The sequence below is a fragment of the Nocardia ignorata NBRC 108230 genome (assembly GCF_001612905.1).
Lineage (GTDB): Bacteria > Actinomycetota > Actinomycetes > Mycobacteriales > Mycobacteriaceae > Nocardia > Nocardia ignorata.
Window position 1 is genome coordinate 230,687 of sequence record NZ_BDBI01000009.1, and the last position, 57,671, is coordinate 288,357.

Consider the following 57,671-nt stretch of genomic DNA (forward strand, 5'->3'; position numbering starts at 1 on the left):
CGATCTCGCGGCGCACGACGACCTCGGGGAATCGCTCGGACCAGCCGGCCAGTCGTTCGGCCAGCAGTGCTTCCTCGGCGACGGCGAAGCCCTCGATCGGCATGTCCAGGTAGCTGGTGCCGCCGAACTGTCCTTGCGACAGATCGCTCCAGGCGTGCACCGCGACGAGCTCACTACCGCGCTGTGACGCTTCGGCGAACGCCGCACCGATGGCGGGTTCGCCGACGCTGCTGCCGTCGACACCGACCACGACCGGCCCGCTGCGTCGATCCGGATCCGGCCCGCGCACGACGACAACGGCGCCGCGCGCGTGCGCGGTCACCGCCAGCAATGTCGAACCGAGGTGGGCGATCGTGCCTGCGGTGTCGCGCATGCCCAGGACTAGCAGATGCGCGTGGGCCGAGGCGTCGATCAGCGTGCGGGAGGGGTTGCCGGTGGCCAGTTCGGTGGTGACCGTGATCGCCGGTGCCACGGCGAGGGCGTCCGCGCGGGCGGCGGTCAGCATCTTCTGCCCGGCCAGCCGGATGTCTTGCATCGTGGCGTAGATGAAGGCGTCGTAGGCGCTGCGTGGGGTGCGATCGGCGATCGGGTTGGTGCAGTGCACGATGTGCAGCCCACGGTCACGGTCGGCGGCGGTGCGCGCCGCCCAGGCCAGGGCGGTGTCGGATCCCTGGGATCCGTCGATCCCGACGACGACCGCCGCCGTGGCCGACAGGTGGGGGTGGTCGCTGTGCTCGGTCATGGTCGTCTCCTGGAATCGGGGTGTCTGTTCGGGCCGGCGGTTGGCGGTGATCACGCTGTCGAAGCCGTGGCCGGGCAGGTCGGTGGGCCGCACCAGGTGGCGTAGGCGACGGCGACGGAATCGGTGAGTTCACCGCTGGTGTCCACGACGACAGCGTCGGGCCAGTCGGTGGCGGCGGCTGCCATCGCATCGGCGGTGTCGACGGAGGCGTCGGATTCGCCACCGCGGCGCGCGCGGATCCGTTCATGGGCCAGATCGCGCGGGCAGACACATCGCAGCTCAACCAGATCGGCGTGCACTTCCTCGGCGAGCGTGCGGGCGCGGGCACGGTCGGCCTCGCCGGTCCAGCTCGCATCGAGAATCACCGGAATGCCGCGCGCCAGCAGTTTGCGCGCGCGATCGACAAGGGTGTCATAGACCAGGGCCTTGTTGGCTGCGGAATATCGTCCGGCCCCGAACCGGCCGATATCGCCGTCGACTTCACCAGTAGCTGCGAGTTGTCTGCGCAGGTGGTCGCTGCCGAGCACCACTGCTCCGGTCCGCTCGCCCAGTCGCGCGGCGACGGCCGATTTCCCGGTACCGGGCAGCCCGCCGATCACGGTCAGGCGTACTGCCCCGGCGGCCAGGTGGCGGGCGGCGATGCCGAGGTGGTTGCGCAGTCGCGCTGCGGCGGCGGGGTCGCCTTGCCCGGCGCGGATCAGATCGACTTTCGCGCGCACAGTCGCCCGATAGGCGATGTAGTGATTGCGCAGTGAAGCCGGTGCCGGATCGTCGGTCGCGGCAAGGTAGTTGGTGAGGAACTGGGCGGCCAGCTCGGGGCGGCCCAGGAATTCGAAGTCCATGGCGAGGAAGGCGATGTCGTCGAGGCGGTCCACATAGCGCAGTCGATCGTCGAAGTCGAGGCAGTCCAGCACCCGGAAACCGTCGGACAGGTCGAAGATGTGCTCGGCGAGCAGGTCGCCATGTCCGTCGACGATGCGGCCTTGGGCGATCCTGTCGGCAAACAACGCGGCCCGCCCGTCGAGGTAGCGCATCGCCTGGTGATCCAACTGGTCCACCAGCTGCGGATCGACGAGGTCGGCGGGCGCGGCGCGTAGGGGATCGAGCAGGGTGCGCCATCGCCCGCGCACGCCGTCGGCTGTGCCCGCGCGATCGACGTCGGGGCCATGTGGCGCCTGGTCATGGAACCCGACCAGCAGCTCGACAAGTGCGGCAAGGTCGGTCGCAGAAACCGTGTTCGCGACCAGCAGGGCCGAGAGGCGACGGTGTTGGGGCATGCGGCGCATGATCAGCACGGGCTCGCCCGGTCCACCTTCGGGGTCGTCGAGGTTGGAGACCCCCAGATAGACATCCGGGGCCAGCCGGGCGTTGAGCGCCAGTTCCCGCGCACAGGCCTGTTCCCGCAGGGCTGGGGTGCTGAAATCGAGGAAGTCGGTGCGCAGCGGCTTTTTCGCCTTGTAGGCACGCGTCCCGCACAGCAACACCACACCGGTGTGGGTCTCACACACCTGCGCCGGGGCCGGCGGTGCGGGCGCCGCATCGGCGGGGTTCATGAGGGCAGGACCAGCGAGGCACCCGCGGTCGCGCCGCCGTCGAGGACGAATTCCGAGCCGGTGGAGAAGGTCGCTTCGGTGACGATGAACCCGACCATCGCCGCGACTTCCTCGGGTTCGCCGAAACGCGCCAAGGGTTGTCCTGCGGCGATACTCGGGTCCATGTCCGCGGTCATCGGGGTGCGGATGGGTCCTGGGTGTACCGAGCACACCCGGATGCCGGCCGCGCCGAGCTCGAGCGCGGCCGCTTTGGTCAGCCCCCGCAGGCCCCATTTGCTGGCGACGTAGCCCGCGATGCCGGAGTAGCCGATGAGACCGGCCGTGGAGGACACGTTGACGATGACACCGCCACCGGCGGCGCGCAGACGCGGCGCGGCCAGGTGCATGCCCAGCCAGGACCTGACGAGGTTCACGTCCAGGACGTGGCGGAACTGTGAGGGCGTTTCGGTTTCGACGCCACCGAAATCGACGATGCCGGCGTTGTTGATCAGTACCGCGAGCGGACCGAAGTTCGCTTCGGCGTCGTCGAGCACCAGCCGCCATTCGTCCTCGTCGGTGACGTCGAGGTGGCGAAACATCGCTTGGGGGCCGATGGCGGCGGCGGTGTCGCGTCCGTCGTGTTCGAGCAGGTCGGCGACGACGACGCCGGCGCCGGCCTTGGCCAGGGTGTGCGCGACGGCCGCGCCGATGCCGCGTGCGCCGCCGGTGACGACGACGCTGCGTCCGGTCAGATCGGTCATGATGATCGAGCCCTTCTTGTGTGGTGTTTGTGGATGCGGGGGATGATCAGGCTGGGGACGCCGTCGCGGTGTGGGTGAGTGCGTGGTCGAGCAGGACTCGGCGTTCCGCGGCCGCGACGGCCCGGCGTGTGGCGGCGACGGCGTCGGGGGTCACCGACACCGACGTGATGCCCATGCGCACCAGGTGTTCGGTGAAGGCGGGCCGGTTCGACGGCGCCTGCCCGCACAGCGAGGAGGTGATGCCCAGCCGTCGCGCGGTGGCGATGATGCGCGCGATCGCGTCGAGCACGGCGGGGTCGGCTTCGTCGAACAGCTCGGCGCACTGGTCGGAGTCGCGGTCGACGCCGAGCATGAGCTGGGTGAGGTCGTTGCTGCCGATGGAGACACCGTCGATGCCCATGCCGACGTATTCGGGCAGCCAGTGCATCACCGAGGGGACCTCAGCCATCACCCACCGGTGCAGGCCGCGCTGGTGACCGAGTTCGCTGGCGTCGATGAGTTCCAGGCAGGCTTCCAGTTCCCAGCGGGTGCGCACGAACGGGATCATCACGTGCAGGTTCGGGCACCGTGTCCGGGCTCGGGCCAGGGCGGTGAGTTCGGCGGTGAACAGGTCGGGTTCGCGGATGTAGCGGTAGGCGCCGCGGTAGCCGATCATCGGGTTGTGTTCGACGGGTTCGTACTGTTCGCCGCCGCGTAATGCACGGAACTCGTTGCTGCGGAAGTCGGTGGTGCGATAGATCACCGGGCGCGTGCCGAACGGTTCGGCGATACCGACCAGTGACTCGCTGAGCCGGTCGACGAATTGTTGCTGATGCCCGTGGGCGATCAACTCACGCGGATGACGGCTGTCCAGGGCGCGAGTCAGCAGGGTTTCCGCACGCAGGAGACCGACACCGTCGACATCACCGGCCGCGACCGTGGCCGCAATGCCGGGGGCGGCGAGATTGACATAGATCTTGGTGGCGGTCGGCTCGGTCGCGGTGGCGGGCGTGTCGGTGCGGGTAGCGGGCCGACGGGGCGACATCTCGGTCATGCCCGCGCTGACCTGCCCGGTGGCACCGTCGACGGTCACCGCCGCGCCGTCGGTGAGGGTGGTGGTCGCGGTGCGGGTGCCGACGATGCAGGGAATGCCGAGTTCGCGTGCCACGATCGCGGCGTGGCAGGTCATGCCGCCGCTGTCGGTGACCACGGCCGCCGCACGCGACAGGGTCGGCAGCCAGTCCGGGTTCGTCATCGGCGCGACGAGGACCTCGCCGTCGCGCAGCCGGTCGCCCTGCTCGGGGGAAGCCAGGACCCGCACGAGTCCGGCGGCCACACCGGGCGCGGCTCCGATGCCCTGGATCAAGGCCTCGCCCCGGACCGCACCAGGGTGTGAACTCGTGGTGGCGTCGGTCGGTGTGGTGATCGGGCGGGCCTGCACGATCCACAGGTCGCCGTGGTCATCGAAGGCCCATTCCACATCCTGAGGGACGCCGTCATGGTGGGTCTGCACCGACAGCGCCAGCCGGGCGACCGCGCGCACCTGTTCCTCGGTCAGCACCGGGCCGGTGGTGTCGGCGGCACCGAGCTCGACGCGCCGGTCGCCGTCAGGACCGGAGACGACGGCGTAACCCTGGTGTCCCACACGGGTTTCCAGCAATGTCGGGCCCGCGGCGTCGAGGAGGTAGGTGTCGGGTTCGACGGCGCCGGAGACGACGACCTCGCCCAGCCCGCGGGCGGCTTCGACCACGACGCGGTCGCGTCGGCGTGTGGTCGGGTCAGCGGTGAACGCGACACCGGCGGTGCGGGCATCGACCATGGTCTGCACGACCACCGCCATCACCGGTTGCCCGGCCATCCCGCGCCGGGCCCGATAGGTCAGCACTCGGGGAGTGAACAGCGACGCCCAGCAGTCGACCACCGCGGAAAACAGTGCCTCGGTACCGCGAATGTTGGTGTGGGTGAGGTTCATGCCCGCAAACGATGCGCCGGCGCTGTCCTCACCGATCGCCGAGGAGCGCACCGCGACCGCCACGTCGTCGCCGAGTGCCCGGTAAGCGACCTGCACGGGCTCGCGCAGGCTCTCGTCCACGCCGATGCCGTGGACGAGAGCCTGCATCTTCTCGCACAGACCAGTCAGCGTGGCGGGGTCGCTAACGGCGGTGAGGGCACGATCATGAAGGTGAGCCAGTTCCGGACCAGCGGGGCTGTCGGTGAGCGCGTGCTCGTAGGAGGCGGCCAGAATGACCAAACCCGGCGGCACCGGTAGGCCGGCGGCGACGAGTTCGCCCAGATTGGCGCCCTTGCCGCCGGCCCGGTCGGCGTCGCCGATTCGCAATTCACCCAACTCGGTGACGAACTCGCCCATCGGGTACCTCGATCCGCTCGGATTCACTGGTCTGTTCCCAGCTTCGGCCGCCACCGCTGGGTCCCGATACGGTCGAAGGTCCCGGCTGGACGGGCATTGGTCCTGCGCGGCCCCACCGGGCCTCGGTGGGACCGTCCGAGCCAACGGGCCGCGACGATCGTCGCGAAGAGGTCGAGCAGCATCAGGTCGACGGCTTCGCGCGCGACCTCGGCGCCCGGGGCGCGCATAGCGAAGCCGATATCGGCGCAGATGTTTGGCCGGTCGTGCCGGTTGTTCCCATGCGACCTTGACCACTGGGCGCCAGCTGACCATCCGAGTCGCAGCCACGGTTTGTCTCCTCGAACTGCGGGTGCGGCTGGGGAACCGACGAATACTTCATCGGGCTCGCCCCCGATATCACAGTCTCTGTGGCACGTTTTGGCGTCGACATTCGGGACTTGTCATACAACGTGCGCCAATTGTCCGAGGGAGATAATTTCTTTCACTGTCACTGAACGCGCCCTGATAGCATCGAGGCGACAATGTCGTCTGTCGTGAGGAGCGGTTCTCATGCATCGATTTTCAGTCATCGTAGCAATCGTGACCGCTGTCGCCGTTCCGCTGACAGCTTGCAGTGACACCGGCACCACTGGTGGCGGTGAAATCACGTACAAGGTGGGCGGTACAACGCAAGCGTCGATCACCTACACAGACGGTGGAACGCAGACTTCGCAAGAAACCGAGGCGCAGATCCCTTGGGAAAAAACGGTTTCGACGAAATCCGACGCAATCGTGTACCAAGTGAGTGCACAGAACAGCATTCCTGGAAGCGATTCGGTTACGTGTGAGATTCTTCTGGATGGTAAGAGCGTCAGCGCTAACGAAGGCAAGGGTGAGTTCGCGATCGCTTCCTGCCAATACACGCCGGACTAGTTCGCAGGTATCGCGCGCGGACCCCCACCTCGGCCAGATCGCGCACGAGCAATGTCCAAATACCGTCGAGCGGCGACTGGCCCGGAGCGTAGTGGCGGGAGGTGAGGTTGAAGCTGCGGTACAGGGGAGGGGGTGGTGGGGCGCGGCTCATTCGTGTCGGATTGCGATTTCTGCCGAGACGTCGGGCAGAGGCCGGGGCAGGGGCGGTGGCCTAACGAGTTGGAGCGGTTGCGGGATGAGGAAGTCGTGCAGCGGTTCGCCAGGGTGTCGGTGATGGGGCGAAGCCTGGGGTGTACAGGGCCATCGCTGCTCGGTTTGGACAGTTGGTGCCCATGTCGCCCGACCGCGTCCTGCGCTTCGCTCGACCCACGCGCCATAGCGGCTTCTTCCGCTGGCCGGATGGCTGCGGACTTTCCGTCGAAAAGCAGACCGGACTAAAGCCGAAATGCCCGACCCTGGAGAACAAAGATCACGACCGCAGGCAGGGCCCGCAGGGGACTGGTTGACGACCAACGGCGCCCCGGTCGAGGACGCTGGGCCCTGGTCGCCCACGCCCCGTGGCTGGTCGAATCGAAGAAGCCAGCCACTGCGACGATCAGGAGAAACCATGCCCAACAACCATGATCCACTGGCTCCGACGGTCCACATCGCTCATGTGTGGCTGCGCGTGGTCGCCGACAGTCTCGACACCGACGACCACCGCTTCGCCCTGCGGGCGGTGCGCGCGTGGCTGCATACCGTGCGTGATCGGATCGGCATCGACAGCTCGGCGCACCTGAGTGCCCAGCTGCCCGAACTGCTGCGCGGGATCTACTACGAAAACTGGGTACCCAGCCACCTCCCGGTTCGCCACGCGCTGCATCCTTTCATCACACAGTTCGCCCGGGAAGCCGACATCGACCCCGCGGAGGTACCCGCTGTCGTGGCCGCGGTCACCTACGCGCTGGAGGAGAAGTTCTCACCGGGCCTGCTCTCGCGCGTGTTCGCCGGACTGCCGATCACTCTCTACCGCCTGCTGTACGGGGCGAGCTCCAACATCGCGGGCGAACTGCACCTGCCCGAGGACCTCGGTCCCGACACCCAGCCCGCACCCGACCGGCTGGCCCGGCTCGAACAACACACCACGACGCTGACCGAGGCCGTGCTGGCGCTCTCACATGGTCTCGAGCAGTTGCCGACCGATGCCGCCGGCTCCTCCCGGGCCGCCGAGGCGGCCCGCCGCGCCCACGATCTGCTGCTGGCAGGTGAGGCCGCCAAGAGCCATCGACCGGCATGACCATAGCCGAGACGAACGAGGCCACCGATGACGAACCAGCAAACCCCTGACCTGGCCACTGTCCGTGCGGTCTTCGAGCGTGCGGCGCGGGCCCCGTCGCTGCACAACAGTCAGCCCTGGCACTGGTATTGGGACGGATCCGAGGCCGCGCTGACGGTGGATTCCACACGGCTGCTGCCCGCCACCGACGCGTTCAACCGGGAGCAGGTCCTCGGTTGCGGGGTGATGTTGCATCATGCCGAACTCGCGTGGGCCGCAGCGGGCTGGGACACCCGGACCTCGCGGTTTCCCGATCCGACCGTGCGCGCGCACCTCGCCTCGGTGCGCCCGGTCGCAACACATGCTCTCACCGAACCCGAACAGCTGCTCGGTGCGGCGATCGATCACAGATACAGCGACAGGACCGCGATGGACCCACCCTCGGAGTGGGTGACCACGCCGAAGGTGCTCGAGTTCCTCGGACACCGATCCCACACCGAGGTCACCTTCCTCGATGACAGCGGTGTCGCCGAGCTGCGCCGGATATCGGAACTGACGACACGGTTGCGCCGCTACGACCCGAAATACGGTGCCGAACTGAACTGGTGGAGCACCAGCCACGACCTGGGTGGCGCGGGCGTCCCCGCGACAGCACGTCCCTCGGCTGCTGACCGAGCTCATGTTCCGTTGGGCCGCCAATTCCCGGCCGGGACCGCCGAACCGCCGGAAGCCCGTGCAGACGATGCGGCCCGGATCGCGGTGTTGTCCACCGAGGGCGATGCGGCCCCAGACTTGCTCGATGCCGGTTACGCGCTGTCGGCGGTGCTGCTCGAGTGCACAGCCCAAGGCTTGTCGACCTGCACCGTGTCCCACGTCGTGGAGGTGCCGTCGGCGCGGGCCATGCTCGCCGATCTCATCGGCCATCGCCACCCCCAGGTATTGGTGCGAATCGGCACCGCGTGTTCGCCGCCGCCGCCGCGGACTCCGCGCCGCCCGATCGACGCCATCATAGAAATGCGCCCCCGACACGGGTGAGCGAACGACCCCAGCGGCAGTCGAATTCGCCGCTGGGCCAGACCCGGGTGGGGCGGTCGCGGGTGCCCTGACTCAACGACCGCGTCGTGAGGGTCGGGTCAGGCTAGTGGCCGAGAACCTCTATCGCGGTGAGGATGGTCCACAGTGGGGCCGGAGTCGTTCCAGCCGACGGCGCGGATGGTATGCACCGCCAGCACCGCACCGCCCAGACGTCGCGCGCATCGGGCGACATTGATCCCACCACCTCCCGCGGACCGTGCGCACCCGCACCCGCGCACGCGTTTTCCCTTCCGGCAGCAGTCGGTCGACATCGAGCGACAGATCGACCGTCGGGTTGATCGTGAACGTGGCGATGACGCTCGACTGCTGCGCGCTGTAGCCATGCTGTCCTCGGTCAGGGATGGTCGGTGGTGATCGCCCGGGCGTGGGGCAGCTCGAGAGCGTGGGCGATCCGGTTCGTCCACTGACGCACTGCCTGCCAGTCACGCAGGTCGCCGTAGCGGGTGCCGCCCAGCAGTCGAAACATTGTGCGGGCCCGCCACGACACCCCTTCCCGCTCGTACTTGCCGGCGAAGGCGGCGTAGTCGCGGGGATGCAGTGCGCCGATTACCGCCCCGATCTTGCGGGGGATCTGGCGGCCGGCCCACCGTCCGATCGGCCCACGCAGGGCGGGCCCGAGCCCGACAGTGAACAGCCAGACATCCATGCCGCCCAAGGCGGGCAGGTTGGCCCGGATGTAGGCCGATGCCTGCGGCAGCAGATCCATGTCGTGGATGGCGCTGCCGATCACCACGGTGTCGACTCCGGTCAAATCCGGTGCGTGCTCGATGTCGTGCAGCTCGGCGCGCGCGCCACGCGAGGCCAGTTCCTCGCAGATGTATTCGGCGATGTCGCGGGTCGAACCCTGCGCGGTGGCGAACAGGACCGCGACGCGGGGTGCAGATGTTGTGGTCATGACCCTCAGCCTCGCTGCCCGGAGCCGTCTGCGGTCAGAGCCGTGATACCCACAACCCAGGGACCAATGGCACCGACAGCCCCAGCAACCGCGCGGGCGGGGGGCGGGCGGTGACCAACGCGCAGCGGTGCGGGACCTTCGACTCTCCTCGCCAGCGTGAGTCCGGGGCGACGATCACAACCATGACGCACCAACCCGCCATCGCTGTTTCCCGGCTGAGCAAGTCCTTCGGCGCGACCGCGGCACTGGACACACTCGATTTGACCGTCCAGCACGGTTCGGTGCACGGATTCCTCGGACCGAACGGGGCAGGCAAGACGACCACGATCCGGATCCTGCTCGGGCTGTTACGCGCAGATACAGGAACCGCCCGTGTCCTGGGCTGCGATCCCTGGGTCGACGCGGTGGCCGTACACCGTCGGCTGGCGTATGTGCCCGGCGAGGTCACCCTGTGGCCGGGAATCACCGGCGGGGAGACCATCGACCTGCTCGCCAACCTGCGCGACGGCATCGATCCACGCCGACGCGCGGAACTGCTCGACCGGTTCGAACTCGACCCGGCGGTCAAGGCCCGCGCCTACTCCAAAGGCAACCGCCAGAAGGTTGCCCTGATCGCGGCGTTGGCCTCCGACGCCGAACTGTTGCTGTTCGACGAACCCACCGCGGGCCTGGATCCGGTCAAGGAGATGCAGTTTCAGCACTGCGTCCGCGAGCTCGTCGCCCAGGGCCGCACGGTGCTGCTGTCGAGCCATCAACTCGCCGAAGTCGAGGCGCTCTGCGATGCGGTCACCATCATCCGGCGCGGCCGCACCGTGGAGACCGGCGCCTTAGCCGAGCTCAAGCATCTGCGCAGCACCTCGATCGAGGTCCAGACCCAGCGGCCCGCCTCGGCCCTGGCCGACCTGCCCGGCGTGCACAACCTGGTCATCACCGGCACCACTGCCCGCTTCGAGGTCGACACCGCAGACCTCGATCATGTCCTGCGTGCGCTGACCGACCTCGGCGTCATCGCCCTGACCAGCAGCAAACCGGCGTTGGAGGACATCTTCTTGCGGCACTACACCGGTGACCAGACCGTGGCTCCGTCATGACCACCGTCGCCGCGCACCCCGAAACCGCCGGAGTGTCCACCCTGATCCGGTTCATCCTTCGACGTGAACGCCGGATCCTGCCGTGGTGGCTGGCCGGGGTGGCGGCGTTGATGGCACTGCAGTCGGTGTCGAGCCAGAACTTCTACGACACCCCGGCCAAGCTGGCACAGCTGCGCGCCACCATGGCAGCCAACGCCGCCGTGGTCGCGATGGGCGGCCCGACCCGCCTGCTGCAAACAGTCGGTGGCGAAGTCGTGTTCGAAGTCTTCGCCTATCTCGCTGTCGTGGTCTCGTTGATGAACATGTTCCTCATCGGCCGCAACACCCGCACCGATGAAGAACTCGGGCGAGCCGAACTGATCAGATCGGCGCCGGTGGGCCGGCACTCGACCATCCTCGCCGCCCTGATCACCGCGATGATCGCCAACTGCGCGGTCGCGGTGATCGTGTCCGCGACCGCCGCGGCGACCGGACTGCCAGCGGCCGGGTCAGTGCTGGTGGGGGTATCAGTCGCCGGTATCGGATTCACCGTCGCCGCGGCCACGACCGTGGCCGCCCAAATATTCGAAAACCCGCGCACCGTCTACGGCGCCGTCACCGCCCTGATCGCGGCCATGTATGTCGCGCGAGCCGTCGGCGACGCCGGCCGGGACGCACTCGCCTGGGCCTCGCCGATCGGCTGGGGACAGCGCACCTACCCCTACGTCGATGACCGCTGGTGGCCGGTAGCGCTGTTCGCCGCAACATCAGCGATACTGATCGGGGTCGCGTTCGCGGTATCGCAACACCGCGACTTCGGCGCCGGACTTCTCGGCTACCGGCCCGGACGCGGCTCGGCCTCGGTGCTACTGGGTTCGCCTCTGGGCCTGGTATGGCGGCTGCAACGCGGCCCCGTACTCGGCTGGGCGACAGGCGCTTTCCTCCTCGGCGCCGCCTACGGTTCTTTCGCCGACAGCATCGAGCAGTTCCTGGCCGACAATCCCGACCTCGCCACCTACATCGGAGCAGACGCCCCACGCGAGGCCGTCGACTCCTACCTCGCGTTCACACTCGCCATCAGCGCGCTGCTGGCCGCCGCATGCGGAATCGCCGTCGTCCTGCACGCGCGATCGGAAGAGTCCGCCGGACGTTCGGAACTGATTCTGGCGGGTCCGGTCGGGCGCGTGCGCTGGCTCACCGGCTACGTAGCCGTGGCATCGACCGCCACCACGGTCGTTCTCGCCGCCGGCGGACTCGGTGAAGGACTCGCCCACGGCATACGGACCGAACAACCAGAGCAGGCCCTGCGCCTGGCAGCATCGGCGCTCGGATACCTGCCGGCTGTCTGGGTCCTCGTCGCCGCCACCGCCACGATCCTAGGATGGGCGCCCGATATCGCGGCCGTTCTCGGCTGGACCTATTTCACCTATGTCACTGTGGCGTTGCTGTTCGTCGATGCGTTCGACCTACCCGGATGGCTCGCCGGAGCATCACCGCTGCGCCACACCGCGCCCATCCCACTCCAACACCCGGACCCAGCGGCGAGCGCGATCCTGCTCGCGGTGACCGCCGCCGCGACCGGCATCGCCTGGGCCGGGATACGACATCGTGACGTAGGCCGTTGACGCCCGCCCCCATCGTGGCGGCACAAACACACGCCTCCTGCGCAACGGCACCCGAAAGAGCAGTTCGGCCGCTGATCGTGGACCATTTCCTCTCACCAACGCCGACAGCACCCGCGAGGATCGAATCACCGGCCGCGCAGACAGCCTGGTCGCCGCATCGCCTACCTCGAGGTCGAGCCATGAACGAGCTGCATCCCCTGGACTGGGGATTCATCGAACTGGAAAACACCGATCCCTAGATCAGCCTCGCCATCGGCGCCGTCGCGATCATGACCGGACCCGCGCCCACACGCGAGGCATTCACCGCATGGCTCGGCGAGCGAATCAGCCACATCGAGCGGCTGCGCCAGCGCGTGCACCGATCACCACTGGACCTGACTGCCCCGGTCTGGCAACACGACCCCGACTTCGACCTGGCCCACCACATCCGGTGGACCGCACTACCGACGCCTCGAGACGAGTCGAGACTGCAGGAGCTGATCGCCACCGAACTCGAGCAACGACTCGATCGTGACCATCCGCTGTGGCAATGCGTCGTCGTAGAGCAGCTGACCGGCAACCGATGGGCGCTGATCGTGAAGGCACACCACAGCATGGTCGACGGAATGTCAGGTATCGCGTTGTTCGAGCAACTGTGCGATCCCGCCACGCACCACACCGCCACGAACGACACCCGCCGATCGGGAAGACCCAGCACCGGACTCCTCGAACTGCTCTACAAGGGGATCCGGCTACCAGTGGCAGCACCCCGATTCGCGCTCTCGATCGCGCGCGGGGTCGCCCCCGTGGTGTATGCCGCGATGGCCCCGACAGCCCCGTCAACGTTGAACGGCCCCATCGGGCGCAAACGCCGCTACGCCGTCGCGAAGGCGGCAATGTCCGACATCCGCGCCATCGAAAACGCGTTCGGCACCTCGCTCAACGACGTAGCACTGGCCGCTGTCACCGCAGCCTACCGGCGACTGCTGCAACACCGCGGCGAGGAACCCTCGCCCAGCAAGATCCGCATCCTGGTTCCGGTGTCCATGCGCGGCACCGACACCGAATTCGCGATGGACAACCGCATCTCGGCGATCCTTCCCCACCTCCCGGTAGAGCTCACCGACCCACTCGAAGCGCTGAGAACCGTGCACGAACGAGTGACACGCCACCGCGAACGGGGAGAGACCGAGGCCGAGACATCGATACTGTCGATGGCCCAGCTGCTGCCCTTCCGATTCGGGGCGTGGGCATTCCGGCTGGCAGGACACTTCCCGCAACACAGCGTCGCGGCACTGGCCACCAACGTCCCAGGACCCCGCGACCAGCTCGCCGTGGACGGATGCGAGGTCGAACAGATCTGGCCCTGCATTCCTATCGCGATGCGCCTGCGCACCACGATCGCGATACTGAGCTACCACGATCACCTCATCTTCGGGATCACCGGCGACTACGGCTCGACACCCGATATCGACCTGATCGCCGACGGCATCGAACACGGCATCACCGAACTACAGGAACGTGCTCGATCGTTGTGTCACAGCGCTGACTCGGCGACGACGTAATGAAAGCTGCCGAAGAGAACCCACTCGCACCAAACGAGCCAAGCGGCGAGCGGGTTCGCCCTTCAGCGTCTACAGGAATCCCGCGACCAACGCGTCTTCGACCGGATCGACCAAGGGTGGCCCAAGTCGCTGACCTCGGTGGGTAACTCGTCTAGCCTTCCACCGCGGCTACCGACACCGAGCGGGAAAACCAACTGACACCGAAGTGGTAACCCTTCAGGTCGCGCCACTGGCAATCAGGCCTCCTCGTCTGGTGGTCCCAGCGGTCGCACGACTACCTGGCCGATCTTGGTCATGGCTCGATGCTGAACCGGTGAGCCTGGCGCGCGCAACCCGATTTCGGTGCGGTGACCTCTAGGTTCTCGACTCTAGACCCTTGAACCCCCTGTGTAGCCTGCCCTCTCAGCGTCATCGCCCCGCCCGGCAACACCTGACCGACGCGGCGTACAGCCGAAGGCGCTCCGCGTGCCGATGATCTCGCCGTCGGCGTTGATGGGAAGGTAACCCAGCTGCTAGCGGAATTTCGTTGCTGCCGACGCGCTCACTTGGCATGGGCAGCCACTCAGCGTTTCTCGCGGGGATTCCCAGGCCGCACCATTTTCGCGCCGGGTCGGGATCAGCGCTGGGAGCCGGATTCCTTGGCCAGCGCCATGATTCGTTCCTCTGTCGGTTCGTAGACGCCGCCGAAGGTGAGCGCGTGGAATTGCTGTTCGAGTTCGTCGTGCCTCGCTTCCTGTGCTGCGGGCAGAGTTTCACAGATGAGCCGCGCCTTGCGGGGGTCGTCGTCGTACATGGTCGAGACCAGATTTGCGGCGTGGAATGTATCCGTGGCGATCAGGCGAAGGTCGGGTGGCACGGAACCATCGGATGAGATGGCATGCAGCAGATCTTTCAGCGCAGCGGCGGTGTCTCGTGCCGCTCGTCGAAGCTGGGTTCGCGCCGCTTCGGTGAGGTCGTCGGGGGTGATCAGCCCTGGCGGCAGCGGCTGATCCTCGGCGTAGCAGTAGCGGCGGACGACCGGCGCTCCTGCACCGTTGGCGAGGTGATCGGGTGCGTCGTCGCCGATTTCGACGATGTGCCAGTGCTGGCGTTGTTCGGCCTCGTCGTCGGTTGTTCGGTACAGCAGGGAAGCTGCCACACCGATCGCGGCGAAGGCGTTCATCGCGTGGGCGAACCGGATGGGGACGGGAAGGCTCGGGAGCTGCCTGAGTTGATCGGTGTGGGAGTTCACCCATGCGATCGTGTGTTGAGCGTCGGCGTCGAACACTTCGGCGGGATTCATGGTCGGCCAACCTACCGACAAGGGTGATACGGACTCAGCAGAAACACCGGAGCAATGCCGAGTCCGACTCACTACTCGCCCGTCAGTGCTGGTCACGGCGCCAAGACGGGGTGGGAGGTGGTCGTCGACAAGCACCACGGAGCCCAGCTGATGGGGGGTGCACCAACGGGATTCACCGCTCCGGCAGTGCGCCGGGTCTTACCGCCGGATTTCGAAGACCAGTCCGTGCCGTGGCGACGGTGCTGGCGGCACCTCGGGGAATGTGGGGATGTTGATGAAGACGGTCGCGGAGCGGCGGGCTCGTTCGTCGAGCTGGGCAAGCTTGTCGTTGGCGGCGGCAAGGCTGACACGCAGACCTTCGGCTTCGCCGAGCCAGCCCTCGGCTTCGGCCTCGGTGATGCGATCGGTGAGGTTGTCGCGGATCTTCTCGAGCCGACCGCGTTGGGTCGGGTCCACTCGCAGGACTGGGCAACGGATGCAACTGTGCTCGTGCTGGCAGGTAGTTCCGTATGCGCGCCCGCATTCGCCAAGCGCTACTTTGCGGCGCTCGAAATGGCCCAGAAATTCCTCCCATTCGGTATCGGTAGGGGTGCGGTATTCCTCTCTCGGCCGCGTTCCTCGGCGCCGCGTGATGAACGCGCGGTGCCCGTTGATTGCTTCCTGCGGGTAGACGGCCTTGTAGCCCATTGTGGTGGATATGTCGTTGTGGCCCAGCAGCATCTGCGCAATGTGCGGGGGCATACCATTCAGAATCGCGTCCGTGGCGAAAATTCGGCGCAGGTCGTGGGGCACGAAGTAAAGCGGTTGCCCATCGGCGTCCTTGATATCTGTCGACTCGAAGATGTCCCTGATGCATTTGCGGATCGTCGACGCCGCTATAGCTCTGGTATGGCTGCCGCTCTTCCACTGGAACAGCAGTGAAGTCGGCGCGGCCCAGCATCGCTCGGAGAGATCATAGAACGGGACCAACGGGATGGCTCGGCCCTTCTGTCGAACTCGGGCGATGATCGTGGAGATGACATCGGCCAGCTCCGGGCTGACGACGAGGAGGCGTTCCTCGTCGGTCTTGGAAGGCGCGACGTGAAGCAGCGGGATGATCTGCCCTGCCTCGGGGTGTCGATACTGGATGATGCTGTGATGGCTCGTTTCGAGCATTTCCTCGATTCTGACGCCGGTGTGTCGGAGAAATTCGACTGCCGCCCAACCCCAGAAGGCGCGATGTTCCTCCGCGCGGAGGTCTCGACGTCGACCGGTCGAGTCGAAGACGCGCGTAACCATGCTGAGCCGGTGATTTCCGTTCCTTCGCGCGGAGACTCTGGCGAAGGTCTCGCCCAGGACGGTAAACGGCCGGCCGGGTTCGGAATTGAGTGCCGCGTCCAGCCGGATACGGGCCTCCTCCGCGCGCCGTTCGGCAGTCCGCATCAGAACCGGCAACAGGGGTAGGCGTTCGCGGGTCCGCTGGTCCATGCGCGCCTTTCGGCGAGATTTCGACTTCCTGGTCGAGTGCGCAGTTTCCGACGCGCGGATTGGGCACGGAACAGCCCAGTGCGCCCATCGAGCGGGATCCTCGGTAGCCCATTGTGCAATATCCAGGTAGAACGCCCGGACCGTGGTCAGGAGTTGGAGGTAGTTCACGCGTGGGACGGTGACCTCGACGGTGGTGCCGTCCGGCAGGCGCTTCTTCTGGATCTTGACGCGGAGGCGTTCTTTCCACGCCTGCGCCACCTCCGGGTCGAGGTGGAGCGAGTCGATGCCTGGATGGTGTGCTTCCAGATCCGTCCAGAAGTTCATGACCAGCACCCGGGACAGCGAGTCGAGTGCGGTGTAGTCCAGGGCGACTTGTCGTTCCGCCAGGTAGCTGACCAGCAGGTTACGGACCTCGGGATCTGCGACGTGGTACCGGTCTACCAGTCGCTGGACACTGGATCGTCCGCCATAGTTCATGATCGCCCGCAGGGTCACCGGCGCGCCCTGCGGAAGGAATCCCGCAGCTTCGAGCAGGGTGTAGAACAGATACCGGCCCCTTCCTGGCAAACCGATGTCTATCTCCTGCTTGCGCAGCTCGACGCAGTCGCCGACGGTGATGTCGCGAACGCCGCCGCCCTTGGTCAGCAGCAGGACACAGAGTTGCCATCGGATCACCGGGAGGTGGGTGCTCGACCGAATTTCGGGCGGCATCGCCGCGTCGAGTTGCCCGAAACCCGACAGATCGCGAAGATCGGCGAGCTTTGTCGTCCACGTTCCGGGTCGGTTGATAGTCAGCAAGAATGCCGGGCTCGGGCAGATGATCCTTGCGATGGACAGCAGCATCAACGCGGCCAGCAGCTGGGACTTATCGCCCGTCCGGCCGTGTGCCCGATGCCATTCCGTGGCGGCCGCGGTCCAGTGCGGCTCGGCGGCCTCGGCACCGCTGGCCTGCCATCGCTGCTGCCATGTCTTGCCGGGAAAGATCTCCAGCCAGCCGAGCAGCCTCCTGACACACAGTCTGTGACGAAAGCGCATGTCGTCCGACACCGGAGGAGGCCGTAACGCCTCGAGCCGTTCGATGGCTTTCTCGACTGTCAATACCTGACGCGAAGCGGAAAGCGATGGCCGAGCGGGAAATTGGTCCAGAATCGTTTCGGCGAGCACTCCACGCGCTTCGCGAGTCAGTTCCTGCTGTCGGCTGCTCGAACCGACCTCAGACGGCGCTGTTGTTGTCGATGAGTTCATCACGTCCTGCCGAAAATGACGTCGAGAGAACGTGGGTCGTAACCTGGTGCTGGCGGCTCCGGTGGGGCTGTCGCGCGCTCGGTCTGGCGCGTGTGGTGGGCGAGCGCGGCCGCGATCACCTCATCCTGAGTCGGGGTGGTGTAGAGCTGTGTGGTCGTCAGATAGGCGTGGTCGAGGATCCACTGGACGTCGGTGATATCCATGTCCGGGTCATCGGCCATGCGGTAGGCCGCGGTGTGCCGAAGTGCGTGGAGCGGATAGTTGGAGCCGAGCGCTTCCTGTGCACGGGCGAACATGGCTCGGGCCGCGTGATAGGACAATGGCCGCCAAGGGCGGCGCAGCGTGAACCAGAGTGGGTGGCGACGACCCCGGGGAGCTCCCTTGGCCCAGAGTTCTTCCTGGTAGAGCCGCAGCCAAACGAACGCATCGGGCGAGGCCGGCAGCTGCTGAGCTTTGCGAGAACCCTTGCGAGTGACCGTGATCAGCTGCTGGCCGGGGTCCTCATCGCCCTGGCGCGCGGACAGCAGTTCTTCGGCGCGGGCGCCGGTCGACACCCAGAACGCCAGCAGAGCGCGATCTCGGTTCGACTTCAGTGCCGCGAACACCGTGTTGAATTGCTCGTCGGGGATCTTCTTCGGGATCCGCTTGGGAACCTTCGGCCGATAGCGGCCGCCCCGCTCCTTCCGATGCGGATCCATCGGGTTGTGGTGCGCATGGGCCCGCCTTGAGCGTCGTGAGCGGTCCAGCGGGAATGGGTTGATCAACGGTCCTTCGCCGATTTCCAGCTGGAAGTCATAGAACGCCCGCAAGACGGTCTCGGCATGCGCCCGCGACGCCGGCGAGTACTTCGGTCCAGGACTCGGTCTGCCGGTGACGGCATTGACGACCGGGCCGGGGCGGCTGTGGGGCAAACCGGTCAACCGGCCGTCGGTCCGGTGTCGCCAATGGACTCTCATCGGCTTGTCCGCCAACAACATCCATCGCGCGAAGTCGCGTCCCTCCACCGGAGTCACCTTGTCCCCCGACATGCCGATCGCAGCCAGGAACCGCCACCAGCGAAGCAGATCACTGCCATACGATCGGATCGTCGACGGGCGCTTGTCGGTGGCCTGTAGCTCGACGAAGTACCTCGCCGCGGGCTCGATGGCCGCGCCGTTCGCGTCGAGAAGCCGGTACGGTCCCACACGTCACTGGTCTTTTGGAGCCGACCGATTTCTGGCACAACGAGTCTCGACAGATCTCGCTCGGCGCCCTCTTCGTACATGGCGGGGAAAGCTAGCAGAAACCTGTGTTGACCTGCAAGGATTATGAAGTTAGTTCAGTCAATACGTCATTCACGCGTGTGGTGGCACTGTCTGCGTCGAGAGCGACGATGGCATCTGTTCCTATTGGATCTGACCCGACGTCGTACTGTCCGCGGCTGAATGTCGGCTGCTCGGGCTCAGCATGGCTGCTCGGCCGCGTACAGGGCGCGCGCCTTGCTCGCGGCGGCCTGGAATTCGGGGGAGTACAGCAGACTTTGCTCGATGAGGGTCTGCATCTGTTCAGTGACGGTGAGCTCGATGAATCGGGCGACCAGCTCTGCGGGGTGGTGCTGCCAGCGGCCGGTGCGGGCCTCGTTGAACAGGTCGACGAGCTCGTGGACCGGGACGAGTCGGGCGAACAGGGCGATGTCGTCGAGCGGAAGCTCTTCTCTGTCGAGTGCGGTGAGGATCGGTGGCCACAGGAACAGCTCCGAGACGGGGCTGTATCCACCGCCGAGTTCCTCCTCGACGGCCGCTTCGGGCGCCATCAGGTACTCGAACCATCCCCGCAGATCCCATAGCCCGCCGGATCGGTCCCAGATCGCCTGAAAGTGCCGTCGGGCGTCCGCGATGGGATCGAGTGCGGTCTCGTTCAAATCCTGTGCCTTCCTCGGGATATGGCCACGGCTGCGGCCGATGCCGCATGACCAAGGTCAGCTATTTCCATGGTGGCCGCTTGGCCAGCAGTGCCGGGAAGTCGTTGGGCAGCAGCGGACTTCGTTGCGCAACGGCTTCGAGTCCTAGACAACCAATGCGGCTTTCGCCCTACTCCAAGTCCGCGGCGAGGGAATCCATATTCGCCCCGTATTGCGCCATGTACCGCTCGTCGAGGTGCGACAGCGTCAACATCAGGGATCCCGCGAGGAAGCGGTGCTCGGGTGAGAGCGGGGCTTCGGGTTGAGCTGCGACGCGCGCGAGTTCGGTCGTCACCCGAAGTCCGTCGCCGATGCGGTACCAGAGTTCGACCCACTGGTCGTAGTCCCGAACAGCGCGATCGTCGGGCAACGTGAGGGTCAGCATCGGCCGCACCTCAGTCTCGTCGAGAACGGCGGTGATCGTAGGAAACAATCTGATCAGTTCGGCATGGAGATCACGATCGAGGGCGGCTTCACCTTCTCGCCCTTGCTCCCAGTCGGTGTGTGCGGACGCAGCACGCACCCGAGCGACCGCCAGCAGGCCGTGGATCAGATCAACGGTTGATGGAAGGAGATGGCCGTAGGTGAAGTCTGGTCGCGGTGACATCACCTCGAGGAGCGCGTCGTCGAGGTCGTCGACATTCGCCAGCCGTGTGGTCGGTTCCCAGAGCGACAATGGCGAATTGTCGGTAGGCACTGGTGTTGTCGTGTCGAAGATGGGGGTCGGGTCCTGGGTCAATATCGGCATCAAGTTGTCGATGAGATCATCGGCGTAGCCGGGTCGTAGTGATGTTCGGACGGCGTTCTTCGCCTGCCGGTGACGTCGTCGAGCCTGCTTCTTTGCACGGTCGGTGCTCACGGCACAGACCTTATCGCCGACGGCGGGGCACGTCGCCGCTGGCATGGGTAAGTGGGGACGTGTCATCGGCGCTGGTCAACGTGCTTCGTTCGGGATGAGGTCACTGTCCTTCGATAATGGCGGGGGCGGGCGTGTGTGCCGGAGGGCTGATCCCGTCGATTCGATTGATCGATCCGGAGCGGCTGTCATCGGTGCGAGTGGTCCGCCCCTCGGGGCCAAGATCCGAGCAGATGCGCCCAACGGCGGAGGACGTGCTGCAGGTCGCGTCGAAACGTGTTTCGTCGACGAAGGGCAGCGGATTCCAGCCGTGGAACCAGGACCGCATGCTGTCGAGGTCGAACTCGGCGGCTTGAGGCCTCATCTGATGACGGCGCGCGGTTTCTTCGAAGGAAAGATCCCACGCGTAGAAGTGCGCTCGTGAAGCGTGATGGCGCAGCCGCTTGAGCATCGCCGCGTAGCGGTCGGCGTGGAGGATGCTCTCGACCACGAAAGTCAGGTCGCGTTCCAGACAGGCCATGGCGATGGTCTCGATCAGCGTCACGTTGAACGCGCCTGAAGCGTCGTGCTCGCGAAGGATGATGCGGCGCACGACGTCTTGGCCGACCACGGCGCACCGGCCCTTCCCGACCCGTTCTTGCACCAGTCGGGCAACCGTGGACTTTCCCGATCCTGAGTTGCCGCGCAAGACCACCAACTGCGGCCCGGTCTCCTCGGTCATAGCCGCCATCATGACGCATCGGTCGAGCGGGTAGCTGCTCAGCCGTCGGCTCGCTGACGGTTCCGGACTCGACCGTGGTCGAGCGCTTCGGCCGCGGTGACCTTTCTGCGTCGTGGGGGTAGCGCCCTGTGGTGAGAGACGTGTCGTTTCTGCTGTTCACAGCGGTGATCGACCGTAGTTGGCGACGGTGTTTGAGGTGTGTTGTCTGGAGAAGCCGGCTGATGTGTGGGTGCTGCCATCGGGCTCCGCCGCCGGGTGGTGGGATCTGTTCGCGGTTGAGGGTCTCGGCGATCTGGCGCAGGCTCTTCGAGTGGTCGTCGCGCAGGACCAGGACCCGGTCGACGACCTCGGGCGAGCATTGCGGCGGGCGCCCGACCGGCCGCGACCCGGTCACCGTTGCTTCCCGGCGACAAACCGTGCCAGAGCGGCGAGCGCAGTGACCAGAGACTGCAGGGTTCGCTCGGCGCGGCGCCCGCGCGCGGTGTCGGCGAACAAGGCGACCGGAACGACCAGCAGAAGCAGCAGCGAGATGATCGTCACCGGCAATGCGATCAGGGCGGTGACGAGGACGACGCGCGGCGCCGCGACGAGGGCGGCGAGCACGCCGAAGACGGTGGTGTTCAAGGGTTCTCCTGCGGAGTTGTGCAGGATCGCCCGACGTGACCGACAGGGGAGAGTCTGATCAGGCGTGGGTGAGTCCTGCAGGTGATCGAGGGATGGCGATCGACCTGCAGGTGTTGGGTCCGCGGCTGACGCGTGGGCGGGCAGCGACGGTGTGCCCGGGTGGGGCGGTGGGGCCACGGCGGCGGTCGCGGTGGCGTAGGCGTGTGGTGGTGCTGGATCTCAGGAGCGCTTCGCGTAGCCGGTTGCGGGTGCTCCTCAGTAGTTCGGTCAGACCGTAGATCTGGATCCCGGCCCTGATGGTGCGCTGTGCTGCGCGTTCGAGTTCGAGCGCGAGAAGTATCAGCACACGGATCTGGTCGCGATTGCGTTTGATCGCGATGACCCGTTTTGCCCAAGACGAGATTTCAGCCGTGATTTCTTCGACGCCGAGCATCTGCGCCGTGGACATCCACCGACCTGGGGCGTTGAGGGAGGTGGCGATGGTGGGGGCGAGAGAGTGGGCGAGACGGGCCGCGGTGTCGGAGGCCAGCGTCGCGGCGGCGGTGGCCCAGTGTTGCGAGCCGGGAAGTGTCGGGGCGTACCAGTGGGCGGTGAAATCCGCCGGTGCCGGTGCGAGCTGGGCCGCGATACTGTGCGCCCATTCCGGTCCGGGGCTCAGCTCGCTGAAAGTTGACTGCAGCAGGAGGTGATTGTTGGCGGTCAGCAGGGCCTGGAATTCATCGTTGGCGGCGAGCTGCGCGCCGAGTTGCTCGGCGAATTCCAGTTCCAGAAGGTCGGTGGATCCACGCAGCGCGCCCTGGCCCGTCGGGGCCTGGGTGTGCGCGGGATCGGCGGTCATGTGGGTGACGATATCGGGCACACCGCAGAGTCCGCTAATAGCTCACTGCCCGACAGGATCCCAGGGTTGGGGGACATGTCATCGTTGCAGGTCAGCGGATGCTGTCGGAAGGTAGTCGGTGGTGGCGGGCGCGGCCATGGTGTCCTGACGACGGCTCGCTGGTGTCTCGCGTGTGGGAGTCAGTCGGTGCGGAGGCGGGCGTGCAGGTGCATGTCGTGGCGGCCGTCGTGGTGGCGTCCTGCGCCACGCAGTGTGCCCTCGAGGGGAAATCCGCACTTGGCGGCGACCCGGCATGAAGCCGGGTTGCGGACTGAGTGGGTGAGCTCGATCCGGTCGAATCCGATGTCGTCGAATGCCCAGCGGATCAGAGTGTTTGCGGCGCGGGGCGCGATTGCGTGGCCACGCCAGGCGGGCAGGGTCCAGTAGGCGAGCTCGGTGACGCCCTCGGCGAGATCGGACTGCCGCAGTCCGATGCGCCCGGCGACTTCGCCGTCGCAGGTGACGGCCCATTGCCCGTTGCCGGTTGTCCAGGCCGAGCGCCACGAAAGGATCCATTGACGAACTTCGTCGATGGACTCGGCGCTGCGTACGTGCCATGGGCGGATCGCGGGGTCTTGGAATGCTTCGAACACGGCGGGTGCGTCGTCGTCGCTCCAGGGTCGCAGTATCAGCCCGTCGGTACTGGTGAGGGTGGGCTGGTCAGCGGCGAATGTGTTGGGTTCGACCACTGTCGACATCAACTCGGGCATCCCAGCATTGTCCGTGCGCGCAGCCACGAGTGTAGTGCGGTTGGAGTCGCCAGTCCTGCCTTGATCCCGTCGTGGTCCATGCAGCTGCGCAGGCGTACACGAGGGCTCGGAGTCGGGCTCGTTCAGCAGGTGCCTGTGCGGGCCAGGTCGGTCACACCGTGGCGGTCCGGCGAGGGGGCGGCAGCGCCGGACCTGGCGGGGACGTGTCATATGCGCTGGTGGGGAGGCTACTGTCCCTCGACGTTGGCGGGGTCGGTTGTACGGGCCGGTGGACTGGACTGCTCGGTGATCGCTGTCCACATGAACAGCAGGACGATCGCGCCGAGGACGCAGGTGACCGCGACCACGAGGTTGCGGCGTGCCGAGCGGCGCTGGGGATCTCGTTGGTAGAGCACGATGTGCAGGCAGCTGGCGGCGGTGAGTCCGGCGATGGTCAGGCCCACGAGGAGGGTGAGGGTGTCGGTGATGTCGACGGTCGGGGCGCCGCTGTGTTCATGTCGTTCACGTCGCCCAGATTCGCGTAGGGGTTCTCCACCCTCGGGTCGACGTGATTCGGGTGGGCGGGACAACCGCGTCGGGCAGTTCCGGTTGAGCCTTGGTGAGCGACCATGTCCGTGGTGGTGTGGTCGACGGCTACCACAGCGGTTCACCAACCCGGAGGACGTTGTTGTCTCGGGGTGAGGCGGGCGAGGGGGTAGGTTCGAAGCCATGACATCGGTTCCCGATTCGTCGACGCGCCGTGCCAACGCGATCCTGCAAGTGGAAAAGGCACTTTCGGGTTGGTTCGATGCTGACTACGACCTGATCAGCACGGTGGTCTACGCGCTGGAGTCCGGCGTGGACCACGAGAAGATCCGCGCCAGCTACGCGCGAACGGCGCTGAGGGATCAGGCGGAATGGATCTTCCCCATGTTCGAGCGTCGCGAGCTGGTGTTTCGTTTGTTCGACGAGGCGGGAATCCGGATGCGCACCAACGAGCAAGGTTCCAGGGAGTTGTCCCTCGACGTCGAGGGGCTGCCATTGCGGGCCGTGACGGTGAGCCACACCGACGAATGGTGCCTGCCGGGGCAGCCCTTCGTCGAGCTCGGATGCGACGCGTGGCCGAGGTGGCTGTACCTGCGCTCTACCGCGCCGCCTACCGGCTGGCCGCGACATCACCGGCAAAACTTGCTCATGTCGTCCTGCGCACCGGTCAGCTTCCGGAAATGGTCGACTGGTACCTGCAGGTCCTCGAAGGTCGCCTGGTCTTCAGTAACGACATGTTGGCGTTCATCACCTACGACGAGGAGCATCATCGCGTCGCATTTCTGGCGACCGGTGCGTCTCAGCGACCCACCGACGAGCATTCGGGCCTGCATCACGTCGCCTTCACCTACGACTCGCTCGGTGATCTGCTTAACACCTACCAGCGGTTGAAAGCCGCCGGTGTACAGCCGTTTTGGTCGATCAACCACGGTCCGACTACCTCGATGTACTACGAGGACCCCGATGGGAACCACATCGAGTTGCAGATCGACAACTTCAGCACTGACGCGGAGCTGAACGAGTTCTTCGAGTCCGGTGCCTTCGACACCAACCCCATCGGCGTCGACTTCGACGCCGATGAATTGGTGGCCCGTTTCGCCGCAGGCGAGCCGCTCGCGGACCTGGTGCGCCGACCCTGACCGTCTCACTTCGGTGCTCATCGTCGCTGCGGGTCTCGTTGGCGTCGCGACGGCGTATCTGCTGGGACGTCATGGCAGTTCGAGATGCGGCGAGGCGAACCCAGGGCGTGGGTTCTGCTGCTCGCGGTGACTTGGGAGGTCGTGGCAGGAGTGGGCGCTCAACATCGTCTGGTAGCAGGCGTCGGGCTGCCGAGAGTGCGCCGGGGCAGAAGACGGCTGTACCGATGCCCAGGACGATCGACCGACTGCTCCTCTGTCGACGCGGACGACATCGCTGCGACTTCCGGGCGCGCCGGAAATATGACCCCGGCGCGCCCGGCGGTGATCTCAGCAGTTCACAGACTTCGACCCTGTCGTCGGTGGATCAGGTCGACGGTTGGTAGTTGTGAGGCTCAGGCGAATGCCTTGTCGTAGGCTGTGATGACGTCGGCGGCGATCCTGCCGCGTGCGGACACAGGGAGTCCGTTGTTGTTGGCCCAAGTCCGAATTGCATTGAGGTCGTTGCGGCGTAGCGGTGCCTCTGCGGAAGCCTTCGCCTCGGATCGGCGCAGGGATGCCTTGATTCGGCCGGTGCGGCGTGCATAGGGAAGCCACTGGTCGAACGTCGCGCGCAGTGTGGCCGCGTTGTCGGCGGACAAGTCGATTTCGTATGCGGTCCCGTCGATTTCGAAGGTGACCGTTTCCTCAGCAATGGAGGTGCCGTCGAAGTCGTCGATCAGTGTGACAACAACTTTGCGCGCCATGTATGTGGGTCCTGTTCGCTCTGTGTCTGTGGTGCACGGTCGCTCGCGAGCGTAATTGCCTTCCGGTTCAGGGGGAAACCGGCGTGCTGGCTGCTGCTGCCATGGGCACGTGAGGTCTATATCGCGTTCATCTGCTCAGGATGGGCTCGCTGATGTGTCCAGGTAGCGAGTGAGTCGGTGCGCTGTCGGGGTGCGAGCCCGTGGCCGACCTCGCGACGAGTCAGACCGGCCACCCGCGCGGCCTTCGGCTGCGCCTGGCCCCGCAGCGCGCGCTCGGTCGTGTCCACGCCATGCTGGCAGGATCAGTAGGTGAACCCAGGGAGGCTTTCGACGAGGTTGAGTGGCGCAGCCCGATCCGCCCGGCGATTGTGTCGCCGCTGGTGACGCAGCTGGCCGGGATCGTGACCCTCCGATTCCGTGGGCGGTTCGAGACCTGTATCCCATTCCGCAGTTCTGGCATCGTCGCTGTGGGCATTTCGAGGCCGTCGGCCCGCATCTCGGCATGCGCGGTGACGCCCTGCCCAGGGCAGGTGACTGGCTGTGCTACTGGTGATGGATCGACGGGCCATGCTGGGGTGTCCAGACTGGCAGCGGCAGTGGCGATAGGACACGGCTGGTTGCGGATTGCCCCATCGCGAGTGGGTGTAGTTCGCTGGTGAGCGCCGATAGGGCATCCGCGACCTCGTGGACGCTCGCTCGAACGTAGGTCAGCGTCGCACCGCCGGGTGTGTACTGGACAGCGTGGGCGGCGTAGGCGCGGGCGACGGCATAGCCGAAGTTTCGCTCGACCCAGGTCAGCACGGTATGGCGGAGCCAGTGCGTGCTGACCTGCTGGGTCGCGACCCAAGGCAGTTGTCGGCCCGCACGCATCCACAGGTGGTCGTAGCGTCGGCGCGTGATCGGGCGCCCGTAGCGGTAGCGCAGCAGCTGCCCGTCAGGATCATCGCCGCGCGCGCAGTGGGCGGTGAGCATGGTGAGCAGAGCCGTCGAGATCGGCTGCCAATGGACGGTTCCGCCTTTGCCACGCAGTTTGACCAGGCGCTGCCTGGCATCGAGATCAGTCGGCCGAATAGCCAGTGCGCTGCCGGTCCTGCACGCGGTTTCCAGATGCAGGCGCAGCAGCAGGGTGTCCAGTTCGACGTCGTCGCCGGTAGTGGTGACCACCTCGATCACCTCGTGGAGCCGCTCGGCTGCGATCGCACCACGAGGGCTGGGTAGTCGACGCGGCTTGATGAGTTCCGTAGCAGCATTGGAGGTCCGGACGTAGCCGTCGTTGGCCGCGAACCGATACAGGTAGCGCAGCGCGCTCACCATGTGCTCGGCGGCGGACCTCCCGCCGCGGGAATTGCGGCGCTGGACCGCGCCTGCGCGGATGCGCTCGACGAGTGCCTGCATCTCCAGATTCGTCGGGTCGTCGAGGCGCCGTGTTCCCCACTCATTCTGTAGGCGCTGCCAGTAAGTCCCGTAGGTTCGCAGTGTTCCGGCCGAGACTGAGGGGATGATTCGCGCGATGTACTCGTCGAATGTTGGCACCGGTGCTGGGTCCGACTTCGGCAAGAGATCCTGCACCTGAATCCCCAGCTGGTCCAGCAATTTCCGTGCGATCTCGTGGTTGGGGTCGCTCATCGCTCGCCCCTGCCAGTACCTGCTGCACATGGTCCAGTCGCGGCGAGCGTTTTGCTCTTCCTCAGCGGATTGCCCGTGCTAGCAAGGCCGGAGGGGCGGGCCACCGGGGACATGCGAACAACCCAGGGGATAGGAATGTGAGGGTGGTCGTGAATTTCATCGGGCACCTGTTCTGCCCGATCAACGGCTCTTCCACATTCCAGTAGACAGCAAGTCTGCGAATCGCGCCACCCGCAACGTGGCAGTCAGTTGTCGGGGAGTCCTAGGCGACGATGAATGCGTAGAGGGCGGAGCCGTAGGTCGAGTCCCGCGGGCACGGTCGTGTCCTGGACGGTTGCCATGTTCCCAGCACCGTTGGCCGCTGCTGCGACACAGAGCAGGCGCCAGACTCGTCCGGATCCTGGCCCCGATCGGCGAAGTTCGGCGCGTCTTCGAGCCGTAGCCCTGGCCGTGCCCCACGGCCGTGATGTGGTCTACCCGGTTTCACCGTGGTGCCCGGGCGGTTCGCGGTCAGCGTTCGCCAAGGCTATATCGAGTTCGTCGATGTCCCATCGGAATTGTCTTCCGACTCGAATGGGTCTGGGTAGCCACGGGTGCTTGCCCGGTTGACGGGCCCAGCGCCGTAGTACTTCAGGGTGGATGCCGATGTGGTCGGCCGCCGTTTTGGTGTTGACCCACCGGCGAAGCGGCGGAGGGGAAGTCGAGGGGTCATGGCGCATGGGTGTGCCCCCGGTCGTGGTCGATGCCGATTCCGGGTTCGCGATGCCGGGTGCCGCGCACTAGAGGTGGGCAGGACCCGGCGAGAAGTGGTCCTGTCCTCGTACAAGGTCGGCGACGAAGGCGATGTAGGACATCGTGCGAATATGACCCGACCGAGACTGGGTCATAGCAACGGCCAGGACGACTTCGGGCGCTACGAGTCCACCGGCTATCGGTGACGGGGGCGTGCGATCTCTCCGCTGGAGAATGGTCGCGCCCGTAGGCGGGCGCGGTTGCTGCGTGAATCTTCATCGGGCACCTCGTTCTGCCCGATCAGTGGCTCTTCCAACCTCTAGAAGACATGAACTTCACGACTTTTTCCACCCATTTCTCGCCCTAGCCGTGAAATCAGTCGCAATTCACGGTGTTTCGGGTTCGACTCCTTGTTTAGCCTCACAATTGTCCGACCCACGCGCGCGGATATGTCACCGTTGGGCCGCTCCGATGTTGCTGGCGCTCAGTCGAGCACGGGCCCCGAGTAGGTCTCTGGTGTGGCTGTGACCAGTTGGATGTGTTTGGAGACGATGCTGTCGGTCAGCGACAGTTGGTAAGAGACCCTGTTCTGGTCAGTGCTGTGGGCGTGCAACAGGCGCCGCGCGTCGCGACCGAGGGAGACCTTCACGCTCGCTGCCCACAGTCGTTGAGCATCATTGTTCGGGGACAGTGCGGCAACGAGTTCTTTGGCCTGTACCGACGTGCGGTGCCTGCCGAGTGCGGCTTTTACCTTCGCGATCATCCAGGAACGTTCGCCATCAGGATCGACGAGGACGGTCTTGGCATGCTCGCCGAACATCCAGACTGGTACCGATCCGATGTCATCGATGCCGATCAGTAGGTCGGCAAACAAGTCGTTGCGCGACAACACATTCGACATCGGATCGATGTAAGCGGCCAAGACGCCTCGGGTCTGGAAGCGTTCGAGGTTGGCAGCCAATGCGGGCTCGGCCTGGACGTAGGTGCGCAGGTGGTGAGTCGGGGCCAGCGGGATGTCGGCGATGGCGAGGTCGTGCAGGTGTGCGGACATCGCCTGGTCGAGTCGGTAGCCTCGAACGATCCCTTCGAGGGTGTTCAGCGAGGGCTCGCGCTCGCTGCGTTCGATGCGCCCGAGGTGGACCGCGCTGAACCCGACCGCGTCGGCCGCCTCTTCGCGAGTGAGACCCAGATCCTCCCGGATCCACCGGCACGTCGTGCCGAGGTCGGGAATGGACACATCGGGTCGTGTCGGATCGCGTCGCCGCCGTCGACGTGGCCGATCTGGCAACCGCCTAGAAGGACGTTCGTATTTCATATCTCCCCCCCGGGAGCTAGTGGTGTAAGTCACAGGCTGAGAGGTTTGAAGTGAGAGTCACCTGCTGGTGATGGGACATTGTCTACCAGAAGGGATTTCATGCGGCAAGTTTGCCCACGGCCCGCGAGTTGGGAACGACGGCGTTCGTCAAAAATTCAGCAACAGAGGCAATTTCGACGCGGCTCGCCTTCGTCCGGGGGGTGAGTAGCCGCGTCGCCGATGGGTCAGTTTCGGTCCCGTTGCTGCCTGCGTTGACATGGGTCCCTTAACTGATCCTTTTTGATATATCCAAACTGGATCAGTTAATGGTCTAGCGGCACAGTCGGTTTCAAGGTTTGGATGGAAAGCGAAAGTAATTCCCTCCCAGAAAGGAAATCCTGTGGATCCGATCGTGATCGCGAGCTATCTCAACGCCGGGCTGTCGCTGTTGGCCAACGGCGCCGCCCTGGCCAATCAGGTGCTGTATCTGGCTCTGAACTTGCTCTGACCTAGCCGCCGAGCGGCACCGCCGAACCGGGTACACCGATCGGCGGTGCCGGGCAGCAGCCCACCGATCTGAATTCTTGCCGCGCACGCGAAGCCAATCCCGCTGCGGCCCCATATATCAGCTTCACCTTTCGACTAGAGAGGTCGACCAGTCATGCCCGAAAACACTCCGACCGCCCGCCGCAGCGCAGCTCGCCGCCGATCCGGAATCTCCGGCGCACGTCGCACCGGCACCATGCTGCTCGCTGCCGCCATTCCGGTCGCTGTCGCAGTCGGCGCCGCCGGCCCTGCCCACGCCAACAGCGCCGTAGCAACCATTGCCGATCAAGGCGGCGTGACCAGTCCGCCCCAACCCGGTACCGAAACACCCACGCCCCCACCAGCTCCCGAACCCGAACCCGAGCCGGAGCCGACTCCTGAACCCACACCACCGGTGTACTACGAACAGCCCCAACAGGTACGCACCGGCCCAGCCCGGCCCGCCCCCGAAGTGGACGAGCCGGTCGAACCGGTGCGCATCGAAGAACTGCACCTCCCCGTCCCTGTCGAGCCGGTCGCTCCGATCACCCCGCCGGAGAACACGATTCGGATCGGAGAGTGGCAGACCCCGAGCCCGGAGTGGCTCCCGGTGGAAGTCCGCGACACCATCAACAACACCGCAGCAGGCGCCGAGGCGCAGGTCGCGACAGCACTGGACTCGGTCGGGATCCCCGCAGGACGCTCTGATCGCGTCAGTGGCGCGACCCTGGGTGGCGCCGCACTGGGCGGCGCAGCCGGTGCGACCGTGCTCGGGGCACCCGCAGCCGCAGTCGGTGCTGTAGCCGGAGGGCTAATCGGCGGCACAGTCGGTGGAATCGCCGGTGCCGCACTCGGAATCGTGATCCCGGTCCCCATCATCGGACAAGCTACCAGCGGAGTCGCAGGCACCGCCTTGGGTGCGGCCGCCGGAGCCGCTGCGGGTGCGGCGCTCCTCGGCGTGCCAGCCGGTGCTGTCGGCGGGGCGGTCGGTGCAACGATCGGCGCCGGGTTCGGCGCCGGCGTCGGAGTCGGCCAATGACCAGTAGCGCAGCCCGTACCGCAGCAGCCGTGGCCGCCGCCTTGGTGGGAGCCGCGGTGATCGCCGCGGCCTCACCGGCGGCTCCCGCGGTCGCAGTGCCGATCGAGGGATGCCCGGCGTTGTTCATCCTCGGTGTCCAAGGAACGGGCCAATCGTCGCAGACTGCGGACCCTCTCGCGGACACCGGTGTTGTCGGGGCGCTGATCGGACCGGTCGTGGGTGCGGTGCCAGCGCTCGTGCAGCGCGCCTACATCGGCTACGACGCGGGCTTCGGCGGCATCGTCCCCGGCGGGGGCTCCGCCCGGTACGTCGCCTCGGTCTCGGGGGCCCGGGCCAACCTCGACGCCGCGGCACAACAAGTCGTGCAGGCGTGCCCGGACACGATGCTGGCCGGTGTCGGTTACAGCCAGGGCGCCCAAGCAATGGCGAGCTTCGCGCGCGACACCGGTGCGGGCAACGGCCCCGTCCCGGCCGAACGCATCGCAGGAATCGTGTTGTATGCCAATCCGGATCGTGGCGAACTCGAACCAGTCTTCCCCGGTCGACCGGGCCAAACCGTGCCCGACCCCGCACCCGGCACCTCGGGTTCGGCGGTCTCGACCGTGCAAGTCCTCGCGGCCCCCGCAGGTGGTGCGGGACTCGCGACCACCAGCGCCGGATACGGCGATCTCACCGGCCGGGTCGCCGACATCTGCAGCGACGGCGACCTCGCCTGCTCCGCCCCGGGCCAGGCATCGGTCCTGCGACTGGGGGCCCAGGTCTTTGCCCAAGCCGACCTCACCAACCCTGTTGCGGCGCTGTCCACTCTCGGCGCCGCACTCTCCGACGCACTCGGTGAGGCTTGGAACACCGTGATCGTCAACGACTTCCAGGTCGGTGCCGGAGGTGTCGACTATGCGCCGCAGGCGGATTTGGGGCAGCGGTTGGTCGATGCCGGTGACCCCCGCACACCTGTCACGGATCCAGCGGCAGCGGCTGCGCGCTGGAACGAGATCACCGCGACGGTCGCGGCAAACCCACTGGCGCAGGTGCCGAAATTGCTCGCCCAACTCAGTGGCGCGTGGGGGCAGCTCGCGGCGCAGAACGCCGAGCTGGTCAACCCGGCGACCTGGTTGCGGTTCGCCGACACCGTCGGACGTCACAACGGCTATGCCCTGACCGGGCAGTTGGACTCGGGCATCGCGTGGATGATCGCGCTGGCCCATGACGTCGCGGGAGCCCGCTCATGACCAGCACCGGGGCCGATGAGTTCCACGCGAATACCGCGGTCGGCTCCGGCACCCCCGGCCGAATCCTGCGTACCCGCGAGGTCATGGTGCCCCACATCGCCGGACTCCGGAACGCCTGGCAGGTGATCTACACGACCAAAACCAGCTTCGGTGTCCCGGTCCCCGCCTCGGGCATCGTGCTGGAACCGGCCACGCTGACCGGTGGTTCGGTGATGAATACCCCGCTGGTGGTGTACTGCCCAACCTTTCACGGTCTGGGTGGTCGGTGCGCTCCCTCGCAGCTGCTGGTCGACGGGAACGAACCCGACACGAGCAGCATCGCCGCCGCGCTCGTACAGGGATGGACGGTCGCGGTTCCCGACGGGATCGGACTGGGCATCCACGGCGCAGGACCCCACCATTTCCTGGCCAAGAAGGGGGGCGCACATGCGGTGCTGGACATAGCTCGCGCAGTCACGTCCCAGCCCGCCCAGGGCACTCTCGAGGCTCCGGTCGCGATCTGGGGCTACGCCGATGGCGGCCGGGTTGCCGCCGCTGCCGCGGAGTTCCAGCCTGCCTACGCGCCCGAACTGGATCTACGGGCTGTCGCGGCCGGTGCGGTGATCCGCGACCCCGGCGCGTTGATCAACAGCCTCGACGGCGGACCGTGGTCGGGACTGGCCTTCGCGGGCATGATCGGGCTGGCCCGGGCATACGCTCATCTCCCGGTCGATCACTTACTCACCGACGCCGGCGTGCGCGCGGTCCGCACGGCTTCCGAGCTCGATCTGGCGACTTTGATGGTGGAGTTCTTGTCTCCACTCTCGGCATGGTGTGAACGTCCAGACCCCTGGAACGACCCGGTCTGGCGATACGTGCTGGCTCACGAAACCCTCGGCACTTCAACACCGTTGGCGCCGATCCATCTCTACCACGGGTTGCTCGACGGACTGATCCCGATCGAGTCCGGGCGCGAACTGTTCGCCGAGTACACCGCCCGCGATGTCGCCGTGTCCTGGTCGGAATTCGACGTCACCCACCTCGGCGCGGCCGACCTCGGAGTCCCCGACGTGTTGGCCGCCTTCCGCACGGGATTCGCCCGACCACCACGCCATCAAGGCCCGAACCCGACCAACTGACGCGCCTGCCCGCGCCACCCCCTCCGGCGCGGGCAGGCAGAGCCCACTGACTCGACGGTAAAAGGAAGCCGAACCCGATGAACCACAACACAACTCAGCGCAGAGCCTGCGCCATCGCGGCCGCATGTCTGACCGTGATCTTCATCGGCGCGGCACCAGCCCTGGCCGAGCCCACCGCCAGCGCACCTGGCCCGTCGCCGACGTCGGGCGAACGTCGCACCTCGGCCTGCCCTGTCTTGTATGTGCTGGGCGTGCAGAGCGGTGAGGAAGGCGCCGCCACCACCGCTGACACCGGCGATACCGGAATGCTGGGCCAGGCCTTCGGCAGGTTGGGTGCCGGCGCAGGCACGGCGATCGAGCGATCTTACATCGTCGTAGGCGCCGAGGTGAACACAACGAACTACCCCGCAGCGGTGACCGCGGCAGCCGATCAGATCGAACAGCGCGCCGGTGAGGTCATCGACCGGTGTCCATCGACACAGATCGCAGTCGCCGGCTATGCCCAAGGTGCCGCTGCCGCGGCCGCTTTCGCTGAAGAGGCCGGGGCAGACCAGTCTCGAGTCCCTGCGGAGAAGGTCGCAGGGATCGCGTTGCTGGCCAACCCGTCGCGGCGCGCAGCGACCGGTGCTCTGCCCGGCACCGACAAAGCGGAAGTCCCGTCCGCGCCTCCTGGCACGAACGGAACCGCGGTGTCGAAGATCAAGCTGACCAACACCGGCTTGTCCGGTGCCGGGATCGCCGCCGACCAGACACCGGCCAACTTCGGGTCCCTGGTCGGTCGGGTGGCTGATCTGTGCGTGGCCGGTGATGCCACCTGCGACGTCCAGTCCGGGAGTCCGTTGCTGACCGCGGTCACCAACATCACCGGACAAACAGAGGGCAAGGACCCGGTCGCCGCGATCGCCACCGTCGCCCAAGCCCTGGCCTCCACCGCGTTCACGACCGCGGTCGGGGTGGTCAACGACGACATCTCCGGTACCAGTCTGGATCAGCTCTCCTACACCCCCAGTCAAACTCTCGGCCAGCGCATCGCGGCCGCGTCCTCACCGTCGGCTACAACACCGACCGAGTCCGACGCGCTCTCGGCGCTGTTCAAGATCGGCACGATCGGCTTGAACGCCGTGGTGTCGGTGGCGCAGAAGGTCTTCACCGCCACGACCATCGCCGAACTCGCCGCAGTCGGGCTGTCCAACCCCGCCGCCGCGGTCGCGGTACTCGGCACGAAAGTCGCTGACGCGGTAGTGGATCTGGTGCCGCCCCAGTCGATCAGTACCTGGGTCAACGACGCGTTCGAGGCGATCACCTCCACCATCACCGATCCCCAAGACCTGTACACGACCTCGGCGACCGCCCAATACAGCAACGCCACCGGGCGACGCAGCAGCTACAGCACCGTCTCGGTCACCGCAGGTGGCGATACCCCGCTGGTCGCGACGACCGCTTGGTTCACCGCGATTGCCCACGACCTCACTGCCACCGCGACGCCATCGGCGAAGCAGCCGACACCCTCGAACAGCGCGACGACTCCGACCAGTCCGCACCCGGCTCCCTCGCCTACCGCAGTGAAACCCGGTGCCACACAGACCGGTTCGCCCTCGGCCACGGCCAGTGAGCCGAGGGTGCACCCCTAGACCCCTTCGGAGCACGAATCGAGCAGCCAGCCTTCCCCCTGGTCAGCGGCTCTTCCAGCGGCGTGCTCCGAAGGGCCCGACCACAACCCAACCGAACCGAGGAGGTGAACAACATGCCCACCGACGACCTGAGCCATAACCATGGTGCCGCTTGGCTGTACAAGCCCGACAACCCAGACCCCCACCCCGACGAACCCCATCAGGTCAGCGAACACCTCCACGCCCGATCAATACCGCGCCACGCGTCGACGCGGCGGTCACGCATCATTGCGCTGAGCGCCGCCGCCGGCATCCTTACCGGTTCGGTCGCTGCCGTCGCGGTGGACATGTCGGGCAGCGACCACACCGACACCGCCGCCTCTGTCTCCACCTCCGCAACAAGCTCGACCACCCCTGCCTCTACTGTCACCGCCACCGAGCGGGCCTGTGCCGGGCTCTCTGCGCAAACGGTGACAGCGGGCGCCGGGGACACCAGGACCGTCGCCGGTGTGATCGCGGCGTTCGAGTTCGCCTACTACGTCACACGCAGCGCGGAGGACGCGCTGCGGTTGGTGACCCCGCAGGCCGGGATCGTGCACGAACCGCTGGCCGCTGCGATCACGGCGCTGCCGATCGGCACCAGCCACTGCGTCGGCATCACTCCGATCGCGGAGAACACCGCCGAGGTCCACCTGGTGGAACTGCATCCCGACGGCCGCCGCTTCGACTACCTGCAGCTGATCAACGTATCCGCCGCTGCTGCTGGCGAATTGGTCATCACCAACATCCAGAAGCGAGGCAGCTGATGCCCGCGCTGATCCTTCACGAGCATCCTCTCGCCGTGATCGGCGGCTGTCAGTTGGACCCGGCCACGGTGACCCCGCCACTGCGCGTCGCCAGCATCCGCGTACAACCCCTGCCGACTACCCGAGCGCATCCACCGGCGGTCGCGATCGTCGGCGCTCACGGGGGAGCGGGGACCTCGACGCTGGCACGGTGGTGGGCTCCCGCTGCGGACTGCGAACAGTCCTGGCCGGGCTCGCCGCAGACCACCCAACGTGTCGTTGTGGCGGCACGGTTGTGCCTGCCAGGGCTGATCGCTTGCGCGGACCGGTTGCGTGAATGGCACGCCGGAGCGGCACCCGAAGGCGTCGAGGTCGTCGGTGTCGTACTCAGTGCCGCCCGACCGGGCCGAGTCCCAGCACCGGTGCGCCGCTACCGGGCCGTAGTCGAAGACCTGGCCGAGCACGTGTGGGAGATCGGCTGGCATGACGAGCTCATCGAACGCGAACTCAGCGAACTCGCCGAGTTCAGCCCCTTCGACCCTGCCCCGCAACGCCGCCCCCGCCTGACCGAAGCGGTGCCGCTGGATGTTCATCACGTCGGCAGCGAGCTCATCGACGCCCTCGCCCGAACGACCAAAAACCCTATCGACCAACACGATTCGGAGAAATGACGATGTCGGTTCTATCCGTCGTGGGCGACAGCGTGACGGTGCTGGCCCAAGAGATCAAGATCAACCCGACCGTCCCGCCGGGCGGGGACAAGCTGACCAACCTGGTCGGCTACCTGTCCTGGCTGGTTATCTTGGCCGGGGTAGCAGCCCTGATCTATGCCGGGGGCAAGTTCGGGTGGGAACGCTGGCACGGCGGCGCGGTCGAATCACCCAAGATCGTGTTCGCGGCCATGGTCGGCGGCATCATCGCCACCTCCGCCGGCGCCATCATGAACGCCGCCGTCACCGGAGGGTCCTGACATGCAGGCACCCCAATACCGCCACGAAACACGCAGCACCACAACTGATTCACACGCGGTGACCATCACCGCCGCCGACGGCACAGTGCTGACCGGAACCCGATTTGGGAAACCGGACGCCGCGCTGACCGTCGTCTACCTGCCCGGACCACTGGCAGACGCAACGCATTTCGCGCCGATGATCACGCTGATCGACCGACACCTCCGCGCCGAGGTCGCCCAGCTGGTCTACGACCAGCGTGGCCACGGCAACGACCTGCCGCTGCACCCCGGCCCGGCGGGAATGGCCCAACTCGTCGAGGACCTGGACACCGTCCTCTCCCAGGCTGACGGTCGCGTGGTGCTGGTCGTGCATTCACTGGCCGCGATCGTCGCTCAGGAATGGCTGTACCACCACCGACGAAACCCCGCCGGCGTCGACGCGATCGTCGCGATCACACCGGTGACAGAACTACCCGATCACGACAAAGCCCTCACCGAACACCCCACGGGGGCGGCCCTGCGAGCCGGTCGACGTCTCATCCACCAACTTTCCACAGCCCTGGGCGAGCACCGCCTCCACACCGACGCCGAACTCGAGGCCGCCCGCCACACCCTGCGTGCGTATCGGCGCTGCGGGGCCGACCTAGCGGTGGTTGAAGACCTGTTGCGCGCGACACCGACCTGGATCGTGGCCGGGCACGCAGACCCCGTCGCAAGCTACGGGCGGGTCACGGAACTGGCGGAAACGGTGTGGGCAGAATTGAGCAGCCTGCCCGACGGAGGCCATGACCTGGCCCGAACCTTTCCTCAGCTGCCCGCCGCAGCGGTGTCCTCCGCGATCCGGGTAGCCCGAGACGCCGATCGGTTCGGAGGCCAGTGGTGATCGCCGCACCGCTGCCCGCGCAGGTCTTGGCGCCGCTGACACAGCTGCTGAACTGGCTGGCCTGGTTCGTGCTGCTGCTGTGCGTGGCCCGCGCGACCTTCGTCGGCGGCCAACTCGCCCTGCGGATTTACCGCGAAGAAGCGATCGAGGGGTTCATCGGATCTCTCGCCGCCGCCGCACTCCTCGGCTCGGCCAGCGCCCTGGCCATCGCCATCCTGCCCACCTAAAACCACAGGACACCGCAATGCCACAAAAACTCTCGATACTCGGCAGCCGGACGCTCACCGCCTGGATCGTGCTCGCTGCGGCGGGCACCGCGACAGCCTGTGGCGGCACCGAGCCCGGTGAGGACCAGCGTCTCCCAGTCGCCAACACCGCAGAACAGCTGGTCCCCACTGGGCTGAGCTGGCGGACCTATCAGGGCATCGACCTGCCCACCGCGGTAGAAGGTCCACGCGTGGTAGACGGCGCGACCGCCACCGACTTCGACCGGTCCCCGGCCGGTGCCGCCCTGGCCGCCATCCACACGACCGTGCGCATCTCGGTCGCACCCGACGGGCAGTGGGCGGCGGTCGGGCAGCGCATGATCGCCCCCGGCCCAGGCCGGGATGCCTGGGCCACAGCACGCGCCCAGATCTCGATCCCCACCCCGGCCACCGACGCGGTGCCCAAGATCCTCGGCTACGTCGTCGCCGCCTACACCGACACAGAGGCCCAGATCCAGACCTACTCGATTTATCCGGACAACTCGACCACTCGCAACACCGCCACCGTCATCTGGGCCACCGACGGGTGGCGACTGCGACTGCCCGACACGGTGACCGAAAGCCCGGTCACCGCAGTGGATTCCATACCCAACGACATGGTTGCCCTGCCGAAACCGTGAGGATCAATTTCTGATGCGCTCGATGCGAACCCTGCTCATACTGCTCAGCATCATCGCCGCAGTGGTGATTGTCGTGTTCGTCCTGACCGTCACAGGCGACGACCAGACCGACACCACCGAACCCCGTGGTCAGAGCGGGCAACCCACCACGATCGCGGTGTCACCGGCGACACCGACAGCAGCGCGTCCGCCGACGGTCGACATGTTCGGTAACCGGCTCGAAGTCCCTGCCGAGGACGCCGGTGCGGCGTTGTCGCAGACCGTCGAGGAGCGACCGGACCCGACGCGACCGGACTATCTGAGCGCGGCACCCGCTCGATTGCAGTGGCAACGAATTTGGGACGGCGCGGCAGTGCCGGTCTCAGGGAGCGATGGCCCTGCCCGTATCGACGCCGGTGTGGCCGAGGGGTTCGCACGCACACCGCAAGGTGCCGCACTGGCGGCGATGGACGCCATCGGGCGGGCCTATGCCGCACCGGACCCGATCTGGCAAAAGGTCGTGCGGGAGCGCTTTTACGGCGGCGGGGACACATTGATCGACCAGTTCGCCCGCTCTAGAGCCAGCGCCCCAGGGATGGCACGCTACGTCACCGTCCCTGAAGGTGTGCGGGTTGAACCCGGCTACCGCGACGACCTCGCTGTGGTTCAGCTCGCGGTCCGTTCGACGACGGGGTACGCGATCGCGACCTGGCCGATGGTCTGGGTCGATGGTGATTGGCGTATCCGCACGCCCGAGGTCATCGAGACGCTGTGGCGTCCAGCCACACCCGTCGCCTCGATGGCGGGGTTCGGCCGCTGGAGGCAGTCGTGAGTGTCCTCGCCGCACCGGTCGCGCCGGTAGGCGGTGTTCATGCCCAAATTGTTCCCGATCTCGCCTGTCTGGCGGTGCCCGGAGTGCAGGAAGCGTGCCGGCTCGCGGACCTCGCTGGGGAGGTGGCTGAGGCGGCGAGCGACTCGGTGATCGGCAGCATCGCTGCCGATCTCATCGACAGCCTGGTGAGCGGGTTGCGGTTAGTGATGGCGTGGTGGACGACCTTCCCGTCACCGGAACTGGCGACCTCCCAGGGACAGCCCGCCCCAGTGCTTGCCCAAATACGTGAATACACCAGTGGGCTACAGGTGGTGCTGCTCACCGCCGGGATCATGTTCGCCGCCGCGCGGCTGGCATTGGCCAAGCGGGGCGCCGCGGCGGGGGAAGCGCAGGAGAGCTTCCTGATGTTGGCACGGGCGACGTTCGGGGCGATGACCTTCGGTGTACTGATCACCGTCGCGACCACGGCCGGGGACGAGTTCGCCTCCTGGGTCGTCTTCGACGCCGCTCGCGGCGACCTGGACACCGCTGTCGGTCGCATCGCCGACCCACGGATCACAGGCAATCTCGGCTCCGGGATCTTGCTCGTTCTCGGCGTGCTCGGCGCGATCAGCCTGCTGGTTCAACTCGTCATGCTGGTGATCCGACAGGCCCTTCTCGTTGTCGTTGTGGCAGTGATTCCGATGGCGGCGGCAGCATCGGGCACCGGGCCCGGTTCACAAGCCTACAAACGGCTGGTGGCGTGGTCGCTGGCGTTCGTGCTGTGGAAGCCGGTGGGGGCGTTGGTCTATGCCATCGCGTTCGCGGTCACCGGCACTGAGGACGACCCAGATCCTCAGTTGGTCCTGCTGGGGATGATCTTGATGTTGATGAGCGTGATCGTCCTTCCAGCATTGATCCGCTTGATCGCCCCGGCAGTGGCCACCCTGGGCGGCGGTGGCGGAGCGGCAGCGGCGTTGGCTGGTGCCGGTGCGGGTATCGCGATGTCGGCAGTCGGCAGCGGGGGGTCTCAGGCCCGGAAAATGTCGGAGGCAGAGAACTCTGGTTCGTCGTCGGGCCCCCCGCCCAGCTCTGGGGGTCCTCCATCGCCGCCGGGTGGAGCCGAAGGCGCCCGCCAGATGTCGCCCACTTCGGGCACACCGCCCGGAAGCACACCATCCTCGTCCGGAAGCAGTGCACCAACGCCCACACCACCGGTCGGAGCGGGTTCGGGCAATGGGGATGCTTCGGTCCCCAATGCAGGTGGTGAGGGCAATCCCGCAGCGCCCGAGGGGCTGGGGGCGGGTTCGTCGGCGGCATCGGCGGGTGCCCAGCTCGCCGTCGGCGCGGTGCAAGGCACCGCTTCGGCCACGGAACGCTCGGTCCCCGAATCGCCACAAATAGATCCGGATTCGCTCGGTCCTGGGGAGGTTCGCCGATGAGCACACGGATGTATGGGCGGTGGGAGCAGCCGCGCTCGGCCGGGTTCTTCGGGTTGACCTGGGGTGTTTCGCTCCTCGGGCTCGGGTTGGTGATCACGGTGATGGTGTCGTTCATGATCACCCGCTCCCTCGAATTCGCTGGGGCGGTCCTGGCCGGGGCGGCCGTGGTGTTCGTCCCGCTGGCGGTGACCCGCAACGGCCGCACCGGGTGGGAACTGGTGCTGCTTCGGGTCCAGTTCGCGCGTGCGCGTTCTCGCGGCGAGCTGACCTACCGATCCGGACGGTTCTCCCGCCTGCCGGGGTTGGCGAAATTGCCGGGGCTGCTGGCTGATTCACGTTTGACCGAGTACGAGACGCCGGGTGGGAAGCGGTTCGCGATGCTGCATATCCGGCGCAGCGATCACTACACAGTGGTCGTGCGGGTGATCCCGCGCGGCAAGGAACTCGTCGACCAAGCCCAGATCGATTCCTGGGTCGAGGGATACGGCCAATTCCTGGCCTCGCAAAGCCGCGGTGGAGAAGTGGTCGCGGTGACCGCGGTGCTGGACAACGTCGTGGAAACCCGGTTGAAGCAAACCCGGGAAGTCACCCGCCTGATCCGCACGAGTGCCCCGGAGTTCGCCAAGACGGTGATGACCGAAGCCGCTGCCGACAGCGGTGGGGTGGGGGTGCGGATCGAAGCGCGGATCGCGATCACCTACCGGGCGATCGGCAAGGGCCGTATCCGCCGTGATCAGGCCGAGCAGGCCCGTGAGATCGGGCAACGCCTGCAATCGGTGCTGTCCCATCTCGCCCGCGCCGGCCTGCCCGCCACACCCCTGCAAGCATGGGAGGTGCTGGGATTGGTGCGAAGCCGATTCGACCTCGCCTCTCAGCGTGATGTGGAGGCGGCCGGGGACCGGATCGTGGAGTCGCAGTCGTGGGACTCGGTCGGGCCGCTGGCCCATCAGGATCGGTGGGATCACTACGTCCACGACGGGGCCCGTTCGATCACGTGGGAAATGGACGGCGCACCGCGCGGGGCGGTGATGGAAACCGTCCTCGAGGAACTGCTCCGTCCGCGCCCGGACGTCCCGCGTAAGCGGGTCGCGATCGTCTACCGCCTGCATTCGGCCGCGGAAGCGACCTCCCTGGTCGATTCGGACTTCCGTGACGCGGTCGCCGCTGAACAGACCGAACGGGGGATTTCCTCGGCGGCGGCACGCATCCGGGTCGGCAACACCTCGGCCGCCCGGGAAGAGCAAGCTCGCGGGGCGGGGTTGACCCGGTTCGGGGTGTTGGTGACGGTGACCGATCACCTCGATGCGGATCTGCCGGGCATCGAGGCCTCGGTCAAAGGGATGGCGGCGGCGTCACGGTTGACGGTGCGCCGCTGCTACGGCTATCAGGCCGCCGGTTTCGGTGCCTCGCTCGGGATCGGGCTGATTTTGCCTGAGCACGCCTCCATTTCGGAACGGGTCTCGGGATGAACGGGCCTACGAACGGGTTGCCCGACCGAGGCAAGCTCGCGAGAACCGAAATCGTCGAGGGCATACGGGTTCTGAGCAGAACTCGCCGTGCAGAAGTCGAGCTCGCGGCCACGCATGCCGGTTTGCGGGGTCGGCGGGCACGGATGCTGCTGTCCAGTGATGATCATCGCCGCGCGACCGCGGCACGGCGCCGCGACGGTCGCGCCGGGGACGGGTTCGATCTGATCGCGCCGGTGTTGACCGACCGCGGCTACGCCGGTGCTGGGGGTGGTCGTGCGTCGGTGGTGCCGCGTACCCCGGAGTGGCGTGCCACGACTGTGCAGGTGGCGGGGTTGTGGCCGTTCTGTGTCGGGGCCAGCGCCCCGACCGCAGGCGTGCCGGTCGGCAGTCACTACATCACCGGCGCTCCGGTGCATTTCGACCCGATGTCGTGGTTTCTGCGGGGGTTCATTACCGCGCCGATCGCATTTGTGTTGGCGCTCAACGGGTTCGGTAAGTCCTCGTTGATCCGGCGCATCATGACGGGTGCGGTCGCGGCGGGGGAGACCGTGCTGTGCATGGGCGACACCAAAGGCGAATACCGCGACCTCGTCGAGCGCCTCGGCGGACAAGTCGTCGACGTCGGCTACGGCCACGGCACCATCAACCCCCTCGACGTCGGCGCCCTCGGCGCCGTCATCACCGCACTGACTGATGCCGATCAGCGCCGTCAGGTGATGGCACGGGTCGAGGCCGGACAGATCAACATCGTCGCCGGGCTCATCGAGCTCGTGCGCGGAGCCCGGGTCGAAGACTACGAGGAAGTGCTGCTCGCCGCCGGTCTGCGCGAGCTCTACAGCCCAGCCGGTGGTTTCACCCACCATAACCCGCCGCTGCTGGAAGACCTGCTCGCGGTGATCTCGGCCGGAGGGGAGCGGCTGCGCGCGTTCGCCGAAGAAGACGACGAACTCTCCTACCGGGCGGCGACGAAACCGTTGCGCCGGTCGATGCGGGCCTTGGTCGAAGGCCCGTTCGGGGCGATCTTCAACGGCCCCACCTCGACCCGCCTGGATCTGTCGAGTCCCGCGATCTGCATCGACATCTCCCGCATCCCCGAAGGTGACACCAAACTGCTGGCCGCGGTCCTGATGACCTGCTGGTCCGACGGTTTCGGCGCGGTCGCCGCCGCCCACGCCCTCGCCGACGCTGGGCTGGCCCCCGCGAGGACGTTCGAGGTGGTGATGGACGAGATCTGGCGGGTGCTCGGCGTCGGGGAATTCATGGTCGACCGCGTCGACGCGCTGACCCGGCTCAATCGCGGCTTGGCGACCGGGTTGATCATGTGCTCGCACACCATCAAAGACCTCGCCGCTTTCGATTCCCCTGCCGCACAGGCCAAAGCGCTCGGGTTCTTCGAACGGGCCCGGGCGAAGATCATCGGCCCGGTCGGCCCCGAAGAAGCCAACCGCATCGCCGCGGTGGCGGGGATGACCGACACCGAGAAACTGCTGGTCACCTCCTGGGCGGCGCCGCGCCCACCCAGCGATGACGACCTCGACACCTCTCGGCGCGAAATACCGCCCGGCACTGGGTGTTACCTGCTCAAGACCGGAGAAGCCGAGCAGCCCGGCATCCCGTTCCGGATGGTGTTCACTCCCACCGAACGTGACTCCGAAGTCCACAACACCAACCGCCGCTTCGACAACCTCGGCCAAACCCCCATCGGATCGGTGAACCCGCCATGAGTACCGGTCCGACGATTCGCAGCGCCCTGGCAATTCACCGGCGTCCATTTGTCGCCCCGCGAGTTCGGCGCAGGGCCGGGTTGGCATATCAGCGCCACGAAATCGTTTGCCCGACTTCAAATGCGTTGGAGGACACAATGTTTCGCCCACGCAACGAGTACAACGCCCCCCGACTGAAGGCGAGGAAATTCGATGAACGAGCCAGTTGATTTCGTCGTATTGCAGACAGACCGCACAGCCGTTTACGGGCGAGGTGATGTCGAGGACATGATGGATGTTCTCGAGGTCGACCGGCTTCGCCTGGATTTGTCCATGGCCGGTCGGGTCCAGGTCTGGTACGTCCCGGACGCGGAGGGCGCGAACCCGCTCAGCGAGCAGATCCTGACCCGCCTCGGATACCGCGATCCGACGGGCTGGACCGGGCCGATCGCCCTCACGACACGCACCGAACCATTCGACACCGCTGCACCGTTCGCAGACGACGTGCGTGAGCTGGTGAACGAGGTGGTCACCACCGCCGGTGGGGTGGTCACCTACGCCACCGCCTCGGAGACGAGCCCGACCGTGAGGTCCCACACGAGCATCGTGGTGAGCGCACGCGACCGGTCAGCCGACGCCGCTGACGCTATCGACCCCCAACCGGGAATCGCGGAGGCCGTGAATGCCGCACTCGGCGCAGGTGGCCCAGATTTCGAGGCCCCCGACCACACCGAGGCCGACATAGCACCGCCCGGATCTACCCACGACACCGCAATCGGCCCGGATTTCGCCTGACGAAAGCCAGCTGGCCATTTGCCACCGCAGACGAGTAATTCGCGCACACCCATTTATAGGTGAGAAATCAATGAAACCAAATTTCGACACATTAGTGAGAACGGCATGGTTCGCGCACGAAACACCGCGTAAAACATCCCGTCCGGGCGACGCTCACAGAACTCGCGATGAGCACCGTTGACCATGGCTCATGTCGATATCGCGCGCCGGCCGCCCGCACTTGCGCCACCTGCTCTGACCTGGTGGGCCAATGAGTGGCACCGTGCGGGCAACGACTGCGGTCCTCGGCGCGGTCGTGTTGCTGGTGGTGCTGCTGCTGTTCGTCGGCAGCGCCCAGGAGCGCGGCTGTGCACCGTCCACAGCGACGAAGCAGGCGCCCTCATCCGGTACGGCGAGGACGATGCCGATGGCTGAGGGCACCTACACCCTGACCTCGGGTTTCGGAATGCGTTGGGGCACACAGCATCAAGGCCAGGACTTCGCCGCCGCACCCAAGACCCCGATCTACGCCGTCGCCGACGGGGTCGTCGTGCGCGTGGGCGAGGCCAGTGGGTTCGGGATGTGGGTGGTGATCGATCACAACATTGACGGCGAGATCGTGTCCTCGGTCTATGGGCACATGTTCGCCGACGGTATCGAGGTCGAACAAGGCCAGAGCGTGCGGATCGGGCAGCTGATCGCCGGAGTCGGCTACAACGGTCAGACCGTCCCCGCAGGCCCGGACGGTGCACACCTGCACCTCGAGATCTGGACCGGCGGAGGGCGATTCGGCGGCGGCACCGCGATCGATCCGATGCCGTGGCTGCACGGTGGGTCGTCGCCGTCCAGTCCGGGCGGATCGACCGACCCCGCCCCATCGACGACGCTCGGCCCGAGCGGGAGCACGGTGATCGAAGCCGCAACACAGGCAGGGGCCGAACTGCCCGCGATGCCCGCGGCGGTCGGGTCCGAGCGCGGTTTGCAGGTCGACACGATCCGATTGGCGCGCACCATCGTTCAGCAGTTTCCGCAGGTGCGTGCGATCGGTGGGCAGCGTGAGGACCCGTTGCCCGATCACCCGAGCGGGCGGGCGATCGACATCATGATTCCCGACCCGATGTCGGGGGAGGGTAAGGCGCTCGGTGATCGGATCGCTGACTTCGTGATCACCAACGGTGCCGCGTTGCGCATCGATTACTTGATCTGGCGTCAGACCTATCGTTCGGCCAGCGGCGAGTCCAACCTGATGGAAGACCGCGGCAGTGTGACGGCGAACCACTTCGATCACGTTCATGTCACCACGCTGGGTGGCGGATACCCCGACGACGGTGCACCGATCGGCCCGGTCACCACGGACTCTGCGGGGGTTGCGAGCGCGACGGTGTGCGGGCCGGCCCTCGGCGATACCGACCTGGATCCCGGCGCGGTCCCCGAGGAACTGCTGGCCTGGTATCAGCTGGGTGGGACCGTGTGTCCGCAGATCTCCTCGTCGTTGCTGGCGGCGCAGGGCAAACAGGAATCCGGGTTCCGGCGGGGGCTGACCTCGGCTGCTGGTGCGCAGGGGTTGGCCCAGTTCCTGCCTGGGACCGCGACCGCGCTGGCCTCGGACGGGCAACCGTATGTGATCGACGCCGACGGCAACGGTGTGGCGTCGGTGTGGGACGACGGCGACGCGATCATCGGCCAAGCCCGCTACCTGTGCGACATCGCCGACCACGTGGACGCCTGGATCAGTGAAGGCAAGGTCGTGGCCCCCAACGGGCCAACCGAGCTCTACCTCGCCGGTTACAACGCCGGCGAATACGCGGTTCTGCGCTCGGGCGGATTCCCCACGGGCTCACCGGATTACGAGATTCAGACCCGCCCGTACGTGGCCAACATTCTCGCGACGGCCACCCAGATGACGACGACGCTGAGCTGAGGACACCATGAGCAACCGTCTTTCTCTCGCCGCTGTGACCGTCGGTATCGCGGCCGTCGTGATTGCACTCACCACGGTACTGACTGGCGGCGCCGACGACCCCGGGCCCACGTCCGATACGCACACCCCCAATGCCGCCCGCGTGGAGGGGCCCGAGCCTGAGGGTGCCGACGCGGTGACCGTCGCCCAGATGGGTTTGGCGGCGATGTTCTCCTGGCAGCCTCGTGTTGACCCAGGCCCTGGTGTCGGGTTGGTGCGTGCGGCACCGTGGCTGACCGGCGAACTGGCTGCCGCAGCGCGCAACGGCCCTGCGATCGGGTTGGCGCCGTTGCCGGAATGGGCGGGGTGGCGCGCCAGCAACGACATCGTCACCGCCCTGGTCGACACCGGGCAGGCAGAAGCTGGCGGGTCCGGACCGACGGTCGCAGCGTCGGTGACCCAGCAGGTGCTCCACCGAGACGGTTCCACCACCATGTATCGGCGGATGCGGGTGAGGGTCACGGTTACTGAAACCTCGCAGGGGTGGCGGATGTCGAGCTACCGCATCACCTCGGTGACCGATCATGGTTGAGCGCACCACGCCCCGCGACCCGGCCCGTCCGGTGCTGGCTCCGGCGTCTCACCACCTCGATGCCCGGGGTGCGGTGCTGCTGCATCGTCGGATGGCGGCGCTGATCCATAACGTCAGCGTCGATCTGAGGCAGTTGGCGCGGGAACCCCACAACCGCACCAAGACCTTCCGGGATCTGTCGGTCGTCGGGCGCGTCGTGCATGAACAAGCGGTGGCGATCGGTGTGCCCGCAGACTGGATCGCTCACGCGAAGAAGGCTGGTCAGCAAGGTCGCCGAGCAACCGAGGCAGTGTCGCTGCCGCCACGGCGTCCGGTGGCACGGTCGCTGCTGATCGCCCAGCTCCACCACCAGGTCGACACACTGGCGACCCTGGCCGCAGTTCGACCGGTCCGCCGCGACCACGCCGCGATAACCGTGCAGGCCTCGGACAAGTTGGCCGAGCATTTGCGGTTGCAGTGGTTGCGGGTGGCGATGGTCGCCACCGCCCTGGACGTCACCGAGGCCGAAACCACCGGTTGGTGGTCCCTCGAGACGGCCGACTGGCAAGCCCGCCTGGACCAGATCTCGCAGCAGTCGGCACCCGATCAGGGGCGTCAATGGCGCGAACTCACCCACGTCGGCCGGGTGCGGGAAGGACGGATCCGGGTTACGGCGATGCGGATGGTCGGCATCGACCTCGCCGACAGCGCACCCCACCAACTGCCCCCGGCCCCGCACCTGCTCGAAATCGCCGCCGAAAACGCTTGGCACACCGCCACTTTTGAACCCGACGGTGGCGTCGGGATCGACGCGGCGATCGCCGCCACCGGCATCGAGGACAGCTACGGCATCGCAGACGGTGACCTGTTCGACCTTCCCCCGCCCGGAGAGGGCGCGCACCCACAGCGCGAACCAGATTTCTGACCCGATCGCTGCGAGGAGACCCCCATGACGACCAAGCCCACCTGCGGCTCGCCGACCCCCATCGCCCCCGAAGACATGGTCCGCGCCCGGACAGCCGAACTACAGACCTTCGCCACCACCAGCGAATTCGACAGTCTCGCAGCCGAATACGGTTTCACCACCGAGGACTTGTCGGACCGATACGTTCAAGCGTTGCTCGATGTCGCCGGGATCGACTACGACGGTCTGCGCCAGTCCGAAATCCTCTGGGCCACATCAGGTGCCAACCTCGTGCGCAAGGCCGCGACCGGTCCGGCGCTGACGATGTGGTCGGCGGCGACCCTGGACGCCTTCACCGTGTGCGGGGCCTCCGGTCGCATGATCTGGCACGAAACCTTCGATGCCGAGATGGTCGATGGGGTAGAGGCGGCCACCCTCTCGGCGGAGAAGGCGATCGAGTTGGCCGCGCACGCCCTGGTCGAGTGGGGTGGCGACGCCGGGGTCTTGCGGCTGAACCTGGCGCGCAGCCGCGGCCTGGACTTCGCGCGGCTCCACAGCATCGCTACCACCGCGAGCCTGGTCCTCGACATCGCGACCGTCCCGGTGCGCAACCCCGCCGCCGAGCAATGCACCTGGCCCGACCAAGTCCGGTGGCGCACCGTCGACCTGCACGAACTCTGGGACGCAGCGTCATGAAACCCGCCCTGTCCACCTGCATTGCCCTCAGCGTGCTGACAGCGACTACAACGATGGTGAGTGGGTGCTCGACCGCTCATGCACCGGTGGTCGAACCAGGCTGTCGCGCCGAGCCGTTCCCCCCACCACACACCGAGGTCGCGCCCTGTTCGGCGTCCGCGGTTCTCAAGGCCGCGGTGACCACGCTGTACCGGTTGGATCCGGTTGCCGAGGTGGACGCACGGTCGACGTTCGAGACCGCGCGACCGCTGATGTGGGCTGCGTACTCCACCGACGCCCGGATCGGGGTCTCGCTGTGGGCGCCGATCACCCCCGAGGTGTGGCAGGACTGGGTCGAACACAGGGTGCCGTTGCGCACCGACGCCTACCCGACCGACGACGGCCATTCGCCGGATACCGCAACCGCGTCGAGCCGGGTCTTCTCTGTCTCCCTTACCCCGGTCGGCCGGGCACCGATCGTCTTCTCGGTGTCCGCGCGGTCGACTCGAGCGGGTGCCGAACGTGCATGGTTGGTCGCCGAAATGCGGGTGTTGTGATGAGCGGGGATCCGGTCGAGGAAGGCGGGCAAGCGGTCCGGCAGGGATTTCTGCAGGCGTTGCAGACCGCGCACACCACCAACGCGTTGTTCCGCAGCAGGGGTGGGGAATCGCGCTCGCGTGCGGAGTCCGAGCAGCGACTCGCGAACGAAGCGGCCAAGAACCAACGGTCGTGGATCGAGCACCAGGCCCGCCTCGGCAACCTCGGGACCGAGCAACAACTGGCCATGACCAAGATCGCCGAAGTCCGCGCCCGCATCGACAACGCCGCCAAGATCACCGAGGTCGACCTCCGCCACAAAGAAGGCCAGATCAGCAGGGCTGAAACAGATTTGGCGCGACGAGAACGCGACGGTGAGCTGTCCCGGCAGCAGAGCAGCGAGGTGCATGCCGCACGCATCGCCGGCTACACCAACCGCGAAGCCCGCGAAGGGGAGCTGCACCAGCTCGATGTCGAGCTCAAGGAACTGATGATCGACATCCGCCGCCGCGCGGCCGGATTCACCGACACCCTGCACCACTCCGATGAACGCACCGGCGCCGCCAAGGCCGCAGCGGCCCAGTTCGCCGCCGCCGACGCCACCCGCGACCTGTCCCCGGACGCCGAAGCCGCGCGCCGAGCCTACGAAGAGCGGTTCATCCACGACACCGGCTTGGACCCCGAAGACTTCTTCACCGACAACACCGCGAATCAGTCCCCACGCAGACCGCGCGGCGTCGACGACATGGGCAGGCTAGCAGCCGACCTGACCATGGACGCGCACCTGCGCCACGAGTTCGGTTACCTCGCAGCCTATCTCGCGCCCACCACCGCCCCGGCCGCTGAGGCGATTATCGACGCGGAGATCGTCGAGGACGGTGAATGGATCGAGGCCACCGTGTCCGCGACTGCGGTTCACGACATCGATCCCGCCGCTGCTGATCCTGACTTGACCAGTGGGGGAGCAGACCCCTCGCTAGCTCGCGCCACAGGCACCGAGCTCGAAGTGTGGCGTGGCGATCTCGATGTGGGACGGGGCCGGTGAGATGTTCGAGCCGAATCCGGTGCAGGCCAAGCTGCTCAAGGCCGTGCAGAACTTGGCCAGCGACAACCAGCATCTGATCGAGCGATCCCGCACTGGCGACGGCCAGGACTTGTCGCCGATGGCGCTGGCTCATCTGGATATCGGGCGACGCACCCGGGAAAACCTGGAAGCGATCGCGCTAGCGGTCGGTGTACCGAAGTCGGTGATCGACTACACCCGCGCATCCGGGGAACGCGGACACCGCTGGGCACCCGGCCAACCATTGTTGAGCACCGAAGCCATCGACCGCGACACCCTCCTACGCGGGCACCGGACAGCGGTCGCGGAACTGCAGACGATGGCCGGAGTCGGGGCCGCTGTCTCGCAGCAAGGCACCCTGTCGCGTGCCGGGTTCTCCGCATTCCGCCGCGTCATGGGCGTGAGCTGGCAACGCGTCGGCGCGATCGGGCACGCCCTGGGCTTGACCATGGTCGAACAGCAACACGCGTGGGAACCCACCACTAGGCCGTGGACCGAGCAGGTCGCGCACACCCTGTCGAAGCTCGACCGGGCGGAGTTGTCGGCGCGGTGGCAGGCCCTCATCGACACCGACTTCGCCACAGTGTCGATGCCCGTGATGGTGCTCCAAGCCGCCGGAATCACTCCCGACGACATCAACCGTCAACTCCCCGTCCTGCCCGACCGGATGGTCGAGCTCGCCGCAGCCGCCCTCGATGCCGACCCCGCGAACCGCGACGTGGTGGGGCTTGGCATCGACGCCGCGATCGAGGCCACCGGCGCCGGTGCCCACACCGAACACGACCCCACCGATCACCGACCGGGCCCGAACCCGGATCAACACACCGGACCCGAGATCGGGCCTGGGCCGTGAACAGCTCTCACCCACCCTTCCAGGCCCGCCCGTGGGGCTCCGAACACGCAGTCGATCAACAGGATTGGAGAAACCGGTGAGTCATCCACTCTCAGGTGCCGAGGATCTGCCGTCGTGGCAGCTTCGCCTACTCGAACGCATCCAGAACGCCAGCTACGACCACTACCGCACCTTGTTCCACGGGTCCCCGCAGTACTCGCCCGCCAGCGGCGCGAGCGTTCAGCTCGAGACGTGGCGTACCCATCTACGGGCGTTGGACGACGAGCGCGGTGAGATCGCATTACACGCCCACGCCCGCGGGGTCCCGCAACGGATGATCGACTACGCCACCGAAACCGGCGCCAGGGGAGCGCGGTGGGGCGATACCCCCGAAACAACAACACTGCCGATGGCCCCGCCGGGGGCGGATCCGGCACGCCTGTACCTGCTCGACCAGCTCGCCGAGGACGTGTGGCGCCTCGAACACACTGCCCTGGTCCGCGCGGAGTACCTGCATCGTGTGCACACCGGCGCGTTGCCCGACAACGAGCCAGCAGAACGTCAACTCCACGACAACATGGCCGCGCTGTGGCGGCGTGCGACCGGGACCGCGGCACTGATCAACGTCCAACCCGGCGAGGCCGAGCAGCTGTGGGGTCGTAGCCTGGGCTCGTGGCAACAGTTGGCGGAGCTGACCGCGGCCTCCTACACCGATGCCGAACTGCGGCAGCGGTTCACGGAAATGTCGTGGAAAGGGGTCGAGGCCGACCTCTCGCGTACTTTCGACAACCTTGCCACCACGACCGTCACCGATCTCGGCCCGCCCACTCCCTGGGAGTTTGCCCAGCGTGCCGAACAGGCCTTGGCCGCAGTCAGCTTCGCCGACAACCTGGGCCCGGGTGCGGGGCACGGTATCGGCACCGCGGTCGAGGCGACCGGGATCCGAACAGCAGCACAGTGGGAGCCGGACCCGGACCTGCAACCCCACCCCCCTGATCGAGGGCCCGGGTCTGGTGTGGATCAGGGGGTGTGGTGATGACCAGTAGCGAGCCAGGGCCTGAGGAGTCGGTGAGTCAGTGGCAAGGGCGCATCCTGCGGCGGATCCAGCAATTGGCCGCCCAACACCGGGAGATCACCGATGCCGGACCGGGCATGTTCGATGACGGGATCTCCGGTCACAGCGAGCAGGTGTGGAACGAGCGACTCGAATTGCTCACCGTGCAGCGCGAACACGCCGAGTATGCGGCCATGTTGGGTGGGGTCGACCCGGGTTGGGTGGTCGATGCCCGCGAACTCGGCCAGCGTGGGGCGAACCCACCCAAGCCGGGCGTGGTGCGCCAGCATCCCGCCCGCGCCAGCGAAGCGCAGGAGTTCTATCTCGACATGCTCGAGGTCGACCTGTGGACTATGGAACGCATGGCCGGCCTGGAAGCGGCCCGCATGGACCGAATCGCCACCGGGAGATGGACTTTCGATACCGACCCGATCGCGGTCACGCAGTTCGCCGACAACATGACGGCACTGCACACCCGGGTCACCGTACTCGCGGCCGCAGCGCAACTGACACCGGCCGAGGGTGAGAGCTTGTGGGGGTCGAGTGTGGAAGGGATCCGCCGCGTGCATGCGGTGACCTTCGCCGCCTACACCGAGCAAGACCTGGCCCAAGCCTGGAACGGCTACGCTCGCGCCGACCCGGCGTTGGCGGTGCCACCGTATGTTCCGCGAGATCCCGACACGGGCACGCCCACCGACACCGCTCAGGTCGCCCCGCCGACCCCACGCAAGATGCTCGCCGACGCGACGACCGCGTTGCGGTCCCAGTTCGTCGACACCGCCATCCGCCACGCCGAACCGACCGATCTGGCCGCCGAGAGCACCGCGATCACCGCCGTCGTTGACGCCGCCCTCGGTGAGGACACCGCATGGACCTGGGAAGCCGACCCGGACCCCGTACCGCGACCTGTCGGCGAAATCGGCGCCGATCGTGGGCCAGAAATATAGAGCTGCAACTTATTTCGTGATTGTCGGCGCGTCGGCCAGGGGGAACTGGACCGAGGCGACCGAACCTGAACCGCTGGGACCTCACACACCCCGTTTGAGGGTGTGACGTTTTCTCGATCCGAGGAAGCACGATGGCCCACCGTCTCCGCGAACAACCACCTTCACCCTCGAACCCCACCACATCGTGGCACCTGTGCTTGTCCGGGAGCCCGCGATGAGCTGGCAGACCCGAGGAACCAGTTTCACCAACCCCGCCTACTACCGTGACGCCGCCGACAGCGTCGAGGCCCAACTCCGCGCCGACTTCGCCGCTCAGCACCAGTTGGGCGAGATCGCCGCCTACGGGGAAACCCCGGCACAGGTCGTCGAGTACAAAGCTCGCGCGCACGCCATCGCCCGGCACTGGCAACAAGACGCCTCACCGGAGCATCAACAGTTGTGGCACCACCTGGCCAGCGCGGTCGAGGCCTGGACGGCCAACCCCGAAGCCGCCCGCGTCGAGTTCGGCAGACTCCAGCAAGCGTTCATCGACGGCGACCCCGATATCGACCTGAACTCTGTCCGCACGCAACGGCAAGCCGCGGAACTGACCGGACACCTCGAACCGGTCAACGACCGGTCGGCCCAAGACGGCGCCCGATGGCGACCTCGCCACCTGAGCGTGGTTCCCGATCCTGGCGTGGAGGCAACACATTCGGACAGTTTGGTCGATCGCGCGTTGGGTGGGCGAGCCGCAGTTGAGCTGAGCATGGCCGAGGTCGAGGCGATCATCAACGGCTCCGACGAACTCCTCGCCGCCGAGGAAGCTCTCGGAGATCTCGACACCGGTGACGACGAGATCACCGCCCTGTTGCCCGCCGCCCAACGCAACCCCTACCTCATCCCCACCGTCACGGTCGACCAGTTGCCCGCCCAGATCGTCGCCGTGCGCCGGGTTCAAGACCTGGCCGCTCAACACGCCCGGCTGGCAACCGAATTCGACGAATCCCCCGAAGGCAGTCAGGTCCGCATCGACCAGCTGGAGCGGTTGATGGACGGCGCCAGAGATGCCCGCCGCGCCGCCGCCCTCGCCGGGGCAGACCACGGCGAGATCACCGCCGCCTACCAGGCGGGCCTGGCCGGGCACTACTGGTCGCAGCAGCCCGGGGCGCCGCGGCTGGCCCAACTCGAGCACGTCCTGGGCGAACGCGACCACGCTTTGGCCGAACTCGACACCCTGCGAAGCCAACTCGGTCTCGCCCCTGACCCCCCACCTGCGCTCGCGCTCGCCGCAGGCGCGGAGAACACCCACCACCCGGCCTCCAACACCGCCCCGCCGGGTGGGGCGGTGATCGCCAATGCGGTCGAGGCTGCCCTGCCCGATGCCGACGTCACCGCCGAGTGGATGAGCCCTCAACTCACCGGGGTCATCGACGCGCCTCAACCCGCACCCGGTGTCGACCCCGACTTCTGAAAGGACCAGGTCAATGATGTTCTCTCCCCGAGAAACCCGCCGCCGCACCAAGTCCGGACTGGGTGAGGAAGCCAGCATGCTGCTGATCCTGCTGGCACTGCTCGCGCTCGTGGTCGTGCTGTGGGCGGCACTGAAACTCGGCAGCTGGCAGGCCGGGCAATCCCTGTCGTGGAACCCGTTCGCGGCCTTGCTCTCGGTCGTCGCCGGAGACAAGCGATGGCCGTGGCAAGCAACCCCGATCGCGGTGGTCCTTCTCTGCGTGACCGGCGCAGGTGCGATCCGCGGAGCTCGATCGTTCACCAGCGGCGGGCAGGTCGATGCGGCGGCGCGGACCATGCAACCGCCAGGCAAGATCCGCATCGCTCGCGCCGCCGACAACCTCGCCGACAACCAACGCCTCCTCGCCGACGCCCCATCAGAGATTCGAGCTAATCCGGGACCACTGTTGGGGCGCACGGTCATCGGCGATATCGCCTTACATGTTCCCGCCGAACTCGGTGTCACGGTGACGGCTGGTCAGCGGACCGGCAAGACGGTGGCGTGGGCGATCCCGGCGGTGCTCGCAGCGTGGGGGCCGTGCCTGGCCACCTCGAACAAACCCGACCTGTATCGGCACACCGTCTACGGGCGCGAACAGGTCGGGCGGGTGTGGGTGTGCGACTTGCAGGCGGTGACCGGGCAGGTGGTGTGCGGGTTCTGGGTGAACCTGTTCAACCAGGTCACCGGGCTCCCGGCGGCGCGAAAGCTGGCGGGGTTCTTCGTGTCCGGGTCGGCGGGTTCGGCGAACGAGATCGCGAACGCGAAAACCGATGCCTACTTCGACGGCGGCGCCCAGGAACTGTTCGCCCTGTGCATCTTCGCTGCTGCGTGCGCGGGTGGGGACCTGCATCATGTGGCGGAATGGCTCGGCCGCGACCAGGACCCGACCCCGGCGTTGATCCTGCGCCACTACGGTCACGACCGCCCCGCCGCCCGCATCATCGAGTGCCAAGGCCTCTACGCGAGACAGCGTGACGGCCTCTACGACATGGCGCGCCGGTTCCTCAACGTGCTGTCGGATTCCGGGTACGCCCAGATGGTCACGCCACCGGTTCGGAAGCTGTTCCAGGTCAGCGAAACCGCGGCCAAATCAGTTACAGCGCACCAGAATCGGGCGGGCACGGCGGCTTCGATCCGCAACGGGGTCCTGATCGAGACCACCGAGCAACCACGCACCCACCTGTTGCCGGAGTTCGACCCGACCGCGTTCGTCACCTCCAACGACACCCTCTACCCGCTGTCGATGACCGGCCCCGACGGGGCCACCCCCTTGACCGCCGCCCTGGTCGGGCAAGTCCTGGAAGCCGCCCTCACCACGGCGCGGGCCCGCCCGGACGGGCGGCTGGCGGTACCGCTGTTGAGTGTGCTCGACGAGGCCGCCAACTGCGCCCGCATCAGCGAACTGCCCTCCTACTACACCTACGCCGCAGGTTGCGGAATCATCCTGATGACCATCCTCCAGGTCCTCGAACAAGGCGAAAACCTGTGGGGCGTCAATGGTTTGAAGACGATGATGGCCCAGTCGATCGAGGTCTACGGCGGGTCCATCGCCTCGAGGGACTATCTGGAGCACTGGTCGGCGATGGCCGGGCAACACGACGTCTCCGACCGCTCCCGCACCTACACCCCCGGCGGAATCCAACGCAGCCTGTCCTGGCGCGCCGAACCCATCCTCGACGTCGCCATGCTCGCCGCCCTCCCCAAAGACCGGGCCCTGGTCCGTCTTCCCGGCCACGGCCCCGTCATCGTCCGCAAAATCCCCTGGTTCGACAGCCAGCACGCCCCACTGGTCCGTATGTCGATGCAACGGTTCGAAGGGGCGCGGGTTTCGCTGATCAAAGCCGCTCCTCCTGCCATGGGGGAGGGGCAGTCGTGACCAGCCCCACCCAGACCGCTACGGCGCCGATGCCACCCCAGTTCGCTCACTTCACCGACTTCGCCACCGCCTGGATGCTACCGACGATCAGCCTCCGGTTAGCCGAAGCGAACCGGGAGAACACCTTCACCTGGTGCTCGCGGTGGTGGGCTCATCGCCCGGTCGCCGTCCGCATCGCGCACCTGCACACAGCGTTCGAGGCGATGCGCCGCGCCAAAGCCGGATCGAGCCTGAGCACGTTTCTGCTCACCCATTTCGACCCGCACGTCAACCTCATCCTCGACGCCGCGAACGGCCCCCTGCACCGCTGCACCCGCACGCACCACCAGGCGACACCGTCGTTGCCGTTCGATCCTGTTCCACCCGGTTGGTTCGGCACCGCCACCCCCGCCGCCGTGGACGATGAGAAGCCGCCGAAGAAGTTCGGCCACTACAGCGAGTTCGTGCAGCAGTGGTTGTTGCCAGTGGTGTCGGTGAAGATCGCCGCGAACAACCGGGAAGGCCAATACACCTGGTGTCGGCAGTGGTGGCGCCACCAATCCGTGGCCATCCGCTTCGCCGGCTTGCACGCGTGTTTCGAAGCCGCAGTCAATGCCGACGACAAACAGGCGATGAGCGCACTGTTCGTCCGCCACATCGACCCCCACTTGCGGTACATCCTCGACGCCGCCAACGGCCCACTGCACCGCTGCACACCCGACCGCCACATCGACAGCCCAGGCCTCGATGGCGAACCGGTTCCGTCGAACTGGTTCGGCACTCCCGGGGCATCGACACCGGTCCACCACCTTGGGTTCGGCCCGGACTTTCGCGCCTTCACCGAAGCAGGTGAGCCGCAGTGAGCATGGCCAACGCGACCACAGTCCAGAAAAGGGTCCTCAAGGCGCTACAGAATCAGGCCGCCGACTCTCAAAAGCTCCTGAACACCCAACGCGCCAGCGGCACCGAACCGGCTGCGGAGTGGACACAGGATTTCCAGGCGCGGGCGACGGTGCACAGCGAACTCGGCGCCGCTGCCATCGCCGGAGGAGTGCCAGTCGAGTGGATCGATCAGGCC

54 protein-coding genes (2 of these 54 running past the window's edge) are annotated in these 57,671 nt (G+C 66.8%); 35 read left to right on the top strand and 19 right to left on the bottom strand.

Going from position 1 to position 57,671, the window contains the following annotated elements; translation table 11 throughout:
- The 5 genes in view from NI2_RS08620 to NI2_RS08640 are tightly spaced (at most 50 nt apart) and all read right to left on the bottom strand, a layout consistent with a single transcriptional unit that may run on beyond the window.
- Positions 1-742 carry the 5' portion of a universal stress protein gene (locus tag NI2_RS08620; protein WP_067488347.1) on the bottom strand. It extends 167 nt beyond the left edge of the window, so only the first 742 of its 909 coding nucleotides appear in the window; it begins with the start codon at positions 740-742; its stop codon lies off the left edge, out of view.
- A gap of 50 nt (positions 743-792) precedes the next feature.
- A complete protein-coding gene (locus NI2_RS08625; RefSeq protein ID WP_067488209.1) occupies positions 793-2,295 on the bottom strand; it encodes a bifunctional aminoglycoside phosphotransferase/ATP-binding protein in 1,503 nt (500 codons plus the stop codon).
- Positions 2,292-3,035, bottom strand: coding sequence for an SDR family oxidoreductase (locus NI2_RS08630; RefSeq protein WP_067488211.1), 744 nt, complete (start codon positions 3,033-3,035; stop codon positions 2,292-2,294). The genes NI2_RS08625 and NI2_RS08630 overlap by 4 nt, the downstream gene beginning before the upstream one ends.
- A gap of 46 nt (positions 3,036-3,081) precedes the next feature.
- Positions 3,082-5,382, bottom strand: coding sequence for a phosphoenolpyruvate synthase (gene ppsA / locus NI2_RS08635; RefSeq protein WP_067488213.1), 2,301 nt, complete (start codon positions 5,380-5,382; stop codon positions 3,082-3,084).
- A 23-nt stretch (positions 5,383-5,405) separates the two neighbouring features.
- A complete protein-coding gene (locus NI2_RS08640; protein ID WP_067488215.1) occupies positions 5,406-5,609 on the bottom strand; it encodes a hypothetical protein in 204 nt (67 codons plus the stop codon).
- Positions 5,610-5,931: 322 nt separating this feature from the next.
- Between NI2_RS08640 and NI2_RS32970 the strand changes: the two genes are divergently transcribed.
- The 3 genes from NI2_RS32970 (at position 5,932) to NI2_RS08650 (ending at position 8,584) form a co-directional block, all read left to right on the top strand.
- Entirely contained in the window at positions 5,932-6,294 is a 363-nt protein-coding gene (locus tag NI2_RS32970; RefSeq protein WP_084476175.1) for an MmpS family transport accessory protein, read from the top strand.
- Positions 6,295-6,901: 607 nt separating this feature from the next.
- On the top strand, positions 6,902-7,570 hold the full coding sequence (locus NI2_RS08645; protein ID WP_067488218.1) for a DUF2267 domain-containing protein: 669 nt from the start codon (positions 6,902-6,904) through the stop codon (positions 7,568-7,570).
- Positions 7,571-7,597: 27 nt separating this feature from the next.
- Complete coding sequence (locus NI2_RS08650; RefSeq protein WP_084476179.1) at positions 7,598-8,584, top strand: Acg family FMN-binding oxidoreductase; 987 nt, start codon at positions 7,598-7,600, stop codon at positions 8,582-8,584.
- Between the two features lie 394 nt (positions 8,585-8,978).
- Here NI2_RS08650 and NI2_RS08655 read toward each other — a convergent pair whose 3' ends face one another.
- Entirely contained in the window at positions 8,979-9,539 is a 561-nt protein-coding gene (locus NI2_RS08655; protein ID WP_067488220.1) for a flavodoxin domain-containing protein, read from the bottom strand.
- 182 nt (positions 9,540-9,721) lie between these two features.
- Here NI2_RS08655 and NI2_RS08660 point away from each other — a divergent pair, with 182 nt between their 5' ends.
- From NI2_RS08660 to NI2_RS08670, 3 genes are all read left to right on the top strand, one after another.
- A complete protein-coding gene (locus tag NI2_RS08660; RefSeq protein WP_067488222.1) occupies positions 9,722-10,630 on the top strand; it encodes an ABC transporter ATP-binding protein in 909 nt (302 codons plus the stop codon).
- Positions 10,627-12,234: an ABC transporter permease gene (locus tag NI2_RS08665; RefSeq protein ID WP_067488224.1), complete on the top strand. Its 1,608-nt coding sequence runs from the start codon at positions 10,627-10,629 to the stop codon at positions 12,232-12,234. Before NI2_RS08660 ends, NI2_RS08665 begins: the two co-directional genes overlap by 4 nt.
- Before the next feature lie 251 nt (positions 12,235-12,485).
- Positions 12,486-13,778, top strand: coding sequence for a wax ester/triacylglycerol synthase family O-acyltransferase (locus tag NI2_RS08670; RefSeq protein WP_255284007.1), 1,293 nt, complete (start codon positions 12,486-12,488; stop codon positions 13,776-13,778).
- Between the two features lie 616 nt (positions 13,779-14,394).
- On the opposite strand, the gene NI2_RS08675 is transcribed toward NI2_RS08670, so the two are convergent.
- The 10 genes from NI2_RS08675 to NI2_RS08720 form a co-directional block, all read right to left on the bottom strand.
- A complete protein-coding gene (locus NI2_RS08675) occupies positions 14,395-15,060 on the bottom strand; it encodes a hypothetical protein (RefSeq protein ID WP_067488225.1) in 666 nt (221 codons plus the stop codon).
- A gap of 198 nt (positions 15,061-15,258) precedes the next feature.
- The gene (locus NI2_RS08680) at positions 15,259-17,772 is read right to left on the bottom strand and encodes a tyrosine-type recombinase/integrase (protein WP_133734204.1); all 2,514 of its coding nucleotides are present in this window, start codon (positions 17,770-17,772) and stop codon (positions 15,259-15,261) included.
- Positions 17,772-18,956, bottom strand: coding sequence for a tyrosine-type recombinase/integrase (locus NI2_RS08685; RefSeq protein WP_243750084.1), 1,185 nt, complete (start codon positions 18,954-18,956; stop codon positions 17,772-17,774). The genes NI2_RS08680 and NI2_RS08685 overlap by 1 nt, the downstream gene beginning before the upstream one ends.
- 257 nt (positions 18,957-19,213) lie before the next feature.
- On the bottom strand, positions 19,214-19,672 hold the full coding sequence (locus NI2_RS08690) for a hypothetical protein (RefSeq protein WP_067488229.1): 459 nt from the start codon (positions 19,670-19,672) through the stop codon (positions 19,214-19,216).
- Between the two features lie 169 nt (positions 19,673-19,841).
- On the bottom strand, positions 19,842-20,570 hold the full coding sequence (locus NI2_RS08695; protein WP_133734205.1) for a hypothetical protein: 729 nt from the start codon (positions 20,568-20,570) through the stop codon (positions 19,842-19,844).
- A 100-nt stretch (positions 20,571-20,670) separates the two neighbouring features.
- Entirely contained in the window at positions 20,671-21,288 is a 618-nt protein-coding gene (locus NI2_RS08700) for an AAA family ATPase (protein ID WP_067488234.1), read from the bottom strand.
- Positions 21,289-21,678: 390 nt separating this feature from the next.
- Complete coding sequence (locus tag NI2_RS35055; RefSeq protein ID WP_067488235.1) at positions 21,679-21,912, bottom strand: hypothetical protein; 234 nt, start codon at positions 21,910-21,912, stop codon at positions 21,679-21,681.
- Between the two features lie 58 nt (positions 21,913-21,970).
- Positions 21,971-22,750: a hypothetical protein gene (locus NI2_RS08710; protein ID WP_133734206.1), complete on the bottom strand. Its 780-nt coding sequence runs from the start codon at positions 22,748-22,750 to the stop codon at positions 21,971-21,973.
- 179 nt (positions 22,751-22,929) lie between these two features.
- A complete protein-coding gene (locus NI2_RS08715) occupies positions 22,930-23,499 on the bottom strand; it encodes a GNAT family N-acetyltransferase (protein WP_067488239.1) in 570 nt (189 codons plus the stop codon).
- A gap of 227 nt (positions 23,500-23,726) precedes the next feature.
- On the bottom strand, positions 23,727-23,942 hold the full coding sequence (locus tag NI2_RS08720; protein WP_067488241.1) for a hypothetical protein: 216 nt from the start codon (positions 23,940-23,942) through the stop codon (positions 23,727-23,729).
- 645 nt (positions 23,943-24,587) lie between these two features.
- Between NI2_RS08720 and NI2_RS08725 the strand changes: the two genes are divergently transcribed.
- Positions 24,588-25,163, top strand: a complete 576-nt coding sequence (locus tag NI2_RS08725; RefSeq protein ID WP_084476183.1) for a VOC family protein — start codon at positions 24,588-24,590, stop codon at positions 25,161-25,163.
- 392 nt (positions 25,164-25,555) lie between these two features.
- On the opposite strand, the gene NI2_RS08730 is transcribed toward NI2_RS08725, so the two are convergent.
- From NI2_RS08730 to NI2_RS08740, 3 genes are all read right to left on the bottom strand, one after another.
- Positions 25,556-25,906: a histone-like nucleoid-structuring protein Lsr2 gene (locus tag NI2_RS08730; RefSeq protein WP_067488243.1), complete on the bottom strand. Its 351-nt coding sequence runs from the start codon at positions 25,904-25,906 to the stop codon at positions 25,556-25,558.
- Between the two features lie 543 nt (positions 25,907-26,449).
- Entirely contained in the window at positions 26,450-27,532 is a 1,083-nt protein-coding gene (locus NI2_RS08735; protein ID WP_084476184.1) for a tyrosine-type recombinase/integrase, read from the bottom strand.
- A 1,216-nt stretch (positions 27,533-28,748) separates the two neighbouring features.
- A complete protein-coding gene (locus NI2_RS08740; protein ID WP_084476186.1) occupies positions 28,749-29,579 on the bottom strand; it encodes a helix-turn-helix domain-containing protein in 831 nt (276 codons plus the stop codon).
- A gap of 640 nt (positions 29,580-30,219) precedes the next feature.
- Between NI2_RS08740 and NI2_RS08745 the strand changes: the two genes are divergently transcribed.
- From NI2_RS08745 to NI2_RS08890, 28 genes are all read left to right on the top strand, one after another.
- Positions 30,220-31,122 carry a hypothetical protein gene (locus NI2_RS08745; protein WP_067488246.1) on the top strand — a complete coding sequence of 301 codons (903 nt, stop codon included), beginning with the start codon at positions 30,220-30,222 and terminating at the stop codon, positions 31,120-31,122.
- Complete coding sequence (locus NI2_RS08750; RefSeq protein WP_067488248.1) at positions 31,119-32,351, top strand: cutinase family protein; 1,233 nt, start codon at positions 31,119-31,121, stop codon at positions 32,349-32,351. The genes NI2_RS08745 and NI2_RS08750 overlap by 4 nt, the downstream gene beginning before the upstream one ends.
- Complete coding sequence (locus tag NI2_RS08755) at positions 32,348-33,469, top strand: lipase family protein (protein ID WP_067488250.1); 1,122 nt, start codon at positions 32,348-32,350, stop codon at positions 33,467-33,469. Before NI2_RS08750 ends, NI2_RS08755 begins: the two co-directional genes overlap by 4 nt.
- A gap of 77 nt (positions 33,470-33,546) precedes the next feature.
- The gene (locus tag NI2_RS08760) at positions 33,547-35,100 is read left to right on the top strand and encodes a cutinase family protein (RefSeq protein WP_067488252.1); all 1,554 of its coding nucleotides are present in this window, start codon (positions 33,547-33,549) and stop codon (positions 35,098-35,100) included.
- A gap of 113 nt (positions 35,101-35,213) precedes the next feature.
- The gene (locus NI2_RS33690; protein ID WP_133734207.1) at positions 35,214-35,885 is read left to right on the top strand and encodes a DUF8176 domain-containing protein; all 672 of its coding nucleotides are present in this window, start codon (positions 35,214-35,216) and stop codon (positions 35,883-35,885) included.
- Positions 35,885-36,535 carry a hypothetical protein gene (locus NI2_RS08780; protein ID WP_067488260.1) on the top strand — a complete coding sequence of 217 codons (651 nt, stop codon included), beginning with the start codon at positions 35,885-35,887 and terminating at the stop codon, positions 36,533-36,535. The genes NI2_RS33690 and NI2_RS08780 overlap by 1 nt, the downstream gene beginning before the upstream one ends.
- 2 nt (positions 36,536-36,537) lie before the next feature.
- Positions 36,538-36,834, top strand: coding sequence for a hypothetical protein (locus NI2_RS08785; RefSeq protein ID WP_067641759.1), 297 nt, complete (start codon positions 36,538-36,540; stop codon positions 36,832-36,834).
- Position 36,835: 1 nt separating this feature from the next.
- Positions 36,836-37,699, top strand: a complete 864-nt coding sequence (locus NI2_RS08790; RefSeq protein ID WP_067488264.1) for an alpha/beta fold hydrolase — start codon at positions 36,836-36,838, stop codon at positions 37,697-37,699.
- Complete coding sequence (locus NI2_RS08795; protein WP_133734208.1) at positions 37,696-37,926, top strand: hypothetical protein; 231 nt, start codon at positions 37,696-37,698, stop codon at positions 37,924-37,926. The genes NI2_RS08790 and NI2_RS08795 overlap by 4 nt, the downstream gene beginning before the upstream one ends.
- Positions 37,927-37,943: 17 nt before the next feature.
- Complete coding sequence (locus tag NI2_RS08800) at positions 37,944-38,585, top strand: DUF8175 domain-containg protein (protein WP_067488268.1); 642 nt, start codon at positions 37,944-37,946, stop codon at positions 38,583-38,585.
- A 13-nt stretch (positions 38,586-38,598) separates the two neighbouring features.
- Positions 38,599-39,396: a DUF8175 domain-containg protein gene (locus tag NI2_RS08805; protein WP_067488270.1), complete on the top strand. Its 798-nt coding sequence runs from the start codon at positions 38,599-38,601 to the stop codon at positions 39,394-39,396.
- On the top strand, positions 39,393-40,817 hold the full coding sequence (locus NI2_RS08810; protein ID WP_067488272.1) for a TrbL/VirB6 family protein: 1,425 nt from the start codon (positions 39,393-39,395) through the stop codon (positions 40,815-40,817). The genes NI2_RS08805 and NI2_RS08810 overlap by 4 nt, the downstream gene beginning before the upstream one ends.
- On the top strand, positions 40,814-42,286 hold the full coding sequence (locus NI2_RS08815; RefSeq protein ID WP_084476188.1) for an SCO6880 family protein: 1,473 nt from the start codon (positions 40,814-40,816) through the stop codon (positions 42,284-42,286). The genes NI2_RS08810 and NI2_RS08815 overlap by 4 nt, the downstream gene beginning before the upstream one ends.
- 143 nt (positions 42,287-42,429) lie before the next feature.
- Positions 42,430-44,010, top strand: coding sequence for a putative type IV secretion/conjugal transfer ATPase (locus NI2_RS08820; RefSeq protein ID WP_067488276.1), 1,581 nt, complete (start codon positions 42,430-42,432; stop codon positions 44,008-44,010).
- A 192-nt stretch (positions 44,011-44,202) separates the two neighbouring features.
- A complete protein-coding gene (locus tag NI2_RS08825; protein WP_133734209.1) occupies positions 44,203-44,784 on the top strand; it encodes a hypothetical protein in 582 nt (193 codons plus the stop codon).
- 262 nt (positions 44,785-45,046) lie between these two features.
- Positions 45,047-46,684 (top strand): VldE C-terminal domain-containing protein, encoded by a 1,638-nt coding sequence (locus tag NI2_RS08830; protein WP_243750087.1) that lies wholly within the window; start codon positions 45,047-45,049, stop codon positions 46,682-46,684.
- A gap of 7 nt (positions 46,685-46,691) precedes the next feature.
- Positions 46,692-47,255, top strand: a complete 564-nt coding sequence (locus NI2_RS08835) for a hypothetical protein (RefSeq protein ID WP_133734210.1) — start codon at positions 46,692-46,694, stop codon at positions 47,253-47,255.
- Entirely contained in the window at positions 47,248-48,159 is a 912-nt protein-coding gene (locus NI2_RS08840; RefSeq protein WP_067488284.1) for a hypothetical protein, read from the top strand. Before NI2_RS08835 ends, NI2_RS08840 begins: the two co-directional genes overlap by 8 nt.
- Positions 48,160-48,183: 24 nt before the next feature.
- Positions 48,184-48,834: a hypothetical protein gene (locus NI2_RS08845; RefSeq protein WP_067488286.1), complete on the top strand. Its 651-nt coding sequence runs from the start codon at positions 48,184-48,186 to the stop codon at positions 48,832-48,834.
- Positions 48,835-48,920: 86 nt separating this feature from the next.
- Entirely contained in the window at positions 48,921-49,370 is a 450-nt protein-coding gene (locus NI2_RS08850) for a hypothetical protein (RefSeq protein ID WP_067488288.1), read from the top strand.
- Positions 49,370-50,395, top strand: coding sequence for a hypothetical protein (locus NI2_RS08855; protein ID WP_067488290.1), 1,026 nt, complete (start codon positions 49,370-49,372; stop codon positions 50,393-50,395). Before NI2_RS08850 ends, NI2_RS08855 begins: the two co-directional genes overlap by 1 nt.
- A complete protein-coding gene (locus NI2_RS08860; protein ID WP_067488292.1) occupies positions 50,364-51,266 on the top strand; it encodes a hypothetical protein in 903 nt (300 codons plus the stop codon). The genes NI2_RS08855 and NI2_RS08860 overlap by 32 nt, the downstream gene beginning before the upstream one ends.
- Before the next feature lie 76 nt (positions 51,267-51,342).
- Positions 51,343-52,281, top strand: coding sequence for a hypothetical protein (locus NI2_RS08865; protein ID WP_133734211.1), 939 nt, complete (start codon positions 51,343-51,345; stop codon positions 52,279-52,281).
- Positions 52,282-52,313: 32 nt separating this feature from the next.
- Complete coding sequence (locus NI2_RS08870) at positions 52,314-53,246, top strand: hypothetical protein (protein WP_133734212.1); 933 nt, start codon at positions 52,314-52,316, stop codon at positions 53,244-53,246.
- Positions 53,247-53,460: 214 nt separating this feature from the next.
- Positions 53,461-54,699: a hypothetical protein gene (locus NI2_RS08875; RefSeq protein ID WP_067488299.1), complete on the top strand. Its 1,239-nt coding sequence runs from the start codon at positions 53,461-53,463 to the stop codon at positions 54,697-54,699.
- 13 nt (positions 54,700-54,712) lie between these two features.
- Positions 54,713-56,614 (top strand): type IV secretory system conjugative DNA transfer family protein, encoded by a 1,902-nt coding sequence (locus NI2_RS08880; protein ID WP_067488300.1) that lies wholly within the window; start codon positions 54,713-54,715, stop codon positions 56,612-56,614.
- The gene (locus NI2_RS08885) at positions 56,611-57,456 is read left to right on the top strand and encodes a DUF4913 domain-containing protein (RefSeq protein WP_133734213.1); all 846 of its coding nucleotides are present in this window, start codon (positions 56,611-56,613) and stop codon (positions 57,454-57,456) included. The genes NI2_RS08880 and NI2_RS08885 overlap by 4 nt, the downstream gene beginning before the upstream one ends.
- A protein-coding gene (locus tag NI2_RS08890) for a hypothetical protein (RefSeq protein ID WP_133734214.1) crosses the window boundary here: on the top strand, positions 57,453-57,671 show its 5' portion. Its footprint extends 642 nt past the window's final position; 219 of the gene's 861 nt are visible here — the first part of the coding sequence; it begins with the start codon at positions 57,453-57,455; the stop codon falls past the right edge of the window. Before NI2_RS08885 ends, NI2_RS08890 begins: the two co-directional genes overlap by 4 nt.

Coding starts and splice junctions, on each gene's coding strand:
- NI2_RS08625 (WP_067488209.1), bottom strand. CDS start 2,295: ATGAACCCCGCCGATGCGGCGCCCGCACCGCCGGCCCCGGCGCAGGTG.
- NI2_RS08740 (WP_084476186.1), bottom strand. CDS start 29,579: ATGAAATACGAACGTCCTTCTAGGCGGTTGCCAGATCGGCCACGTCGA.
- NI2_RS08755 (WP_067488250.1), top strand. CDS start 32,348: ATGACCAGCACCGGGGCCGATGAGTTCCACGCGAATACCGCGGTCGGC.
- NI2_RS08760 (WP_067488252.1), top strand. CDS start 33,547: ATGAACCACAACACAACTCAGCGCAGAGCCTGCGCCATCGCGGCCGCA.
- NI2_RS08875 (WP_067488299.1), top strand. CDS start 53,461: ATGAGCTGGCAGACCCGAGGAACCAGTTTCACCAACCCCGCCTACTAC.
- NI2_RS08745 (WP_067488246.1), top strand. CDS start 30,220: ATGCCCGAAAACACTCCGACCGCCCGCCGCAGCGCAGCTCGCCGCCGA.
- NI2_RS08630 (WP_067488211.1), bottom strand. CDS start 3,035: ATGACCGATCTGACCGGACGCAGCGTCGTCGTCACCGGCGGCGCACGC.
- NI2_RS08820 (WP_067488276.1), top strand. CDS start 42,430: ATGCTGCTGTCCAGTGATGATCATCGCCGCGCGACCGCGGCACGGCGC.
- NI2_RS08640 (WP_067488215.1), bottom strand. CDS start 5,609: ATGCGCGCCCCGGGCGCCGAGGTCGCGCGCGAAGCCGTCGACCTGATG.
- NI2_RS08655 (WP_067488220.1), bottom strand. CDS start 9,539: ATGACCACAACATCTGCACCCCGCGTCGCGGTCCTGTTCGCCACCGCG.
- NI2_RS08790 (WP_067488264.1), top strand. CDS start 36,836: ATGCAGGCACCCCAATACCGCCACGAAACACGCAGCACCACAACTGAT.
- NI2_RS08675 (WP_067488225.1), bottom strand. CDS start 15,060: ATGAATCCCGCCGAAGTGTTCGACGCCGACGCTCAACACACGATCGCA.
- NI2_RS08645 (WP_067488218.1), top strand. CDS start 6,902: ATGCCCAACAACCATGATCCACTGGCTCCGACGGTCCACATCGCTCAT.
- NI2_RS08680 (WP_133734204.1), bottom strand. CDS start 17,772: ATGAACTCATCGACAACAACAGCGCCGTCTGAGGTCGGTTCGAGCAGC.
- NI2_RS08840 (WP_067488284.1), top strand. CDS start 47,248: ATGGTTGAGCGCACCACGCCCCGCGACCCGGCCCGTCCGGTGCTGGCT.
- NI2_RS08845 (WP_067488286.1), top strand. CDS start 48,184: ATGACGACCAAGCCCACCTGCGGCTCGCCGACCCCCATCGCCCCCGAA.
- NI2_RS08825 (WP_133734209.1), top strand. CDS start 44,203: ATGAACGAGCCAGTTGATTTCGTCGTATTGCAGACAGACCGCACAGCC.
- NI2_RS08815 (WP_084476188.1), top strand. CDS start 40,814: ATGAGCACACGGATGTATGGGCGGTGGGAGCAGCCGCGCTCGGCCGGG.
- ppsA (WP_067488213.1), bottom strand. CDS start 5,382: ATGGGCGAGTTCGTCACCGAGTTGGGTGAATTGCGAATCGGCGACGCC.
- NI2_RS08880 (WP_067488300.1), top strand. CDS start 54,713: ATGATGTTCTCTCCCCGAGAAACCCGCCGCCGCACCAAGTCCGGACTG.
- NI2_RS08805 (WP_067488270.1), top strand. CDS start 38,599: ATGCGCTCGATGCGAACCCTGCTCATACTGCTCAGCATCATCGCCGCA.
- NI2_RS08725 (WP_084476183.1), top strand. CDS start 24,588: ATGCGACGCGTGGCCGAGGTGGCTGTACCTGCGCTCTACCGCGCCGCC.
- NI2_RS08785 (WP_067641759.1), top strand. CDS start 36,538: ATGTCGGTTCTATCCGTCGTGGGCGACAGCGTGACGGTGCTGGCCCAA.
- NI2_RS08835 (WP_133734210.1), top strand. CDS start 46,692: ATGAGCAACCGTCTTTCTCTCGCCGCTGTGACCGTCGGTATCGCGGCC.
- NI2_RS08710 (WP_133734206.1), bottom strand. CDS start 22,750: ATGACCGCCGATCCCGCGCACACCCAGGCCCCGACGGGCCAGGGCGCG.
- NI2_RS08700 (WP_067488234.1), bottom strand. CDS start 21,288: ATGACCGAGGAGACCGGGCCGCAGTTGGTGGTCTTGCGCGGCAACTCA.
- NI2_RS32970 (WP_084476175.1), top strand. CDS start 5,932: ATGCATCGATTTTCAGTCATCGTAGCAATCGTGACCGCTGTCGCCGTT.
- NI2_RS08750 (WP_067488248.1), top strand. CDS start 31,119: ATGACCAGTAGCGCAGCCCGTACCGCAGCAGCCGTGGCCGCCGCCTTG.
- NI2_RS08715 (WP_067488239.1), bottom strand. CDS start 23,499: ATGCCCGAGTTGATGTCGACAGTGGTCGAACCCAACACATTCGCCGCT.
- NI2_RS08660 (WP_067488222.1), top strand. CDS start 9,722: ATGACGCACCAACCCGCCATCGCTGTTTCCCGGCTGAGCAAGTCCTTC.
- NI2_RS08800 (WP_067488268.1), top strand. CDS start 37,944: ATGCCACAAAAACTCTCGATACTCGGCAGCCGGACGCTCACCGCCTGG.
- NI2_RS08665 (WP_067488224.1), top strand. CDS start 10,627: ATGACCACCGTCGCCGCGCACCCCGAAACCGCCGGAGTGTCCACCCTG.
- NI2_RS08780 (WP_067488260.1), top strand. CDS start 35,885: ATGCCCGCGCTGATCCTTCACGAGCATCCTCTCGCCGTGATCGGCGGC.
- NI2_RS08855 (WP_067488290.1), top strand. CDS start 49,370: ATGAGCGGGGATCCGGTCGAGGAAGGCGGGCAAGCGGTCCGGCAGGGA.
- NI2_RS08735 (WP_084476184.1), bottom strand. CDS start 27,532: ATGAGCGACCCCAACCACGAGATCGCACGGAAATTGCTGGACCAGCTG.
- NI2_RS33690 (WP_133734207.1), top strand. CDS start 35,214: ATGCCCACCGACGACCTGAGCCATAACCATGGTGCCGCTTGGCTGTAC.
- NI2_RS08730 (WP_067488243.1), bottom strand. CDS start 25,906: ATGGCGCGCAAAGTTGTTGTCACACTGATCGACGACTTCGACGGCACC.
- NI2_RS08650 (WP_084476179.1), top strand. CDS start 7,598: ATGACGAACCAGCAAACCCCTGACCTGGCCACTGTCCGTGCGGTCTTC.